Genomic DNA, 51,825 nt, shown 5'->3' with positions numbered 1-51,825 from the left:
GACGGGTTGAGCGCTGGACGCAGTCCAGCGGTGAAACGCGAAGCACTGCTTCGCGAACCCCGAGCCGGGAGCCGCAGCATGCGGCGAACCGTGGGTCGAGGGGCGTTACCGTTAGCCACCACGCGGCAGCGCGCGCACGGCCGCTTCGAGACTGTCGAGTGCGGTGCGGATGACGGAGCGGGGCGAGGCGAGGTTGAGCCGCATGTGGCCGCTGCCCGCGGTGCCGAAGCTGATGCCGGGGTTAAGGCCGAGTCCGGCTTCGCGGATGAAGAAGTCGCGCAGCGCGGTGTCGTCGATGCCCAGCCCGCGGCAGTCCAGCCACAGCAGATAGGTGCCTTCCGGCGCGACCGGGTGGATGCCGGGCATGGCGTGTGCGATGCGGGCGATGGCTTCGTCGCGCGTGGTTTCGAGGTAGTTCATCAGTGCGTCCAGCCAGGGGCCGCCGTCGCGGTAGGCAGCTTCGAAGGCGGCGACGCTGAACGGGTTGGACGCGCTGACGTGCAGGCGCCCGAAGACGTTTTCGATTGCGCGCCGCTCGGCGTCGTCCGCGATCAGCGCCGACAGGCCCAGCCCCGGAATGTTGAAGGTTTTGCTCGGCGCGACCGTGGTGACGATACGGTCGCCCGGCTGCGCCAATGTGGCCAGCGGAATGTGCGTGTGGCCCGGGTAGATCAGGTCGTGGTGGATTTCGTCGGACAGCACGACCAGCCCGTGACGGCGCGCCACGTCCAGCATGCCATCGAGCTCCTCGTGCGACCACACGCGGCCGACCGGGTTGTGCGGCGAGCACAGCAGCAACAGTTTCGCGCCGTCAGCGGCGCAGCGCTCGAGGTGATCGAGATCGATGGTCCAGCGGCCGTCGCGCTCGAGCAGCGGGTTTTCGATCACGCGCCGGCCGGTGTCGCGGATGGCCGAGAAGAAGGGCGGATACACCGGCGGCTGCACGATGACGCCTTCACCCTCGGCGGCGAACGCCTGAACCGCCGCGTACAGCGTGGGCACGACCCCCGGGCACATCAGCACCGATTCCCGCGCCACCGACCAGCGGTGGCGCGATGCGAGCCAGCCGGTCAGCGCATCGAAGGCACCGTCCGGGTAGAGCGAGTAGCCGAATACCGGGTGCGCCGCGCGCGCCGCCAGCGCATCGAGCACGGCGGGCGGCGCCGCGAAATCCATGTCGGCCACCCAGAGCGGGGTCACGGCCGTCGTACCGAAGTAGCTGGCGCGCCCGTCGTGCTTGACGCTGGCCGTCCCTTCGCGCGCAATGAGGCGGTCGAAATCTACGCTCACATCCGTCGTCCCGTTCAGCGCACGCGTTCCCACAGTGTGACCTCCGCCACCGTGTGCTGGTGCTTGCGACGCGTTTCACGGATGACGAAAGGCACGTCGCGGGGCGCTCCGATCTGGCTGAAGTGCTCGCCCAGGATGAGCTTCATGCCATCGAGCGTGGTCCAGCTTTCGCCATCCTTCTTGAATCCGCCCAGCCAGTCTTCGCGTTTCGTGTGCTCTTCGAGCCAGGTGTAGGGCGAGCTGATCATCAGCACGCCGCCGACATTGAGGCGTTCATGCACCGACTTCAGGAAGGCGGCCGGATCGTACAGCCGGTCGATCAGGTTGGCGGCCAGCATGAAGTCGTAGCCGGTCAGCACCGATTTGAGGTTGCAGGCGTCGCCCTGCTGGAAGTCGACCCGTGTGCGCACCGCGTCCAGCCCCATGTCGGCCAGGCGGCGGGTCTTGTACGACACCAGTTCGCCTTCGTCCGGCAAGGTGTAGCGCAGCTCGCCCTGTTCGGCCAGGTGGACGCCGGCGTTGATGAAGCGGGCCGAGAAATCGACGCCGGTGACGTGTTCGAAGTGACGTGCCAGTTCGAAGGTGGATCGGCCGGTGGCGCAGCCCAGATCGAGCGCGCGGCGGTCCGGGAGACCGGCCATGGCTTCGATGGCGATCTGCGCCAGTGCCTTCGGGAAGTTGGGCACGCCGAAGTACTCGTCGCCGTAATGGAATTCGGCGTACTCGGACAACTGCCGGTCGCTTTCGTAATAGACGTTCGGCGCTGTGGCCGGTGTATCGCTCACCACGTATCGGAACCCCGCATGCTGGAAGAAATGGCGGCGGAAGGCATAGCGCGATGCGCGCGTCGCCTCGTTGCCGCAGGAAATCCACGAGCCACCCTTGATCAGGTTGTGGCGCGCGTCGAAGGTCGGTGTCGAGAAATCATCATACGTCGGGTGCACATCGAAGCCGGCGAACGGGTAGATCGGCGTTTCCGTCCATTGCCACACATTGCCGACCACGTCGAAGAAGTCGCCGTGGGCAAAGCGATCGACCGGACAGGACGACGCCCAGTGATCGAGGTGGATGTTGGCGCTCGCTGCGCCGTTCTCCGGTATTTCGGTCACGCCGGCTTCGTCATACAGGCGGTACCACTCGTCTTCGGTCGGCAGCCGCACCGATGCGCCGCAGCGCGCGGCCTTCCAGTTACAGAAGGCCTTGGCTTCGTGGTAATTCGTTTCCACCGGCCAGTTCCAGGGCATCGGCACCTGTTCGAGCATGAGCCGCAGATGCCAGCCATCGGCCGTGCGGACCCAGAACTCGGGGTGTGCGGTCTGGTGACCATCGCCGGTGCGCCAGGCGCGCCAGGCACGACCTTCGTCTTCCCACCAGGCTTCGTTCGCGTAGCCACCGTCATCCACGAACTCGAGGAATTCGCGGTTGCTGACGACGAAACGACTGGCCTGGAAGGCATCGACCGCGACTTCACGCTGCGCGTATTCGTTGTCCCAGCCATAGATCGGGTCATCGCGTCGCCGGCCCAGTCGCGTGAGGCCGGCAGCGACCGGGTGCAGCGTGTTCTCCGGTGCATCGTCGGTGTCGCGGCAGGGCTCCCAGGCCGGGTGCGGGCGCACGTAATCGAGCCGGCTCTGGCGGATCAGCACCGATGAGGTTTCGAGATGGATGCGCTCGTGCTCGATGCCCATGATGACGACCCACCACGGGTTGCTCCAGCCGATCGGCGGGGCGAGCGGCGCGTCGTGGATGACGCGGTCGACCACGCCACGCACCGCGTTGCGGTAGTCGCGCACCGCCTGCACGCTCGGCCAGTCGTAATTCGACTCGTTCAGATCGTCCCAGCTCATTTCATCGACGCCGACCGCGAACATCGATTCGAAGCGCGGGTTGATGCGCTCATTGATCAGACCGGCGAGCAGCAGCTTGTTGATGAAGAAGGTCGCGGTATGGCCGAGATAGAAGATGAGCGGATGGCGCAGCGAAATCGGTTTCCTGTAGTACGCCTCGTCACAGGCCAGCACCTCGAACAGCTGTTCGTAGCGGCTGAAGGTGGCGTGAAAGTAATTGCGCAACGTGCTGCGCAGCGCGTCCGGGTCGGTCGCATCGAGGCGGGGCGTGCGCAGGAAAAGCGTATCCGGATGGGCTTGCATGTTCTTGTAATACTCCGGCGGATGCGGGTGTTGGAAGGGCTGCCTGTATTCGGCAATCAAGGCGCGATCATCCGCTGACGCCGACGGCGACCGCGCGTGAGACGCATTGCAGGGCCGACAAGTTCAGATATTGTGCCGCGCCCACCGGGTCGTGCGTATTTCAAGCCGGATCCGGCGCAAACGCGGCGGTGTCGCCACCCAGTTCGCGCGCCAGCCAGTCCACCAGCAGCCGGGTGCGGCCGGGCAGCAGGCGGGCGTGCGGGTACACGATGTGAACCGGTCGCGGCGGAGGTTCGAAGTCGCGCAGCACGACGCGCAGCGTGCCCTGTTCCAGTTGCGGCCTGACCTGGTAGCACAGGAACAGGCCGAAGCCGGCGCCGGCCGCACAGGCGTCGACGGCCGGCGCGATGTGGTTGAACTCGAGGTTGCCGGCGACCGGCACGGTGACGGAGCGACCGTTGATCAGAAAGCTCCAGGCCGGGCTGGAGGCGCCGCTGAAACGGACGCAGGGTGCGCCGCGCAGGGCGTCCGGTTGTCGTGGCTCGCCGCGTGCGGCGATCAGATCCGGGCTGCCGACCACGATCCGGCGGATCGTGCCGAGCGGCCGTGCGATCAGGCCGGAATCCTCCAGTGCGCCAATGCGCACGCCAACGTCGATGCCTTCTTCCAGCATGTTGACCACGCGGTCGTACAGCAGCACGCGCAGCTTCACGCGCGGATGACGCAACGCGAAGCGGGTGACCGCCGGCGCGACATACATCTGGCCGAACTGTACCGGCGCGGTCAGCACGATCGGTCCGGACGGCTCCGATGCCCCTTCCTTCAGCGCGTCTTCGGCGTCCTGCACCGCAGACAGCACGTGACGGCAGTTTTCCAGATAGCTGCGGCCTTCGTCGGTCAGCGCGATGCGTCGCGTCGTACGGTTCATCAGGCGCACACCGAGATGCGATTCGAGCGCGGCAAGCGTGCGTACCACGGCAGGCAGCGAACAATCGAGCACGCGTGCGGCGGCGGTCAGGCTGCCCTGTTCGGCGATCTCGATGAAGACGGTCATGGCGCGGAGCGTGTCCATGGCGGAAAACTACTCTGTTTGATGAAGGTGTTTCGCAAATTGTCGTCGATTGCTGCATTCCGTGCGTCAAATGGAGTTTTTGCCTGGGAATCGACGCGCCGCATCCGGACACTGTCACGCCGCGCAGGGTATTCGAATCGCGTCGCCACCTGCTGCCCGGTGCAGCGGCATCGGTGTTCTCGCATCCCGGTGTGTCCACCGCGCAGACCTTGTCCGCTGCGCGGCGCAGTGCCTTGTCGGCGTGCGAAGCGCCGACCGCACGAGCGCACACCAGGCGATGCGACTGCTTCTGCGCGTTCGGTACGAGCACGCATGACCCGGCGCTTTACGCGTGGAAACTGCGCACGCAGCCCTGGACGGTGAGCCGTTGAGGCTGGCGGTGCCGTGGAATAGTTCGGCTTCAAGCGCAGAGCAAGTCCGTCGTGCGGGCCGGTTTCACCGAACGCAGCGGGCAAGTGCCCGGGGGAGGCGCGTGCGCCTGTGTCTTCCCGCCGGGTGCCGACCGGCCCGTGACGGCACCGGGCAGACGTCGAACGGCCTCGCACCGGGATTGTTGTCGGCAAGCGTCCGCGCTTCCGGCCCGCGGCTGCATGGCGCCCCGTATAGCGATGCTGTCGGCAATGTAAGGAAATGATGCCCCGGCCTGTCTGCTGCGCCGTGGACAGACCAACGACGCGTGCTTCACCCGGGCGCCGCCGAAACGCTTCACGGGGCAAGGCGGCGACATTTCGCGACTCGCCCGTGTGCGGAATCGTCACGCGGGATGCAACGGGCCGCAGCCGTCAGGTCGGGCGCGCCCGGCTCCGGACCAAGCGGACAGCAGGAGAGCGATCATCGATCCACTTTCGGAACAGAACCACCCGGATGCCTCGAAGCACCGGGTGGCCGGTCCTGGCGAATCAGTCGCGACTGACGACCGGGCAATTCACGATGGCGTCTATGGGCAGAAAGGCACTGCCGCCCACGCCGGTGACATAGCCCTTCTGTGCAAGACCTTCGATGTCGCCGACGTCGGTCTGCAAGGTGTTCAGACCCTCGGCCAGCGCGGCACCCGAGTACTCGCCGAAGAAGACATCCCACAGCGGGCTGTATCGACCCTGATTGGGCGTCCACGCAAGCACGTTGAGGGGGGCCAGACCGTCCAGCAGTGCAGAGTTGAAGCCCTGGCGGTCGGGGTTGTCGGCACCGGTCTGCCCGTTCACGAAGCCGACCAGCTTGGCGCGCGAAGAGTCCGTGCCGTCGCCGCCGGGGAACGGTGCGGCGCCCAGCGCCGGGGCATAGGTGGCGTTCTCGAGCGCGGCGCCGGCTTCGGTCGAGGACTCGGTCGAGACGTAGTACACCTTCTTCCCGTTGGCAAAGCCGATGGTTTCCTGCAGGCGTACCCGGTTGGCTGCGGCGTCAATGCCGACCACCTTCGGGTGCTGGCCAGTCGGATTCGCGACATGCGGCGCATTGCGGATGACGCCATTCGGCATCTGGATCAGGGGCGAGTAGCCGGGTTCGGCCAGCGGGCCCGGCACGGCGGACAGCGGCGGAAAGCCGGTACTGGGCGTCGGCTCGACCACGCGCTTGCCGGAAAAATCGACGCTTGCCGGGAAGATGATCTTGCCGTCCGCCCTCACCGTTACCTTCATGACCGCCGCTGTGCCGCGCGCGTTGGTCAGCTTCGATGCCTGGTTCACGCCGAGACGTGCGGCGTCCTTGCCGTCGGACGTATCGAAGATGACAAAGGTCACCGGGTTGCCGCGCAGGTCTTCGCCTTCGTACTTGCGCATGGAAACGACATCGCCGGGCAGTTCGATGGCGCTCTCGATGAAAAGCTTGTGCTCGTTGTCGTCGTTCCGCGCCTGAACGCCTGCCGACAGGGTGAGGGCGAGGGCACAGAGCAGGGCATCAAGCGTTCGGCGGTGGAAGACGGCGTACTTCGTGTTGTGCTTCATCAGGTTCTCCGGGAGTGGTTCGCTCGCCGCGGAATGCGGTCGTCGTAGAGGATCTACGCGTACAGATTGCGCGCGCCGCTTCCTGGAATGCTCACGGATCGGTAAACGATATTTGAACAGGACTACGGGAACCCTCCCATGCAGACTTCATTTGAACGATATGCGACCCGATCCGCCGGCGGGCTTTCCGGCAGACCGGTGCTGGTGGTCGAGGACGATCCGGAGATCGCGCGCATGATTTCGCTCAATCTTGAAAGCGAAGGCTATGCCCCGGAGATCGCGTCCAACGGCGTCGATGCACTTGACCGCGTGCGCCGCAAGGACTTCGAACTGCTGTTGCTCGATCTCATGTTGCCGGGTATCGACGGCTTCGGCGTCTGCAAGGCGGTACGGGGCATGTCGCGCTACCTGCCCATCATCATCCTCAGCGCCAAGTCGGCGGAGGCGCATCGCGTGCTCGGGCTGGAACTCGGGGCGGACGACTACCTCACCAAGCCCTTTTCCTTTCCGGAACTGAACGCGCGTGTCCGCTCGGTCCTGCGGCGCATGGAGGCGGCGGCGCATCTCGGTGCCACGCTTGCGGGAACGGTGCGTGCAGGTGAGCTCTCCATAGATCCGCTCGCGCGGGAAGTGCGCGTGCACGACGAAGTCGTAAACATGACGGCGCGAGAATTCGACCTGCTGCTGTTCTTCGCTCGCCATCCGGATCGGGTGTTCAGCCGGATGGAACTGCTTGACCAGGTGTGGGGCTACACCCACGACGGTTACGAGCACACGGTGAATTCACACATCAACCGGCTGCGCGCCAAGATCGAGCCACAGCCCTCGCGCCCGCAATACATCCAGACGGTGTGGGGCGTGGGCTACCGCTTCCACCGGGGCGATGCGGCATGATCCTGCGCAGCCTCTACACCCGCCTGGCGCTGAGCTTCGCAGCCATCCTGCTGTGCTTCGGCAGCGTGCTCGGTGTCGTCAGCTACAACGCCGCGCGCATGCATCAACAGGAGGTGTCGCAGACACTGAACCGCGGCCTGGCGCAGCACATCGCGGCGCACAACCGCCTTGACGGCGGGACGACGGATGTCGAGGACAGCGCCGGCGTCGGCGAACTGTTCCACATGTTGATGGCGGTGAACCCGCTGATCGAGGTCTACATGCTCGACGCCGCCGGGCGCATCGTCATGCATTCGGCACCGGAGGGGCACCTGCACAGGCAGCAGGTGTCGCTGGTGCCTGTGCATGCCTTCCTGGCCGGCGAGCGCCTGCCGGTCGTCGGCGACAATCCGCGCATTGCCGACCGGCGCGACGTGTTCAGCGTGGCGCCCGTCACGCGCGCCAATGGCGAGCCGGGCTACCTCTATGTCGTGCTGGCGGGCGAGACGTACACACGCATGAGCCAGTCAGCAGGGCTCGGCTATGCACTGACGGCCGGCCTGTGGCTGGGCGTGGCGGTTCTGTGCTGTGCGCTGGTCGCCGGACTGGTGATCTTTCGCGGCATCACGCGGCGCATCAACCGGCTGGCCGAGCGGGTCGAGGCCTTTACGCCGGTATTCGGTGAGACCCGCGGCGCGCATCGCACGGAGGCCCGGCGCGACGAGATCGGCCGTCTCGTTCACAGTTTCGGACGCATGGCGCGCACCATCACGCGTCAGCTCGACGAACTGAAGCAGCAGGACATGCTGCGTCGCGAACTCGTCGCCAATGTGTCGCACGACCTTCGTACGCCGCTGACCGTGATGCACAACTACCTGGAAACATTGCTCGCACGCGCCGACCGTCTGGCACCGGCCGAGCAGGCCGACTTTCTCGAACGCGCGGTGCGGCAGAGTCAGGGCGTGGCGCGTCTGGCGCAACAGTTGTTCGAGCTGGCACGGCTCGAATGCGAAGAGGTTCCTCCGCAGCCGGAACCTTTCTGCATCAACGAGCTGCTGCAGGACGTCGGACACAAGATGCAGTTCGGCGCGGCGGCGGTCGGTGTCCGGCTGGACATCGCCCACCCGCGGGACGGACTCAAGGTCGAGGCCGATATCGGTCTGATCGAACGCGTACTCACCAATCTGATCGACAACGCACTGCGCAGCACGCCGCGTGGCGGCACGGTTCGCCTGGATGCCGTTCCCGACGGCGAGACAGTCGTGGTCAGCGTGACGGACACCGGCTGCGGTATCGCGCCGGAGCACCTTCCGACCTTGTTCAGCCGCGATTCGCCGCTGCGCCGCCGCGGCGCCGGCGATGTGTCGCGCGGCGGGCTCGGCCTGCTCATCGTCCATCGCATCCTGGCGCTGCATCGCACCACCATCGAGGTCGAGAGCGAACCGGCGCGTGGTACCCGTTTCCGCTTCTCGCTGACGGCGGTTGGCTGGTGTGCTCAGGCGGCATGAGCGCCGGAGCGGCGGGCGAGCACGAAATCGGCAAGCGCGCCGAGCGTGCTGCCGGTGCCGTCGGGCTGTTCGCCCAGTGCTTCGAGCGGCAGGCCGAGCCGGTTCACCCAGAACGTGGGATAGCCGAAGGCGCGGGCGCCGGCTGCATCCCAGCCGCCGAAGGCTGCGAACACGATGCGCGAGCGCGGCAGGCCGAAATGGCTGACGCCCATTGCGTAGGCGCGTGGATCGGGTTTGAAGGCGCGCACACGGTCGGTCGACAGGGGCGTTTCGAGCAGATCGCCGATCTGTGCGTTGCGGGTGGCCGCCTGCAACATGCCTTCGGTGAAATTGGACAGGAAGGCGAGGCGGATGCCGGCATCGCGCAGACGCTGCAAGGCCGGCACGGCGTCGGGCCATGCCTGCAGTTCCAGGTAGGCATTCATCAGCCGCGTGCGCGCCGAGGCGGTCAAGTCGAGCTTGAGCAGTTGTGCCGAGAAGACGAGGGCTTCTTCGGTCACTTGCCAGAAATCGGCATAGCGGTTGCTGAGCGTGCGCAGCCAGGTGTACTCGAACTGCCGCGTGCGCCAGGCGTTGCCCAGTTCGGCGCCGCGGCCGGGGAAGATCGACTCGGCCAGTGCGAAGACGGGACGCGGGTCGAAGGTGGTGAAGCCGTCGAGTGCCACGGCGCCCGGCGGACCTTCGTCCGCCCATGCGGCACGGGTGGTCTGGAAAGCGCCTGGCACAGCCAGCGCCGACAGGCGCAGCAGGCGTCGACGTGCGACAAGGCGAGGGTGTTCGGCGGGCTTCATGGACGCTGGCTCCGGATTCGATGGATGAAGGGATCACCGGGGTGATCATGACAAACGCGCAGCCATTCTGATGGCGGGTCCCGGTTCGGGGAAGGTTCTCCCGGCGCAATGCCGCATTGCAGGAAGCGAATGACAGGATGGACAGACTCGACGAACTGAGATTGCTGGTCGAGGTCGCCGACACGGGCAGCCTCGCGGCCGCCGCACGGCGCATGCACTGTTCGGCGGCCGCGGCGACGCGCCTGCTCAACGCGATGGAAGCGCGCCTCGGCGCGCGTCTGGTCGAGCGCACGACGCGACGCAGCGTACCGACCGAAGCCGGCCGTCGGCTCGTAGAACAGGCGCGCAAGCTGTTGCAGGGCTATCGCGATGCCACCGATGCCGCGACCGGCGATGCAGTGTGCCTGACGGGCACGCTGCGCATGGGTGCCCCGCTGGTGTTCGGGCGCCGGTACGTGGCGCCGGTCATTGCCGACTTTCTGTCGGCCCATGCCGACCTGCGCGTCGAGCTGCAGCTCAGCAATGCGCTGGCCGACCTGCGCGACGGTGGACTGGATGTCGCATTGCGTATCGGCACCGCGGGCGACGCCGAACTCGTCGCACGTCAGCTCGGTTCGGTGCGCCACGTGCTGGTCGGCAGTCCCGGCTATTTCGAACGCGCCGGACGCCCGCGCGATGTCGATCAGCTGGCCGGCCACGCGCTGCTCGCATTGACGCATGTCGACGGCGTGCGCGACTGGGTATTCGCCCAGCCCGGCGGTGCGTGGCGGACACTGAAGCCGCAGGCCCGTTTCGTCGTCAATCAGGCGGAAACCGTCATCGAAGCCGCCTGCGCCGGTCAGGGCATCGCCCGCGTGCTGTCCTACCAGGTGGTCGGCGACATCGAAGCGGGGCGCCTGGAACGCGTGCTCGGCGACTGCGAGCCGACGCCCCAGCCGGTCAATCTGGTCTATCCGGGCCGGCGCTTCCTGCCACAACGCGTGCGTCGCTTCGTCGACTTCGCGATCGACGCGCTGCGTGACGGCCCGGCGTTCCGACTGCCGCCTTGAGTCGGCCGGCATTGAACCTGAAAACCTCCGATGACCGCTTGAAGTATCGATGCGAGACAGTGCGCTTGCAACTTTCCTGCTTTCGCCCGGCCTTCATGCTCCGGGTGAGCACGCTTCGCGGCCCTGTGCACGGCCGGCGGGGTACCCGGCTGCGTTGCTCTTCCTTGCAGGGCGCCATCCTGCCGCGTCCTCGCGCCTTGCCGTACACCCCGCCAACCCTGCCCATGGCGTCGATCAACTGAGGTTTTCAGGTTGAATCGCCGGACGCGTTCATGACGGGTCCGGCGGCCGCTTGACCGACGTCCGCCAGCCCGTCGCCGAAACATCACGACATTGTGAGCATTGCGTGACGGGCGCGGGAGCGGCGGCGCCCAACATGCGCGGCACGCGATGCCTGTCGCATCGCGTCATATCCATCAACGATCAGGAGCCCGAAGATGAAACCTGCATTCCGCCGCACCGCACCGCTGGTCGCGGGGCTGTTCCTGCTTGGCGTTTCGGCGTCCGTCCACGCCGCCGACCTCCGTGTCACCTTCACCCATGTCAGCCCTGCCGGCAGCGTCGGTACCTCGCCGCTGTGGGTCGGATTCCACAACAGCAGCTTCGATCTGTTCGATGCCGGCTCTTCCGCATCGCTTGGCGTCGAACGCATTTCCGAGGACGGCAATTCGGCACCGCTGACCACCTTGTTCGCGGCGACCACGCTGTCGGGCATCCAGGGGACGTTGCCCGGGCCGCCCGCGTTTCCGGAAGCGGTTCGCTCGCTCGATTTCACGGGTCTGGACCTCGCCGGCGAGAATCGCTATCTCAGCTATGCCTCGATGGTCGTGCTGAGCAACGACTTCTTCATCGGCAATGACGATGCGCGCGAGCACGATCTGTCGGTGCTGCTGAGCAACGGTGGCACGCTGAGTTTCTTCGTCGGCGGCAATGGCGAGGTGTGGGACGCGGGTACCGAAGTGAATGACTTCGCGAATTCGCTCGCCAACGGTGCATTCGGCATCGGCGGGGGTCAGTCGACGGCCAACCAGGGTGTGAACGAACACGGTTTCGTCCGTCTGGTGGACAGCGATCCGTATGCCAGCTTCCTGAGCGCGCACCTGGTGCCCGCCGGCTATGACTTCGCGCCGCTGCAATTCACCTCGCTGCAGGCCATCGGCCGCATCGACATCCAGTTGCTGGCGCCGGTGCCTGAACCCGAAACCTACGCCATGCTGCTCGGTGGCCTGGCGCTGATCGGTGCGGTCAGCCGCCGTCGCCTGCAGGGGCGCGCGGCCTGAGTGTTGCGCCGCAGGCCGGTGCGCGCCATTCGCGCCGGCCTGACACTGGTCGTGAACAGGGACGGGGCACGGCGTGCCCCGTTTCCGTCCCCCTTCTTGCTGTTCCCTGTTGTTTCCCCCTCTTCAAGTGCATCGCACATGCCTCGGCCCGCAATGGGTCAGCATGTGCGCTGCATTCCCCGGTCCTGCTCGCATCGTTTCGTTGTATTGCTTCGTAAAGTGAAATGGTGTTATCAGATTTACACCATTTATTGCTTTATTCGGATTACGGATACTTCACTCCGTCGCCATCCGGCGCACCCGATTTGAATGTCCACCGAAAGGAATCCGCGATGCCGCTCACCGCCACCCACCGTCCTGATGCCCCCATCGTGCTGCACGGCTTCAAGCTGTCCGGCCACAGCCACCGCGCTGAGCTGTTCCTCGAACTGCTGGGCCTGCCGTACGAATTTCGCCAGGTCGACCTGGCGGGCGGCGAACAGAAGATGCCGGCCTTTCTGCGGAAGAACAGTTTCGGCCAGGTGCCCGTGATCGAGGACGGCGCAACGGTTATCGCCGACTCGAATGCCATCCTCGTCTACCTGGCGCAACGTTACGCACCCGGCCGCTGGATGCCGCTGGACCCGGCCGGGCAGGCGCGGGTGCAGCGCTGGCTCACGGTCGCGGCCGGTCTGGTCGCCTTCGGTTCGGCGGCGGCACGGCTGGTGACGCTGTTCCGCGGCCAGTTCGACACGCAGGAAGTGATCGCCCGCGCACACCGCTTGCTCGCCGTGATGGACGGCGAACTGGCCGAGCAGGACTGGCTTGCAGACACTGCGCCGACACTGGCGGACGTCGCGGTCTACACCTACGTCGCCCATGCGCCGGAGGGCAATGTGTCGCTCGACGACTACCCCAACGTGCGTGCCTGGCTGGCGCGCGTCGAGGCGCTGCCGGGCTTCGTCGCAATGCCGGTCAGCCAGGTCGGCCTGCGTGCCTGATCGCCATGGACACCCCACGCGATCCCTTCCACGACGGCGAGCGCGCGCTGCAGGCGCGGGCCGGCATGCAGGCGCGCATGGCCGAGGTCGGCCCGCGCGCCATCCGCGACCACATGCCGGATCAGCATCGCGACTTCTTCGCGCAGCTGCCGTTTCTCGTTGTCGGCAGCGTCGACGCCGACGGACAGCCCTGGGCTTCGGTGCTGTCCGGCCCGCCGGGCTTCGTGCAGTCGCCCGATCCGCATACGCTGCGCGTCGCTGCGCAGGCACCGGCGGGCAGCCCGCTGGCCGCCCACGTGCGCGTCGGCGCGCCGCTCGGTCTGCTCGGCATCCAGCCGCACACGCGGCGGCGCAACAGGATGAATGGATCGGTCATCCGGGCAGGCGAAGCCGGTTTCGATGTCGAGGTGGAGCAGAGCTTCGGCAACTGCCCGAAATACATCTGNAGCCGCACACGCGGCGGCGCAACAGGATGAATGGATCGGTCATCCGGGCAGGCGAAGCCGGTTTCGATGTCGAGGTGGAGCAGAGCTTCGGCAACTGCCCGAAATACATCTGCACGCGCGAAGCCTTTTTCTTCGGTGACGACGAGCAGCCCGCTTTGGCGCAGCCGCTGGCGGCGCTCGACGACGCGGCGCGCGCGCTGATCGCGCGCGCCGACACACTGTTCATTGCGAGCACGCATGCAGCCGGCGTCGATGTGTCGCACCGCGGCGGCGAACCGGGCTTCATCACGGTCGGCCCGGATGATGTGCTGACCTTGCCCGACTATGCCGGCAACTTCTTCTTCAACACGCTGGGCAATCTGCTGCTCGAACCGCGCGCCGGTCTGCTGTTCATCGATTTCGACAGCGGCGACCTGCTGCAGGTGAACGGACGCGCGCAGATCGTGTGGGAGGACGAAGCGCGGGCCGAAGCGCTGGCCGCCCATCCCGGGGCACAGCGCCTGCTCAGGATCGCGGTGACCGGTGCGCTGCGCGTACCGGGCGGTCTGCCGCTGCTGTGGGCGACCACCGATCCGTAAGGATCGCGGCACCCCGCCGGTCTGTCGCAGCATTACCCGCCCGGCGTCATCGCATGCAGAAACCCCCGCACCTCCGGATCCCGCCGTCGGACATCACCCCGCGCAGCGTGTTCGAGGCACGCCGCGACGCGCTGCGCGCCAGTGGCGCCTTGCTCGGCGCGTGGGCCGCGCCGGGGGCGCTGTACGCGGCGTCCGGACTGGGCCCGCTGCAGCGCAGCCCCCACTCAATCACCGATCGGCCGACGCCGCTCGAACACGTCACCGGCTACAACAACTTCTACGAATTCGGGACCAGCAAGCAGGATCCGGCGGTCTATGCGCACAAGCTGCCGGTGCGCCCCTGGACGGTGAGCATCGAAGGCCTGGTGCGCGCGCCGCGGACGCTGGACATCGACCGGATCATGAAACTCGCGCCGCTGGAAGAGCGCATCTACCGCCTGCGCTGCGTCGAAGGCTGGTCGATGGTCGTGCCCTGGGTCGGCTTTCCGCTGTCGGCCCTGCTGAAGCAGGTCGAGCCACTGGGCAGTGCGAAGTACGTCGAATTCGAATCCTTTCACGACGCAAAGCTGATGTCGTCGCCCATCTTCAATCCGCTGGTGTTTCCGTACATCGAAGGCCTGCGCCTGGATGAGGCGATGCATCCGCTGACACTGCTGGTCGTCGGCCTGTACGGCGACGTGCTGCCGAAGCAGAACGGTGCGCCGCTGCGCCTGGCCGTGCCGTGGAAATACGGCTTCAAGAGTGCGAAGTCCATCGTGCGCATCCGGTTCACCGACGAGCAACCGCTGACGTCATGGAATCGCTCGGCTCCGCACGATTTCGGTTTCTATTCCAACGTGAATCCGCTGGTGAGCCGTGAGCGCTACGACCAGCGCCGCGAGCGTCGGCTGGGCGAAGTGGCCAAGCGCGACACGCTGATGTTCAACGGCTACGCCGACGAGGTGTCGGGCCTTTATGCAGGCATGGATCTGGCCCGGGCGTTCTGATGCAGCCGGCCGGCGCGTCGAGAAAATTGACAGCGTGTGATTGCGGCTGAATCAAGTTCATTTCAATCAATGGCTTGAAAAAGTGGTTTGCAACTTGCTTGTAACATTTCAGCACCCCCTACATAAAGAAGGATATTCATGACTTCCCTGCTCAAGTCCCTGCTGATCGCAGCTTCGCTGGTCGCAGCCCCGGCCGCCTTCGCGGCATCGCCCGTCACGCCGGTGTCGGCGTCGAACAACGGTCTCGTCCTGATCGATGGTGCCGATCTGTCCATCCTGTTCGATGGCTACATTGCGCCGGAAGGCACGCCGTACCAGACGGATGCGGTGTCCTGGTTCGGTCAGGTCGGCAGCAGCGGCGTCACGCTGGATTTCGACTTCGGTCAGCTCTACACGCTGAGCGATGTGCTCATCGGCGTCGATCACAACGACTTCTATCAGGTTCAGGTGTCGCTCGACGGATCCGCGTGGAACACGCTGTTCACCAACCTCGCGTTCGAAGGCCAGTCGAATTTCGGCAGCGAAATCATTTCCAGCGTGGCGGGCGATCCGGAGTACCAGGCGACCATCGACTTCCCGACGACAGTTGCGCGCTACGCCCGCATCTACGCCGTCGGCGGCGACAACGCGTTTTCGGTGTCGGAAGTGAGCTTCAGCGGCGTGGCCGTGGTGCCGGAACCGGAAACCTGGGCGCTGCTGATCGCCGGTCTCGGCCTGATCGGCGCCATTGCCTACCGTCGCAGCTGAATCGGCGACGCTCACAAAAAAGGCCGGCACGTGTGCCGGCCTTTTTCTTTGCGGCGCGCCTGCGTTCAGCTGACGTAATCGCCCATCGCTTCGGGCTGCATCAGCACATCGAGCACGCGCACCGTGATCTGCCGCCGGCCCGGCACCTGCCAAGGGATGGCCTGGCCGACCGACAGGCCGAGCAGCGCACTTCCGATCGGCGCCAGCATGGACACCGTGCCGGACACGCCACTGGTGTCCGGATCACCCGCTTGAGTTCGAAGAGGCCGCCTTTCGAGTCATCGATGAAGCGCACCGTGGAATTCATCGTCACGACGCCTGGCGGCATGTCGGACGGTGCCACCGTTGTGGCACGATCCAGTTCATCGCGCAATGCGTCGGCGCCCGGCTGATGCCGGCAGGCCTCGCGGTTCAGCAGCGGGTCACCTCATGACTGATGGATGTTCGGATGAACGAACGCGCGGTCCGGCGTTCGATGATGGTTCCCCAAAACAGAAAGGCAGCGCCTTCGTCAGGCACTGACTCCGGAATCACCAAGTATCTGAAAAGCCTACTGCAAAGGGGGCAACCGGGCCAGCCAGCCCACCTTTTTCCGGCGCGTACGCGCGGCGGCAGGCATCATGTCGGCCCCATCCGAGCACTCAGGGAGCACACATTGAGCCGCAGTGACAGCGAACCGAACCGGTCCGTCGCCCTATATTGGGATTTCGAGAACCTGCACGCCAGTCTGGTCGAGGACCGTTATGGCGAAGGTCATTACGCCAAGCCGGATTCCCGCTTCAAGGTGCAGGAACCGCTGGTCGACATCGATGCCATCGTCGGCCTCGGTGCATCGTTCGGACCGATCGCGATCAATCGCGCCTATTGCAACTGGCAGTATTTCGGCCGCTACCGCGACGTGCTGCTGCAGAGCGCGGTGGAACTGATCCAGCTGTTTCCGCCGGGTGCGTCAGCCAAGAACGGTGCGGACATCAAGCTGTGTCTGGACGCGACCGAAGACATCAGCCGCTTCGGTCACATCGGGACGGTCATCATCGTCGGCGGCGACAGCGATTTCATGCCGGTCGCGCAGAAGATCAAGGCAGCCGGGCGCACGTTGATCGGCGTCGGAACGCGCAAGGCCACCAATCGCCACTGGGCGAAAAGCTGCCACGAGTTCCGCTATTACGAGAACCTGATCGGCAAGAGCCCGTCCGACGAGGCATCGCCGGCCGAAGCGAGCGCCGTGCAGCCTCCGGATCCGGCGGCCGACATCCTGCGACGCGCCGTGCGTCTGCTGTCCGGTGCCCAGGGCGAACCGTGGGTGAACAAGGCGTCGATCTGGCCCATGATCAAGCGGCTCGACGCCACTTTCGACGTCAAGGACCACGGCTACACCGATTTCAGCGACATGCTGAAGTCGCTCGACGCGCTCGTGGAGGTGAAGAAGGGCGAGCTGGACCACGTCGTGCGCCTGCGCTGAACCCGCGCTGGCGGACTGCTCAGTAGGGACGTCGCGCGCGCCGTCGCGGCGGCGGCAGACCGGTGTCGGCACGCAGTCGTCCGTGCTTCTGGGCGTCCAGCCGCAGCAGCTGGCGCGCCAGATAGATGCCGGCGGCCAGCGGCATGACGAATTCCGGATAGATGGCCTGCACGTTCTTGCCCAGCTCCATCAGATAGCCGACATAGCCGAACGCCAGTTTGGCCAGCGCGACGACGATCCAGACCTGGATGAAGATGATGAGCATGACCAGCGGGCTGGCCACCAGACGCTGCGAATGACGGCCACCGAACGCGCCGGCGACCAGCGCAATCAGCGCGATCCACCAGGCGCCGAGGAAGAACAGCAGATAACTCTGGAACTCTTCGATCACGGAAAGGCCTCGACTGCTTCGGATACGGAAGGAGGGCCGGCCCGTGCGCTGCATCGCAGCCCGGACCGGTTCGCGCGACAGCATAGCGGATCACGCGCGCTGCAGCGGCTGACGCAGGCGAGGCGTTGAAGGGTGACTGCAACGTGAAAGGCGGGGGCGTCGCGACCGATGGCGTCGCAACGGCTATTGCGCGGCACTCAGCCGCACGCGGGCCGGCGCCCGGCCACCTTCCGTTCAGCGGCGGTGCAAGCCTGCCAGCAGGGCGATACCCAGACCGGCCAGCATCAGCATCCAGGTTTCGGGCTCCGGTATCGGCGGCGGTGCGATGCCGTAAGTGCCCACGGTAAAGCCGTTCCAGTACTCGTTGGTCAGGCTGGTCCAGGTGATCGAACTGACGGCGCCGGTGAATCGGATGACGCCATGCGGTTCGCCGCTGCCGTTCAGCTGGAACTGGCCGCCGCCCAGGTCGACGCGGGTCAGTGTGCCGTTGCCCCAGTAGCCCGGCCCGAAACCGACCACTTCGAAATCCTGGTCGAACCGGTAGCCGTTGCCGTTCAGGCTGACCACGGCGAAGAACAGATCCTGTACCGGTACCGAAAAGGTCAGCGTCTTGGATGTGGCCCGCGACAGCGCGATGATGTCCGTCGTGTTCGGCGCGTTGTCGACCAGTGCGCTGACATAGGGAGAAGAGGGGTTCCAGTAGTTGCCGCCGCTTGCGGTCTGTATGAAGGCGATTTCACCGACATAATCGACATCGACCGTCGATTCGCCGATGTTCAGCACGCCGGTCGCCGAGCCGCTGGCGCCGGCGGTGCCGCTGGTCCAGTCCACCCAGTTGACCGGCGCGGCACTCGATGGCGCGACGATCAGTGCCTGCGACAGCAGGCCGAGCACGGCGAGCGTACGGCGGACGAACATGGCGGATCTCCTGAAAGTCTGACCTCCTCCCTGTGGGCGGAGCATTTTTGATTAGCGGAACGCAAAAAGCATACCCAGCGGCCAAGTGCATGATTTTCCGTTGCTTGTGTTGATTGCCTTGACATCGATGTAAGGCCATTCGACAAGGAAAATTACGACTTTGGTATTAGGACTGCCGGGCCGAGGCGGGCGCGTTCCGTGTGGGCCGAAGCCGGTCACGCCGCGGGCAGCAAAGGCTTGTCCGCCAGCACGACCTGGTTGCGGCCGCGCCGCTTGGCCTCATAAAGCGCCGCATCGGCCCGACGCACCAGCGCGTCCGGTGTGTCGCCCTCGCCCGGTACGATGACGGCCACTCCGATGCTGGCGGTCAGCACGGAAAAGGGCGAGCGTTGATGTGGCAGCGCGCGCGCGCGCAGTGCTGCGCACACCGACTGCGCCGTGGCGAGTGCGTGCGCCTCATCGACGCCCGGACTGATGAAGGCGAATTCCTCGCCACCGTAGCGGGCGACCAGATCGGTCGAGCGTCGCACATGCAGACCGATCACCTCGGCCACCTGACGCAGGCAATCGTCGCCGGCCTGATGGCCGTAGTGGTCGTTGTAGTCCTTGAACAGGTCGACATCGAGCATGCACAGCGCCAGTGGCTCTTCATTGCGCCGCGCCCGCGCCCATTCCAGCGCCAGCGTGGTGTCGAAGCAGCGCCGGTTGGCCACGCCGGTCAGGCTGTCGGTGGCGCTCAGCTCGGCCAGCCGGCGGTTCGACGCTTCCAGCGCCCGGGTGCGCTCGTTCACCTTGTCTTCCAGCTCGTGCGCCAGCGCGCGCTGTTCGCCCAGCAGGATGACCAGCCCCATGCCGATGATGCTCAGCGTCAGGATGTACTCCTGCGCGCGCAGGATCATTTCGTGCGGCGTCGCATCGCCGAACGGACGGAATCCTGTGGTCTGCGACCACGCGGCGGTCAGTGCAATCATCGCCACGGTCAATGCGGTCAGCCGGCGGCCGCAGCGCGCGGCAACGTATAGCACCGGCAGCAGAAGCAGGTGAGGCGTCAGCGCCAGCCGGGTGTCCGGATCGGCAGCGTGTTCCTGCAGGAAGATCGTGCCGGCCAGCAGACCGGTGAATACGAACACCGCCGTATCACGCCAGCCCAGTACCGGCGGGTCGCGTTCGGGTTGCAGCAGTGCGAGCAGCAGCGGCGTCCAGATCAGCAGGCCCAGTGCGTCGCCGAACCACCACAGCAACACGAGTGTCGAGTAGCTTGCGCTCACGTTGTCACGCGTGAACACGAGCACTGCGCTGGCCAGCAACGCGCAGCCAAGCGCGCCGAGCAGGGGTCCGGCGAGCAGGAAGCGGCCGAAATCGCCGATGCGCTCAAGCCCGGGCGAAGCACCGAGTCGGCGCATCAACAGATAAGTGACCGTGACTTCGGCCAGATTGCACAGGCTCAGCAGCACCGCCTGCAGTGGCGGGAATACCGGCAGGTTGGCCAGCACATCGGAACCCAGTGCGAGCAGCGCGAGCGTGATCGCACGATCGCCGCGGTAGTGCAGCAGCGCAGCGAGCAGCACTGCGTTCGGCAGCCACATGACCACCTCGTTCTCGGGCGACAGCGCGGTCGAGAAGGTCAGCTTGACGCTGGCGAAGTGCAGAAGCGGCAGCAGCAGGAAGACCCGCCAGTCGGGGCGGCTGCGCAATTCATCCAGAGTGTTCGGCACGTCGGGTTCGGGTGATTCACGGTGGATGGGCGCGCCAGAATGCCGGATCAACCGGGCGGCGGCGCGCGCAGCGACAAAAAGTTACCGTGAATAGTTGGCGCCGCGATGTGATCCGGCCACCGGCATGGCCGGCGTGCACCGTACGAGCGGACGGACCGACGCGGGAATCGATACGCCGTCGCACCCCTCGAGTTCCGGAAGCGTACAGGGGCAGACGTGATTTTTCGCGCGCGCACGCCCGCGGCGTGGCGCATGATTCTATTGAGGAGTACGTCACCGTTTCAGGCATCCTTGTCCGGCTGATGCCGCAGCAGTCTGCTGCATCCATGTACGCCGTTTGTGAGTAGTCAAGCGTTGGGGCATCCACCAACCAGAATGATTCGCCCACTCAGGCGGTCCTTCATCCCCGTGATCGTCGACTGCCTGGAGACTGATGTGAGCCGAGCTGCAACGCCCGCCCTGTCAGCTGCGTTTGCCGCACCGACTGCGGCCCCCGGCAGCGCCGATGCGCTGCCGGGGGCGACTCACGCGTTCGATCTGCTTGCCGACATCGCACGCGAACTGCGGCCGGCCGTCATCTTTCCGATCTGCTTCGATGCGCTGCTGCGCGTGCGCCAGACGCTGCGCGCACCGGATGCGACGCTGCAGCAGCTCGCCGGCGCGGTGCGCGTCGATCCGCTGCTGTGCGCTCGGGTACTGCGTCGCGCCAACCGGCTGCGGCCGGCAGCGCCGGTAACCAGCTTGCGTGATGCGATCGCACAGCTGGGCGGCGAGCGCAGCCGGCACATCGCGAGCATGCTGTCGGGTCGTCAGATCGGTTGCGCGCGTCAGCTGATCCACGTCGATGCGCTGGCGCGCCGTCTGTGGCTGCACACGATGCGCACCGCCGCCGCAGCGTACGTGATGGCGCAGCGCCTGACGCCGCTTGATCCTGACGAGGCGATGACCGCTGCGCTGCTGCACGACATCGGCGCCTTCTACCTGTTGGACCGGCTGGCCCGTCAGCCCGGGGTCGCTGAAGATCAGGGCGGCGTGGAGGCACTCATTCTGGAATGGCATGAAACGATCGGCGAGGCACTGCTGCAATCGCTCGGCCTGCCGGTGGTGCTGATCGATGCGATGCGCGACCACGAACAGCCGCGCACCGCGCCTGTTTCTCTGCGCACCGTCGCCGACATCGTGTTCCTTGCCAACGTACTGGCTGGCGGCGCAACCGAGCTGTACGGTGACCCGGTGTGCCATGTGAGCCAGCGCCCCGAGCCGGTACGCGAGCGTTTCGCCGAGCTGCTGCCGGACATCGAACGCGAATTCGCCGCGCTGTGCGGCGCGGCGGCCACAGGGACATCGCCCACAGGGACAGCGCCCCCGAACACGGCTTACACAGGTAGCGGGCCGTCCGCCTGAACGAGGTGGACCTCGATGCCGTGATCTTCCGCGAAAGTCGGCAGCCAGGTATCGACGATGCCGCGTTGGGCCAGCTCGGCCAGAGGTGCCTCCGGAATGTCGCACGACTTCACGAGCAGCACGCGCGGCAGGCGAAGCTGGCACGTGAGCCACGCGGCCAGACTGTCTGAGGTGACACGCCAGTCGCGCGGCAGGTCGAGCCGGGTGTCGAGTTCGCGCGCGGGCATCCACACCGGCGTCCGGCCGGCCGCGCACAGACCGGTCATCCGCGCGATCTCGTCGGTGGCGACGAAACCGGGACGGGAGCCGGCGAGCATCAGCGCGTACTGGTCCATCGCGCGCAGTGCCATGCGGTGTGCGACATCATCGGGAAAGCCCCAGCGGGCCTGACTCGCCCGGACCGCATCGGCAAACGGACCGCCACCGGCCACGACGATGCTGCGCCCGGCGCCCGCACCCGCCAGCCAGTCGCACCAGCGCTGAAGCCGACCGTCCGTGGGGTCACTCAGCAGGCTGCCGCCAAGCTTGATGACGAGCGGGGCGTTCATGGCGAGCCCGTCCGAATTCTTCCGGCAGCGGCCCCTGTGGGAGCGGCGATCCACTGCCGGCCCTGCATGGCCGGCCGGCTTTGCGGGCGGTGTTCGGTACTCGCCGAAACCCCTGTGGGAGCGGCGTCCCCGCCGCGATCGTGCCGCGATGGTCGCGTTGCAGAGTGCGTATCGCGGCGGGGACGCCGCTCCCACAGGGACTGCTCCCACAGGGACTGCTCCCACAGGGACTGCTCCCACAGGGACTGCTCCCACAGGGATAGCTCCCACAGGGGCCGCTCCGACTTGAATGGCGCCAACGCGCCATGGTCTGAACAATTCATCGCGCAGTCTCCGCCAGCAGCGCCGCAGCGACCGCAGGGGCGCAGGTGGTGGCGTCGTCAAGGCAGGTCGGTGCGCAGTCGGCCAGCAGGCTGGCGAGTGTGACTGCGCGGCGGTCAAGCGCGTCGGCAAGGCGCGCGGCAATCATGCAGCCGGCGCCGGCGCACACCACCGGTGCGTCGGCGGACAGGGCGGCAATGCCGGGCAGGGCGCGGCTGGCGTCGATCAGCGTCGCGAGCTGGGCGTCGGCGAAGGTGGCGGCCAGTGCGCGCCAGTCGTCCATCGATCCTTCGTCGACATCGCGGCCGATCATGCGGGCGAGGCGTCGGGCGCTGGCTTCCGGCGTCTTGGCGCCGCCGTCGGCCGCCGGATACTGATCGGCGTGTTCCGGCAATTCGCCGAGCAGGCGCCAGATGTCGGCGGTGGTCGCAAAGTGTTCGGCCATCACGCGGTGCCGCCGGCCGCGGAAATCGACGGCCGGGGCCAGCGCCATCAGCGGCGTGCGGACCAGGCCGGCATACACCAGCTCACCGCTGATCAGCCGGTCGGCGTCGCTGCGGCTGGCGCTGGCCACCCCGCGGTCGATCACGATGAGGTCGCTCGTGGTGCTGCCGATGTCGGCCAGCAGCGCCTGCGGGCAGCGGGTCGCGACCCATGCGGCGGTCGCCAGCCAGTTGGCCGAGGCGATGTCGTCGGCGTTCGAGCGGGCGGCGGCCGGCGCGACCCAGCCGCTGCGTCCGGCATACAGGCGCAGTTCACCCGGAAGCGCTGCGGTGAGCCGTTCGACGATGGCCACCACACCTGCGGCACGCGAATCGAACAGATCCACCATTTCGCCGGTCATCGTGACGGCGTGGTGGCCGGTGTCACCGAGTGCAGCACGTGCCTGTGCGACGGCTGCATCCAGCCTGTCCAGTCCCTGCCACAGCGGGCAGGCGACCTGTACGACGCCGGTGACCCGGCGGTGCTCGACGCGCGCCGCCTTCACGTGCGCGCCACCGATGTCCCAGCCGGTGACTGCGCCGTCAGGCGACATCGACGGCCTCCGTCAGCTCGATGCGCTGCGGCCGCGCTGCGCCGGCCGGACGCCACAGCGGGCCGCCGTCGGCCGCGGTCAGTGTGGCAGCGAGCAGATTGCAGTCCAGCGTGTCGTGCAGCGCGCAGGCCGACGTGCTCAGGCGTGGATTCAGTTCGACCACGACCGGGCCGTCGGCGGTGTGCAGCACGTCGACGCCGACATGACCGAGCAGGCCGGGCAGGGCGGCAGCGATGCGCCGTGCCAGCGCCTTGTAGGCCTCGTCGATCGGCACCGCACCGACGGCCAATGCCGCGAGCGCCACGTGTTCGCCGTCGATCGCGAGCTGCTGGCGGTTGATCGACAGCAGCACCGCTTCACCACGCGCGCACAGCAGATTCAGGCTGCGCGCCTCGCCGGCGACCCAGGGCTGCGCCACGAAACCCGGGCGCAGTGCCTGCGCGGCCTGATGCATGTTGTCGACGAGCCGCAGGCCGTCACAGCCGGCACCGTCATCCGGTTTGACGACCCAGCGGCCGGGCAGCGCCGGTAGCGCGGCGGCATCGCTGTAGTGCGGCAGCACCGGAATGCCGGCCAGGGCCAGGCAGCGGGCGGTCAGCGACTTGGACGCGCCGATGTGACAGGCGCCGGCGTCACAGCCGAGCAGCGTCTTGCCGGCGCTCGTGACGCGGGAGGTGAGTGCTGTGAGCACGCCGCCGCTTTCCGGCGCGACGATGAGCGCCGCGTCGGCGGTCGCAAGCGCATGCTCGAAAGCCGCTTCGAAAGCGGCGTCGAAGGCAGGGGCAGGGGTGACCGCAACGAGATGCGCCGGAAAGTCGGGCGGCGGCAGGCGGGCGTCATGCAGCAGGGTGATGTCGACGTCGGGCAGCGCGCACGCGTCGCGCAACAGTGCATCGCGCATCAGCCGGCCTTCGCGAAGCAGCGAAGACGGCAGCCGGGGCTGGCCGGTCAGTCCGCCGCCGGTGATAAACTCGAACACGAAAATTCGACGCTTCATATAAGGATTCGTGGTGCCTCAAATCATTCCCGTCATCGATCTGATGAACGGCCAGGTCGTGCATGCGCGCCGCGGCGACCGGCAAGCTTACCAGCCGCTGCAGTCTTCACTGGTCGATGGCTGCGACCCGCACGACGTGGCGCAGGCGCTGATCGAGGCGACCCGTGCGCGCCAGGTCTATGTGGCTGACATCGATGCCATCCGCGCACCGGTCGCCGGGCCAGCCAAAGGCAAGGGCGATCGCAAGGACGGCAGCGAAACCGCTGCCAGGGCTGACCACACGACGCTGATCGCCGAGCTGGCAGCGCGTCACCCCGATGTCGAGTGGTGGGTGGACGGCGGTTATGTCGATGCCACGCCTGCGCTGGCACTGCATCGTGCGGCCGGCGTGACACCGGTGTTCGGCACCGAATCGATGCGCAGCTATGGCGCATTGCGCAAGTTCCGCAACGCGCGCATCGACACCGTGCTGTCGCTCGACTACCGGCGCGGCGTGCCGCTCGGCCCGGACTGGTCCTACGATCCGGTCGAATGGCCGGCCCGGGTGCTCGCGATGGAACTGGGGCGCGTCGGTGCCGAAGACGGTCCGGCGTTGCAGCTGATCCGCACGCTGCAGTCGATGCGTACGGACGTGGACGTCATCGCCGCCGGCGGTGTGCGCAACCGCGAGGACCTGCGCGCGCTCGACGGCATCGGCGTCACGGCGGTGCTGGTGGCCAGTGCGCTGCATGACGGTCGCCTGCTGTAGGCGGCACCGCCATCATCACCAGCTGAGCGGATTGACCCGGTAGTAGCGGCTCAGCTCGCCGAACAGCTCCGGAAAGGCTTCGGCGAGGTGCTGCGGCCGCTCGAAAAACGATTCCGACGCCACGGCAAAGAATTCGGCCGGACTGCTCGCGCCATATGGATCGAGCGCAGGCGCGGTTTGGCCCCGCAGCTGATGGTGCAACTGGCTGTAGGCAGCGTCGAATACGCGCGTCCAGCGCTCGACGCGGTGGCGGCCGACCATGGGCGGAGCGCCATTGGCGTCGCCGTTCTCCTGATCCAGCTGATGCGCGAATTCATGGATGACGACGTTGTGGCCGTCGGCCGCATCGGCTGCGCCGCGCAGGACGTCGTCCCACGACAGCACGACATGCCCGCGCGCCGATGACTCGCCCAGATGGACCGCGCGTCCTTCATGCACGACGCCGGCGGCGTCGGTGGTCAGGCGCCGGACGGCGAACGCCGACGGATAGATGAGGATTTCACGCAGCGCCGGAAAGTAGCCGCTGCGCCGGTTGAGCAGCAGCAGGCAGGCCTGGGCGGCGATGGTTACCCGCATGTCGTCGGTCACGTCCAGTCCGTCGCAGCCGACAAAGGTCTTTTCGGCGACAAACACCTGGATGTGTTTCTTCAGCTGGAGCTGCAGGTCGGCCGGCAGCAGCCGCACCTGCGGCACACGCTGGCGCAGGATGGCCCGCCAGGCCGGCGGGAACGGCCGGCTGCGCAGCCAGCGGCGTCGCGATTCGATGCGCAGCGGTTCGGCGAGCAGCCAGACCGCCGGAATCAGCGTCAGCAGTATGAAGAGGAGCAGCGGCACGTCTGGCCCGTTTCGCTGGTTGGGGTTTGCAGAAGCTGGGGACGCGCCGCCGTCATTTCAACGCCGCGGATTCAGGCGGCCGGCGCATCGCCCAGCGCCGCCGCGCCGAGAAAGTCCATCTTGCCGACCTCGACGCCGTTGTGGCGCAGGATGGCGTAGGTGGTCGTGGCGTGGAAATACAGATTGGGCAGCACGAAATCGAGCAGATAGCGCAGGCCCTTGAAGTGCGCATCCTGACCGGCCAGCCGGAACGTGATGTCGCGTTCCTCGCTGCCGTCGATCTGCGCGGCGCCGAAGCCCTGCACGAAGTCGACGGCCTTGGCGATGCGCGCCTGCAGTTCGGCGAAGGTCGCTTCGTTGTCTTCCCAGCGCGGTACCTCGGCACCGGCCAGACGCGCCGCACCACCCTTGACGATGTCGGTCGCGATCTGCACCTGACGCGCCAGCGTGTACATGTCGGGCGCGAGTCGCGCGTTGACGAAGACCGACTCGTCGATCTTCCGGGTCGCGGCATCTGCCGCCCCCTTCGCGAGCACGTCGGACATGTTCCGGAGCACGCGCACGAAAACGGGTATCGAAGTTTCATACATGGAAATGGTCATCATCGCTCCATTCAATCCAGATTCAAGATGCAAGATTCAAGATGCAAGCAGTCGGATCCATCGAGCGTCGAGCCTTGCCCTTGAATCGTTTGTCCTGCATCTTGCATCTGCCTCACCAGGGCAGCGCTTCGCCGACGTGCGTGAAGGTACCGGTCGGACCGTCGGCGGGCAGGGTGGCCAGCAGCACGCTGGTGCGGCCGCCTTCCGACACTTCGATCGGCGCGTTCTCGCCGCCCATGTCGGTCTTCACCCAGCCCGGATGTGCCGAATTGACCTTGATCGGCGTGGCGCGCAGTTCGTCAGCCAGGTGGACGGTGAAGGCGTTGAGCGCGGTTTTCGAGGCGTTGTAGGCGAAGGCCTTGGCTGCTGCGATCGGCGACTTCGGGTCGCTCTGCAGCGTGAGTGAGCCGAGAATGCTCGACAGGTTGACGATGCGGCCTTCCGGCGACAGCCGGATCAGCGGCAGCAGCAGCTGCGTCAGTTCGACCACGGCGAAGAAATTGACGTCGAAGGTTTCGCGCAGCACGGCCGGCGTCACGCTGCTCGCGTTCGGTGCGAACAGGTCTTCCAGCGCGATGCCGGCGTTGTTTACCAGGATGTCGAGCTGGCCGTAGTGGTGCGCGATGTGGTCATAGGCATTCTGGAAGGTGGCCGGCTTCTTCGCGTCGAACGCGATCGCGCTGGCGGTGATGCCGTCGGCGCGCAGCGCGGCGATGGCTTCTTCCGCGCGTTCGGCATTGCGCACGCCGAGCACCACTTCGATGCCGAGCCGGCCCAGGCCGCGTGCAGTTTCCAGGCCCAGGCCGCGGTTGGCGCCGGTGATGAAGGCTACTTTGCGGGTAACGGTCATGATGGATCTCCTCAATGATGTCGGGCATGCAGGGGCTGAACCGGCCCTGCGTCGGATGTGTTGATGGCGTCGGCCGGGTGGTCCCAGCCGCCGCCGAGCGCACGGATGAGACCGACGGCGGCGCGCGCGCGTTCGCCTTCGAGCTGCGATGCGACGCGCCGCTGCAGCAGCACGCTGCGGTCGGCGTCGATCACGTCGAGAAAACTGACCGACCCTTCGCGGTACTGGATCTGCGACAACTGCGCCGCGCGCGTCGCCGCCCGCACCGCTTCGTCCTGGGTGCGCGTCTGGTCCGCCAGTATGCGCAGTCCGGCCAGATTGTCCTCGACTTCCCGGAAGGCATTCAGCACGGTCTGCCGATAGTTGGCGACATCTTCCTCCCAGGCGGCGCGGGCGCGCTCCAGACCGGCTTCGCGCGCACCGCCGTCGAAGATGGGCAGCGACAGCATCGTGCCGACCAGCGGACCGAGCAGGAAGCTGCGGCTCGACCACTGGAACAGATTGCCCAGGTCGGACGATTCGTAACCCAGCGCGCCGGTCAGGTTCAGCCGCGGGAACCACGCCGTCTGCGCCACGCCGACCCGCGCATTGGCCGCCGCCATCGCGCGCTCGGCGGCGGCGATGTCAGGGCGGCGTTCCAGCAGCGCCGACGGCAGGCCGGCCGGCACGTTGATGCTGACCTGCTGCAGCGGGCTCGGCGGCAGGCTGAAATCGGCCGGTGCGCGACCGAGCAGCAGCGCCAATGCATGTTCGGCGTTGGCGCGTCGGCGGGCGACGCCGAACGATTCCGACTGCGCCGACGCCAGTTCGGTCTTTGCGCGCGCCAGATCCAGTTCGCTGATGTCGCCCTCGTCGAAGCGCCGCTGCACCAGACGCAGCGCGTCGCTGCGCAACTGCACGGTGCCGGCGTACAGCGACTGTTCTGCATCCAGTTCGCGCAGCAGGAAATAGCCCTGGGCGACGTCGGCCTGCAGCGCGAGCTGCACCGAGCGGAACAGCGCCTCGCGCTGCTGCGCCGTGGCCGATGCGGCATCGACACCGGCGGCGACGCGGCCGAACAGATCGACCTCGTAGCCCACCGTGGCCTGGGCGCGCCACAGTGTCAGCGAACTGGCGTTGCCGTCATCCGGCAGGCCGCGCGAGGCGGGGGAGGCGCGCTGACGGGTCGGGCCGAAGCCCGCGCTCACCTGCGGCGCGCGCAGCGAGCGGGCGTCCTTCAGCAGCGCCCGCGACTGTGCAAGCCGGGCGGCGGCGGCCTTCAGGTCCTGATTCGCGGCCAGCGCCTGTGCTTCGAGCGTGTTCAGCGTGTCGTCGCCGAACACCGTCCACCACTCGCCACGTGCGATCTGTTCGGACGGCTGCGCCGGTTTCCAGTCGGCGTTGCCCGCCGGTCCTCCCTTGAATGCAGCCGGTGTGTCGACCGTCGGGCGCTCGTAGGGCTGCACCACCGAGCAGCCGGCGAGTACCAGCAGGCTGGCCAGCAGCAACGCGGGCGCGCGGGTTCGGGGAATGTAGGTCATGCGTAGGTCTCCCGTTGATCAGTGGGCAGCCTGCGGCGCAAGCGCGGCAGCGGTGTCGGGGGTGTGGCCGGCGTGTGTCAGCCGGCGTCCGCTCAGCGAGCGCAGCAGCACGTAGAACACCGGTGTCAGGAAGAGGCCGAACAGCGTCACGCCGAGCATGCCGGAGAACACCGCCACGCCCATGGCATGACGCATTTCCGAGCCGGCGCCGGTCGAGGTGACCAGCGGCACGACACCCATGATGAAGGCGATCGAGGTCATCAGGATCGGGCGCAGGCGCATGCGGCTGGCGTCGATCGCCGCCTGCACGATGCCGTGGCCGCGCAGTTCCAGTTCGCGCGCGAACTCGACGATCAGGATGGCGTTTTTCGCCGACAGCCCGACCAGCACCATCAGTCCGATCTGCGTGAAGATGTTGTTGTCGCCCGCGGTCAGCCAGACGCCGGTCAGCGCCGCCAGAATGCTCATCGGCACGATCAGGATGACGGCCAGCGGCAGCGTCAGGCTCTCGTACTGCGCGGCGAGCACCAGGAACACCAGCAGCACGCTGATCGGGAAAATCCATACGCCGGCGTTGCCGGCCAGAATCTTCTGATAGGTCAGGTCGGTCCATTCGAACTTGACGCCGCGCGGCAGTGTTTCGGCCGCGATGCGCTCGGCCGCCGCCTGCGCCTGGTCCGACGAATAGCCGGGCGCCGGACCCCCGTTGATGTCGGCCGCGGTGTAGCCGTTGTAGCGCACCACCATTTCCGGGCCGAACGACGGCCTGACGGTGACCAGCGATGACAGCGGCACCATGTCGCCGTTCGTATTGCGCGTCTTCAGCTGCAGGATGTCCTCGGCCTGGGCGCGGAACGGCGCGTCGGCCTGGGCGCGCACCTGATAGACGCGGCCGAAGCGATTGAAGTCGTTCACGTAGAGCGAGCCGAGGTAGATCTGCATGGTGTCGAACACGTCGGTGATCGGCACGCCGAGCTGCTTGGCGCGCACCCGGTCCAGGTCGACGTCGAGTTGCGGCACGTTGATCTGGTAGCTGGAGAAGGTCGGGCCCAGTTCGGGTGCCTTCGCCGCCGCGGCGACAAAGGCCTGCGCGGCAGCGTCCAGTTCGGCGTAGCCGAGGGCGCCGCGGTCCTGGATCTGCAGCTTGAAACCGCCCAGCGTGCCGAGGCCCATCACCGGCGGCGGCGGGAACACCGCGATGTAGGCGTCCTGGATCGCGGCGAACTTCTGGTTCAGCGAGGCAGCGATGGCACCGGCCGACAGGTCCGCACTCTTTCGTTCGTCGAAGGGCTTGAGCGTGGCGAACACGATGCCGGCGCTCGAACTGTTGGTGAAGCCGTTGATCGACAGGCCGGGGAAGGCGACCGCGTTTTCCACGCCCGGCTGGGCCAGCGCGATGTCGCCCATGCGACGGATCACGTCTTCGGTGCGGTCGAGCGAGGCGCCGGACGGCAGTTGCGCGAAGCTGATCAGGTACTGCTTGTCCTGCGCCGGCACGAAGCCGCCGGGCACCAGATACGACAGGCCGACCGTGGTCGCGAGCAGCACGCCATAGACGCCCATGGCGGACGCCTTGCGCGAGATCACGCCCGACACGCCGCGTGAATAGCGGTCTGACGCGCGGCTGAACACGCGGTTGAAGGCGGCGAAGAAGCGGCCGAACAGGCGGTTCATGATGCGCGTGAGCGCGTCCGGTTTCGCGTCGTGACCCTTGAGCAGCAGCGCGGCCAGCGCCGGCGACAGCGTCAGCGAGTTGAAGGCGGAAATCACCGTCGAAATGGCGATGGTCATCGCGAACTGCTTGTAGAACTGGCCGGTCAGGCCGGTCATGAAGGCCAGTGGCACGAATACCGCGACCAGCGTCAGCGCGATGGCGATGATGGGTCCGCTGACTTCCTGCATCGCGCGGTAGGTCGCGTCGCGCGGGCTCAGGCCTTCGCTGATGTTGCGCTCGACGTTCTCGACCACGACGATGGCGTCGTCCACCACGATGCCGATGGCCAGCACCATGCCGAACAGCGACAGCGCATTGATCGAATAGCCGAAGCCGAGCATCAGCGCGAAGGTGCCGACGATAGACACCGGCACCGCCAGCAGCGGAATGATGGAGGCGCGCCAGGTCTGCAGGAACAGGATGACCACCAGCACGACCAGCGCCACCGCTTCAAGCAGCGTGACGATGACCGCCTTGATCGAGGCGCGCACGAACTGCGTCGGGTCATAGACGATGCGGTATTCGAGCGAGGCCGGGAAGTCGGCCGACAGTTCTTCCATGGTCTGGCGCACGCGGTCCGACACGGCCAGCGCGTTGGCGCCGGGCGACTGGAAGATCGGGATGGCGACCGCCGGCTTGTTGTCGAGCAGCGAACGCAGCCCGTACTCCGACGCCGCCAGTTCGATGCGTGCCACGTCGCCCAGGCGCGTGATGCCGCCGTCGGGCGACGACTTCAGGATGATGTCGGCGAACTCGGCTTCGGTCTTCAGCCGGCCCTGCGCATTGATCGACAGTTGCAGCGGCACGTCGCGTGCGCTGGGCGAGCCGCCGATGACGCCGGCCGCGACCTGCACGTTCTGTTCGCGGATCGCGCGCACCGCGTCGCTGGCGGTCAGGCCGCGCTGCGCGACCTTCTGCGGATCGAGCCACACGCGCATGGCGTAGTTGCCGGAGCCGAACAGGCCGACCTCGCCGACACCCTCCAGCCGCGCCAGCCGGTCCTTCACGTTGATGACCGCGTAATTGCGCAGATAGGTCATGTCGTAGCGGTCGTCCGGCGACGTCAGGTGCACCACCATGGTCATGGTCGGCGAGCTCTTGATCGTCGTTACACCCAGCCGCTGCACGTCTTCCGGCAGTCGAGGCAGTGCCTGCGACACGCGGTTCTGCACAAGTTGCTGCGCCTTGTCCGGGTCCATGCCCAGACGGAAGTAGACCGTCAGCGTCAGGTTGCCGTCGCTGTTCGCCTGCGACTGCATGTACAGTATCTGTTCCACGCCGTTGATCGATTCCTCCAGTGGCGAGGCGACGGTTTCGGCGATCACCTTCGGGTTGGCGCCCGGGAACTGTGCGCGCACGACGACCGATGGCGGCACCACTTCCGGGTATTCGGAAATGGGCAGCTGGAACAGCGACAGCGCGCCGGCCAGCAGAATGAGCATCGACAGCACGCCGGCGAAGATCGGACGGTCGATGAAGAATCTGGAAATGTTCATGGTTTCAGGCCTTCACGTTCGGGGTGCGCCGGGCTGGCTGCGCGGGCGCATCGACCAGCACTTCGCGGTTCATCGGCACGGTCTTCGGGCTCACCGTGTCGCCCGGCCGGGTGCGCTGCAGGCCATTGACGACGATGCGTTCGCCGGCACTCAGGCCGCTCTCGACGATGCGCAGGCCGCTCTGGCGCGCGCCCAGCCGCACTTCGCGGTAGGCGGTGCGGTCGTTCTGGTCGAGCACCAGCACGAAGCGCTTGTCCTGGTCGGTGCCGATGGCGCGCTCGTCGATCAGCAGCGCTTCGCGCGGCGCGCCGCCGCCGAGCCGGATGCGTGCGTACAGCCCCGGCAGCAGCAGGCCGTCGGTGTTGTCGAACACGGCGCGCACGCGGATCGTGCCGGACGAGGTGTCGAGCCGGTTATCCACCGACGATACGCGGCCGCGACGCGAATGGCCGTCTTCGTCGGCCAGGCCGAGAAACACGGCGACCGGCTCGCCGCCGGCGGCGCGCGCCGGATTGACGTACTTCAGGAAGCTCTTTTCGTCGACATCGAAGGCGGCATACACCTTGTCCATCGACACCAGCGTGGTCAGCGGCACGGTGCCGGCGCCGGCCGCGACGATGTTGCCGACCGTCACTTCGGCGCGCGAAATGCGGCCCGACACCGGTGCCGTGATGCGCGTGTATTCGAGGTTGAGCCGGGCCGATGTCAGCGCGGCCTGCGCCGCCTGCACCTGGGCGGCCGCTTCGCGCGCGGCATTCTGCTTTTCGTCGAGGTCGCGTCGCGCGATCGCGTTGTCGGCGGCCAGGCGCTGGCCGCGCGCCATGTCGGTCGCGGTGTAGGCCGCGCGCGTTTCGGCCGCCGCAAGCTGGGCCTGCGCGCGTTCGACCTCGGCGGCATACGGGCGCGGGTCGATGGTGAACAGCAGGTCACCCTTGTTAACCCGCGCGCCGTCGCGGAAGTGCACCGCGGTCAGCGTGCCCGACACCAGCGGCCGGATGTCGACCCGATCGACCGCTTCGAGGCGCCCGGAATAGTCCTGCCAGTCGATGATGGTCTGGCGGGTCACTTCAGCCACCTCGACCAGGGTGGCGGGCGGTGCGGCGGTCGTGGTGGCTTCCGGTGTGTCGGCCCGGGCATGCAGCACTGCCGCGCCACCGCCGATCAGGATCAGCGAGGCCGCGAGAAAGGTGAGCGTATGACGGCGGTTCAGGATGGACATGGCTGACCTCATGGAAGGATGGAAGCGGGATGCAAGGGGGATTCAGTGATCATTCGAACCCGGCGAGACGTTCTTGCACCGGCCGAGCCGGCAGCGCATGAACTGGATCGCGCCGGCGAGTACCGGTGGATGGGCGAGCAGGCCGGCGTGCGTCACGCCGGCAAAGCGTTCGACCTGGGTGTGCACACCGGCGGAAATCAGCGCCGCGCCGTACTTTTCGGCTTCGCAGTGCAGCAGGTCGTGTTCAGCCGTGGCGATGTAGGCGGGCGGCAGACCGGCCTGGCGGCGCGATTCAAGCGGCGCGGCATAGGGATGCAGGCGCTGCGACAGCCGCGGCAGGTACTGGCGGTAGCAGTCGGTGCAGTCCGCGACGCTGAGGTCGGACTGCAGCCGCTGCGCGTCGCCGGCGCGCGTCATGCTCGGGTCGAGCATGGGCCCGATCAGCACCTGTACCGCGATGCGGAAGTCCTGCCGGTCGCGCGCCATCAATGCAAGGCTGGCGGCCAGATTGCCGCCGGCGTCATCGCCGGCGGCAACGAGGCGCTCCGGGTCCGCGCCGAGGGTGGCCGCGTGTTCCACCGCCCACAGGGTTGCAGCGTAGGCGTCTTCCGGCGCGGCCGGAAAGGGATGGGCCGGGGCCAGCGCATAGCCGACCGACAGCACCGCAGCGGGCAGTCCGGCGGCGATGAATCGGGCTGCGGCATCGGCGTCGTCGAGCGAACCCGCGACGAAGCCGCCGCCGTGCAGGTAGATCACCAGCGGCAGCCGCACGTCGGAGGCAGGCCGGTAGAGCCGCATCGGGATGCGGCCATTCGGGCCGGCGATGTCCAGGCTGCGCCAGGGCAGGGTGGGCGAACGATCCTTTGCGGTGTTGTGATGCGGGGGGGGCATGCGGTCAGTCCTGTCGGCGGGGCCGGAGTCGAGGCGTGACCGGATTGTCTGTGTTGGCGCTATCTGGATAAATAGCGATAATTCGTTAACACTATTCGCCATTCACGAACAATCGGTCGTCGGCGACGACCTTTTCCAACGGAGTTGCGCCATGGATCGCTTGCAGGCCATGCAGGTATTCACCCGCGTTGTGGATTCCAACAGCTTCACCCGTGCCGCCGACAGCCTCGGCCTGCCGCGCGCCACCGTCACCACGGCGGTACAGAACCTGGAAAATCTGCTGCACGTGCGGCTGCTCAACCGCACCACGCGCCGGATCAGCCTGACGCCCGACGGCGCGGCGTACTACGAGCGCTGTGCGCGCATCCTGGCCGACATCGAAGAGACCGAGGCGTCGTTCCGGGAAGTGTCGCGCGGTCCGAAAGGCCGGCTGCGCATCGACGTGCCGGCGCCGGTCGGCCGGCTGTTCCTGATCCCGCGCCTGTGCGAGTTCCACACCCGCTATCCGGACATCGAACTGGTGATCGGCATGGGCGACCGCCCGGTCGACCTGGTGCGTGAAAGCGTCGATTGCGTCATCCGGGTCGGCGAACTGCAGGACTCGACGCTGGTGGCGCGGCGCATCGGCACGATGGAAACGGTCACCTGCGCAGCGCCCGACTATCTGGAGCGCCATGGGGCACCCGGCTCGCTCGACGACCTGCAGGACCACCGCGCAGTGCATTACTTTTCCAGTCGCACCGGCCGCGTCATCGATCTCGATTTCGTCGTCGATGGCAAGGTGGTCGAGGTCAAGGTGCCGGGCAAGGTGTCGGTGAACGATGCCGACGCCTACGTCGCCTGCGGTCTGCAGGGTTTCGGCGTCATCCAGCCGCCCCGCTTCATGGTGCATGCGCACCTTCAGTCAGGTTCGCTGCGCGAGGTGCTGCCGCAGTGGCAGCCGTCACCGATGCCGATTTCGGTCGTCTATCTGCAGAACCGGCATCTGTCGCCCAAGGTGCGCGCCTTCGTGGACTGGGCCGCTGAACTGTTCAGTCGCTGCCCCATTCTCGGGCGCTGCGATGGCCACAGCACCGAATGCAGCTTTGTCGGCAAGCAGGACGGGCACACGCTGCAAGCCTTGATGGATCAGCCGGAAATGGCCGTTCAGTCCTGAGATCTGGCGGGGTTGTTGCGCGGGTTACACCGGTCAAGTTCGGGGTGGATGGGCCGTTGGAACAGATCTGAATCCGCAACCATCGACTGACCATGACCCGTTCACTTCCGGTTCGGCAAGCAGGTGCCGGCTGCGAGGGCTGCCTCACGCCTGCTGAACATTCCTTCAGCATCGCCTTCGCCTATCAGCCCATCGTCGATATACGCGATCGCAGCATCTTCGCGCACGAGGCGCTGGTGCGCGGTCCGGCCGGCGAAGGTGCGGCGTCGGTGCTCGACAAGGTGGATGACAAGAACCGCTACTGGTTCGACCAGATCTGCCGCCGCACGGCGATCGAGGGCGCAGCGCGTCTTGGCATGTCCGAACTGCTGTCGATCAATTTTCTGCCCAACGCGATCTATCGGCCCGAGGTGTGCATCCGGGCGACGCTCGATGCGGCGCGCGACTTCAACTTTCCGGTCGAACAGATACTGTTCGAAGCAACCGAAGGCGAGCGGGTCGGCGATGCGCGCTGGTTGAGCGAGATCTTCACCGAGTATCAGCGTCTCGGATTCAAGACCGCGATCGATGATTTCGGGGCCGGCTATTCCGGCCTGAACCTGCTTGCACTGTTCCAGCCGGACTACATCAAGATCGACATGGAACTGATCCGCAACATCGACAAGCGTCGCGCCAGCCGCGCCATCGTGCGGGGCGTTTTGCGCACCTGCGAGGAACTGGGCATCAAGGTCATCGCCGAAGGTGTTGAGACCGTGGCGGAGCGCGACGTGCTTATCGATTCCGGCGTGCGGCTCATGCAGGGCTGGTTGTTCGCGAAAGCAGCCTTTGATTCGATCGCCACGGTGGACCCGCTCGCCTGGCCCGATCCGTCACGCGTCCTGCCGCCGCGCAGGCGTGCGTCCGATCACCTCCCGCCTTCATGAACCGCGCTGTCGCCAGACGCGCCGGTGCGCACGCCGCGCTCGACCCGGGTGGCATGTTCGAGCATGCTGCAGCCGGCATCGCGTGGTTCGATGCCGACGATGTGCTGCGCTATGCGAACCGCTGGTTCGAGTCGAGCTACAACGTCCGTGCAGCGGACCATCCGAGTTGGGAAGACATGATGCGCAACTGCCACGCGACGCGGCAGGGCGTGCTGATCAATACTGACGACATCGAGGGCTGGCTGGCCGCGGTGCAGTTGCGCCGGCGCAGCCGGCCGACACGCAGTTTCGAATCCGATCTGACCGACGGGCGCTGGGTGTGGGTGGTCGAAACCGTTGACGAGGGCGGTGGCGTGCTGACGCTGGCCAGCGACATTTCGGACCTGAAACAGCGCGAAGTGGTGCTGCAGCAGAACTACGATCACGCACTGCATGTATCCCGGCGCGACGCGCTGACCGGCCTGTACAACAGGCGTTACGCGTTCGAACATCTGCAGGCGGCGGTCGCGGCATCGCTCACCGGGAACACGACGCTTATTCTGGTCATGATCGATATCGATCATTTCAAGGCCTGCAACGACCTGTACGGTCACGATGTCGGCGACCAGGTGCTGCGCGACTTCGCCGAGCGCCTGCGCAGCGGCATCCGCGCCAGCGATGTGGCGGCGCGCATCGGCGGCGAGGAATTCCTGCTGATCATGCCCGACATGCCCATATCGGGCGTCGCTATGCTGTTGACCCGGCTGCAGGCACCTGAATCCGCATCAACGATGTTGCCGGCATACACCTTTTCCGCAGGTGTGACGGCGGTGCGGCCCGACGACTGTCCTGAGACCTTGTTCCGGCGCACCGACAGGGCGCTCTACACGGCGAAGAACCGCGGGCGTAACCGCTACGTCATCGTCTGACAAAACCGGCAAGTACTAGCACTCGCCAGCCGTTCCTGCCCAGCGACAGTCGTCGCCGCTGTGCTTGGCTCGATACATCGCCTGATCCGCGGCTTCCAGCAGGGCGAGCGCATCTTCGCCGTGAGCCGGATAGACCGCGATGCCGATGCTGGGCAACACCGTGAGGTGACGACCGCCAAGGGTGACGGGCTGGCCGAGCGCGCTGCGAATCTTGAGAGCGACCACGTGGGCATCTTCCGGCTGCGGAATGCCGGGCAGCAGCACGACGAATTCGTCGCCGCCCACGCGCGCCACCGTATCGGCATCGCGCACGCAGCGCTTGAGTCGCTGCGCAGTTTCCTGCAGCAGCTGATCGCCGGTCGCGTGTCCCAGCGTGTCGTTCACTTCCTTGAACCGGTCGAGATCCAGATAGAGCAGGCCAACGTGAGCGTGCTCGCGGCGCGCGGCCGACAGCGCGATGTCGAGGCGGTCACGCAGCAGCGCGCGGTTGGGCAGGCCGGTCAGTTCATCGAACTGGGCCATGCGCTTGAGCTGTGCCAGCAACTGCATGCGTTCGATGGCGGTCGCCACCTGGGTGGACACAAAGTGCAGCAGCGCCATGTCGCGGTCGGTGTAGCCCGCCTCGCCCGGCATGCCCTTGAGCACCAGCGCACCGCTCGTGCGGTGCTCGGTCTTCAGCGGCACGGCCAGCCAGCAGCAGGCGTCGGGTGTGGCGGCGGCGCGCAGTTGCGACTGCCCGGTGCGGACCACTTCGCTGCACAGCGCGTGCGGTGGAGCTGCTCGATGTTCGTCGAGGCTGTAGGGAAAGCTGAGCACACCGTCGCCATCAATGGTGGCGACGAAGAAGTTGTTGGCCGGCACCAGGCTATTGATGATCACGCGGATATGCGCGCACAACGCCGGCAGGTCGCTTGCTGCGTGCGCTGCTTCGGACAGCGCATACAGCGCGGCCTGGGTGGCGTCGGCACGCTTGCGTTCCGTGATGTCGCGCGCCACCGCAATGCGCAGCCGGTCGGATTCCCACCAGCGGGCCGACCACAGGATATGCACGCGCCGGCCGTCCTTGCGCACATAGCTGTTCTCGAAATTCAGCTTGTGCTCGCCCGCCATGATATCGGCGGCCGCCTGCAGCGTGCGCGCGCGATCTTCCGGCGCGACCAGATCGATCATCGATCGGCCGACCATTTCCTCCGGCGTGTAGCCGAATATGCGTTCGCAGGATGCGCTGACGAACACGAAGCAGCCGTGCTCATCGACCACGCATATGGCGTCGGGCAGCAGGTCGAGGAAGGCCCTTTTGGCGAGTATCGGCGGTAATGGCATGTCCCCGAAAATACTACGCATGCCCGGCCCGGCGGGTGAAATTTGATTGCGCGCGGCGGGATCGCCGCCTGACGCTTACCGTGCGATCAACGTTGCGGCACGACGCGCAGGCTGTCCATCAGACGTTCTGCCCCCGGGCGGCCCCGATCAAAATAGCGACCGCGCGGCGCGTGGAACAGCATCAGGTAAAGTCGGTCGCTGATGACGGCACCACGACCGAAGCCCGCGCGTTCCACCTCTTCGCTGCGCGCCGTGTAGAGATACTCGAAGCGGAAACCGGGACTGTCCGACACCGTGTCGGGTGCCAGCGACTGCAGCTGGAACTGGCCACCATTGCCGGCCAGCATGGTTTCCACCAGACCTACCATGTCTTCCGGCGACATGCTGCTGCGAAACAGCGGTGGTTTGGCGTTGCGCGGCGCGAGGTCGTCCAGCGCCACACCATCGGCCACCCCGCTGAAGAACGTCAGCAGATCGATCGGCACACCGTGCTGGGTCCACATTTCGCGATGCCTGGAACCGTAGGGCGTGTAGTGGTTCCAGTCACCGCCGGCCTGCACTTCCATGCTGCCGCGCACCAGTACCGGGGCCGATTCGACCCGCTTGAACTGGCCGCCGCAGCCAGTCAGAAGAAGGGTGAGGCAAAGCAGACAGCGCAGTTTCATGGTACGGGGGTCTCGATATAGCTGCGGATCATCGGCGCATCGGGTGCGTCGGGCCGAAGTTCAAGGTAATTCCGGAACGCGTTGCGCGCACCGTCGGCATCGTTGCGGCTGCGCAGGATCTGGCCACGCAATCGCACGGCTTCCGCCGGCAGCTCGGGCAGACCGTCGGCCTCGCCGAGCGCGGCAAGCGCCTGATCGAAATCGTCATTTCGCGCGCGCGCACGTAATGCTTCTGCCCGCGCGTACAGCAGCTGTCCGTCGCGTCCGTGGTGCGTCATCAGGCGGTCGAACAGGCGCAGGGAACTGTCGGGTACGCGCCGGCGCAATTCGTCCTGCAGCATCTGCAGTCGCAGCGGCGCGATGTGCGCACGGTAGCGTTCGGCATGCACCTCGCCGGGCGCGCCATCGCTGACCAGTGCCTTCGCAGCCGCATTCAGCGTGTCGCGACGTTCGTCGGCGGACGGATGGGTGGCAAACAGCAGCATGCCGCCGCCGTCTTCGCCGGCGTTTTCCTCGATCAACTGCGCCCAGACCCTGGCGGCCTGGCCGGCGTCGTAGCCGGCACGATGCATCAGTTCCAGCCCGATTGCATCCGCTTCGCGCTCGTGGTCGCGCGAAAAGGAATAGACGCTGGCCAGAACGCCCAGTTGCGCCACCTGACCGATGCTGCCGGCACCGGCCGCCCCGAGCGCAAGACCCAGGAACTGTGCGAAACCCGCCTTGGCGCGCGCGTCGCGCAGGCGTTCCAGGCTGTGCCGTTTCAGGTAGTGACCGACCTCGTGCGCCAGCACGGCAGCCAGCTGCGCTTCGTTGGCGGCGCGCAGCAGCAGGCCGCTCCATACCTGCATCATGCCGTTGGGCGCCATGCTGGCGTTGAAGTACGGTGTGCGCACAAGATAGACACGCATGTCGGGGCAGTGATCGCCGGCGAGCCGGCAGGCGATGTCGGACACATAGCGCTGCAGCGCGTCGTCGCCGAGCAGGAAGCGCGAGCGGCGCAGTCGCTCTTCCTCACGGTCCATCAGCGCCCACAGGCCACCTTCGTCGCTGGCCAGATCCGGCCGCGCAAAGCGTGGTGTGTCGGCCACGCCAGCTGCGATGCCGCCGGGCCAGAGCGTCAGCAGTCCGCCGCCGCAGCAGCCGCAGAGCAGATCACGACGTCGCATGTCAGCGCGGAAACTTTTCGAGCAGTGCGCTGATCGATTCTTCCGCCGGTTCGGCTTCGCGCAGGTCGCCGGTGCCACGCAGCAGGCGGTTGAACCACACGATGTCACCGCTGCGCAGATCGACCAGCGAGGCGTAGCCGGTCTGGATGCCGCCCGGCATGGCCACGCTCAGCATGGCGGCCAGCACGATGGCCACTTTGCGCTCGGCGGTGGCGTAACTGTCGCGGATGTAGAGGAAGAGGGCGTAGTCGGCACCGCTGGTGTCGCGCAGCCGCGCGGTGTCGGCGCCAATGTGCCACTCAAGGCGCTTTTCCTTGGTCGGCAGCGCGTAGGGGACGACGTAGTGGTGCAGCGCAATTGCCGTGGCGACCGTGCCGTGCAAGTGATTCAGCGCGACCACATCGGCGTCCTTCAGTTCGGTTTCGAGCAGGGTGACGCCCAGTGACGCTTCTCGCCGCCGGATCGAATCGCGCAGGTGCCTCGTGGCCTGATCGGTCCATTGCGCCTGCGGCTCGGCAACGCCACCGGCGCCAACCGAGAACAACTCGACGTCGAGTGGCATCAGGACGATGCGCGCACTGTCAGGCAGACGGCCGAATTCAGGCGCTGTTGCGGCCTGCGCCCATGCTGGCCGGGCGCCCAGGCACAGCAGGAACATGACAACAATCGAAAGGACAGGGTGCAGAACGGAGCGAACTGAAATACGTAACATCTCGACATGCCAAAGGCGACGATCGGGACGCGAATTCTATGCGAAAAAGATGTGCGGGCGCCGGTTGCCTGTGCTCACGTTGCGCTGCCACCACCTGGCACGACGCGACAGCCCATGATGCGCCAGCTGCCATCTTCCACACGTCCCATGCGGTAGATCGCGACCCACAGTACGCCGTCGGCATCGGACATTTCGACCGCCTGGAACACTTCGTCGTCCTCCAGCTCCGGTTCGAGAAAGCCGACCGAACGCGGCCGGTAAACGACCGGATAGCTCTTGCGCACCATTTCAAGAAAACCCTCCGGCGCCGGGAAGCGCTTGCGGATATCCGGGAAGGCATAGGACAGGGCGCGCGGTCCGTCGTCCGCTGCGAAGGCCGCCAGCTGCGCCTCGATGACGGCGCGCACCGCTTTCGCCTCGGCCGCATCGAATTTGCCCATGTCGCCCGCCTGCGCGGGCAGTGAAAGCATTAGCAGGACGACGAACAGGACATGCGTCAGACGGCGGGACAGGCGCTTCATGGTCGACTCCGTGGCTGGCAGCGCGATCGGGTGGGTGGTCAAGCTAATACGTGCGGCGGACTCCGGCGGATGCATCCGCCCGGGTCCGCTGCGCCCCTTGATCAGCGTAGCGCAGCCAGGCGCCGCTGTCAGCCGTCGGTGTTGATGCGCGCGATCAGCGCGCGCAGCGTGCTGTCGGCTTGCGCATTGTCGACCTGGCAGGTGCCGGCAGCCTGGTGGCCGCCGCCGCCATAGGTCAGCATCAGTTCGCCGACATTGGTGCGGCTGGACCGGTCAAGGATCGATTTTCCGGTGGCGAACACCGTGTTCTGCTTCTGCACGCCCCACATGATGTGGATGGATATGTTGGTGTCCGGGAACAGCGCATAGATCATGAAGCGGTTGGTGGCCCAGATCGTTTCCTCGTTGCGCAGGTCAAGCACGGCAAGATTGCCGTGCTGGCGGGTGCAGCGAAGGATCTGCGCCTTCGCCTTTTCGGCCTGATCGAAGTACAGCTCGACGCGTTCCTGCACGTCGGGCAGTTGCAGGATGTCGCTGATCGTGTGATTCCGGCAGTACTGGATCAGATCCATCATCAGCGCGTAGTTGCTGATGCGGAAATCGCGGAAGCGGCCCAGCCCGGTGCGGGCGTCCATCAGGTAGTTCAGCAGCACCCAGTCTTTCGGGTCGAGAATCTCGTCGCGCGAAAACTGCGCCGCATCGGCCTTGTCCACGGCCTCCATCATGTCCATCGCGATGGTCGGGAAAGCCGCCGGGCCGCCGTAGTATTCGTACACGACGCGCGCAGCGGACGGCGCATCGGCGTGAATGATGTGATTGGATCGCTCACCGGGGTTGCGCAGCGTCTCCGACAGATGATGATCGAATGCGAGGTGGGCGCCAGCGACGTAGGGCAGGTTGGTCGTGATGTCGCGCTCGGTGATGTCGATCTTGCCGTCCTGCATGTCCTTCGGGTGTACAAACTTTATTTCGTCGATCAGGTCCAGCTCGTTCAGCAGCACGGCGCAGACCAGTCCGTCAAAGTCGCTGCGGGTGACAAGGCGGAATTTCTGTGTGCTCATGGGGGTGGCTCCGGTGCGGGATCAGGTTTCGATACCGAGCTTCTACGGCGCCCATTGACGGGTCTTGAACGCGGTCACCCTGGCCCGCACGATATAATCCGCGCCAGTTCCGGCGACATCGGGTTGCCGGACGGCACGCCTCGGCGTGCCAGACCGGCAGTCGGGGTGTCCATGTCGCAAGTTCTTTCCGCTGTGCCGGCGTCGCCCGACGCGGCGCCGCCGTCCAGCACCTTCCTCAAGTTCCGCAAGCGGCTCGAACGCGCGACCGGGCAGGCGATCGCCGATTATTCGATGATCGAGGACGGCGACGTGATCATGGTGTGCATGTCCGGCGGCAAGGATTCGTACACCATGCTGGAGCTGCTGCGCGGCCTGCAGCAGCGCGCGCCGGTGCGCTTCCGCCTGATCGCGTTCAATCTCGACCAGAAGCAGCCGGGCTTTCCCGACCACATCCTGCCGGCCTACTTCGAATCGATTGGCGTCGAATACCGGATCGAAACCGAAGACACGTACAGCATCGTCAAAGACAAGATTCCCGAGGGCAAGACGACCTGCGGCCTGTGCTCACGACTGCGCCGCGGCATCATCTACCGCGTCGCAGGCGAGATGGGCGCGACCAAGATCGCGCTCGGCCACCACCGCGACGACCTGCTGGAAACGCTGTTCCTGAACATGTTCTTCGGCGGCAAGATCAAGTCGATGCCGCCCAAGCTGGTCAGCGACGACGGCCGTCACATCGTCATCCGGCCGCTGGCCTACTGCACCGAGCGCGACATCGAGCGCTTCGCCCGCGTGATGGCCTACCCGATCATTCCGTGCAACCTCTGCGGCTCGCAGGAGAACGCGCAGCGCAAACAGGTGAAGGCCATGCTGCAGGAGTGGGCGCGCCTCTATCCCGGACGCATCGAATCGATGGCGACCGCCCTGCGCAACGTCGTACCGTCGCATCTGGCCGATTCGAAGCTGTTCGATTTCGCAGGCCTGCAGCCGGGCACCGACGTGGGCGAGGGCGACACCGCCTTCGATCCAGTCGAGCTGCCCGCGCGCAGCTGGGTAGATGACGAAGCGGTCGGCGGCATTCCGGTCAGGCTCGATATTGCGGCGAGCGGCGGCTGTGCTTGAGCGCTGGCTGCGCCGCAGCCCGCAGGGTCCGGACAACGCCGAAGTGCGCATCCTGTTCTGCTGCATGGGCAATATCTGTCGCTCGCCGACCGCCGAAGGCGTCGTGCGGGCGAAGCTTGAAGGCGCAGGGCTCGCGGACCGTGTCGAACTGGCTTCGGCGGGCACGCATGCGCACCATGTCGGTAGCCGCACCGATCCGCGTGCACAGGCAGCGGCGGCGGCACGCGGGGTCGATCTGTCGCAAATCCGCGCCCGGCGTGTCACGGTCGAGGATTTCGTCCGCTACGACCGCATTTATGCGATGGACCGCGACAACCTGCGCAATCTGCAGCGCACCTGCCCCGAGGGAGTGCAGCACAAGCTCGCACTGTTCCTGCAGCTCGCCGAGTCCTTCGACGAGGACGAAGTACCCGACCCCTACTACGGCGGGCCGGCCGGCTTCGAACGCGTGCTTGACCTGATCGAGGCTGCCGCCGACGGATTGATCCGTGATCTGTCACAGCAGCTGAAATGAAAGCGGGCGGCCGAAGCCGCCCGCATCGCCGTGCCTGATGGTCTTACTTGTCCAGCAGCGCCTTCAGGTTCGTCAGACCGTCGGTATAGACCTTCCTGATCGTGCTGGTTGCCGTGTCATCGTCCTTGCCGGCCGCCGGGTAGTCTCCCTGGTCGACGCGGAAAAACACCGAACGCCACTCCACTTCGCTTCCGCCATCGGCCGCCGGCTTCACCGTGAGCCACGACTTGTACTTGGTGACCGGCAGCGCACCGCCGTCCTGTGCGGTGTAGATCAAGCTGCGCTCTTCGTCGGAAATCTTTTCCAGCTTTTCGATCACTTCACCGCCGCCCTTCACCTTGAGCGTACGCACAGACCCCACTTCGCTGCCAGCGGTGGCGGTACTGCTTTCGATGGCCGGATGCCAGGCCTGCAACTGGGTGAAGTCCTTCACCTTGGCCCACACCACGTCCGGGCTGGCCTTCAGCGTGACGGTTTCGTTGGCCTTGAGTCGCGACGGGCCGTGGGCGAACACCAGCGTGCTGGCGAGCAGGGTCATCAGTGCAGCAAGGAAACGCATGTGAATCTCTCCTCTGTGAATGTTGTAAAGGCGACGAGTGTCGGTGATAACGGTTTGCGTGACCCGGGAAAAACACCCCGGTAGTAATGCTGTGCCGGCGCCATGAAAAGGGCCCGGTCTGCACCGGGCCCTTTCCTTGCGAACGACTTGACGTGCGAAATTACTCGCCGCGCGTTTCCACCTGTTGCATCGGTTCGCTGGCGATCACCGGCGCCTGACGACGACGGCGCCCCAGCAGGACCGGCTCGGGTTCGATCGGCGCCTGACCTGCACCGCTGCCGGGTTGAGTTTCGACCATGACGAGGCCGCTTGCATCAAGCGACGTCTGCAGATCAACCGGCGCGGCCACGGGTGCCGGCGCAACCTGGATCGGTGACGAACCCATGCTTTCCATGGCACGCACCAGCGTTGATTCGGCGCTGTCGGTCACCGGCGGCGCAACCCGCACGACCGGCACGACCGGCACGACCGGCACGACCGGCACGACCGGCACGTCGGCGACGACCGGGGTGTCGACGACCGGTGCAGCCTGAACGGGTTCGGGGGTGATCTGCTCCACCGCGTCCGCTTCGGCAACCGTCATCACGGCCGGGGCCGGTACTTCGATCTGCACCGGTGCTTCGGCCTGTACGGGCGCTTCCTCGATTACCGCAACCACCGGTTCGGCACTGGCCACGATGTCGGCCGGTGCGTCCTGTACGGCAGCCGGTACAGGCGCCGGTGCGTCCACGACCGGCTCGGCGGCCGCCAACGCCAGCGGTGCCTGCGCCTCCGTCAGATCGACCGGCGCTTCGTTGGCAGCAGTCGTCACCCCCTCGATATCGCCCTCGATGGCGGCGACATCACCGATGGCACCTGCTTCGGCGCCTTCGGGGCGGCGTTCGCCACGTTCGCGGCGACCACCGCGGCGGCGGCGGCTGCGCGGTGCTGCACCTTCGACGCCATCAGTGGGGACGCCGTTTTCCGGCTGTGTCGAATCGGCTCCCAGCGGCAGATCGACCTGCTGCTGCTCGCGCGCATCGTTGGCGGCCCGCTCACGCTGGGCGCGCGGTTCACGCGGCTCGCGCGGTTCGCGCGGCGGCTTCGGCTCGCGCGGGGCGCGTTCGGCCTGGGCGACGTTGCTGTCCTGATCCTGCGTGCGCGGCTCGCGCGGTTTGCGCTGACCCTCGCCACGGCCACCTTCCGGACGGCCCTCACTGCGACCTTCGGTGCGATTCGTCTGCTCGCGACCTTCGCGCGGTTCGCGGCCTTCGCGACCTTCCCGGCCCTCGCGACCTTCCCGGCCCTCGCGACCTTCACGTCGCCCGCGGCTGCGGCCGCCCGAATCACCGGAGCGCGGACCGCGCTCGCGACTACCGGCCGGTTTCGGCTCGGCAACCGGCGCTGCGACGGGTGCAGGCGCCGGATCGGAACCGCGGAACCACGATGCGATCAGGCCGAACAGACCGCGTGGTGCGGGAGCAGGGGCGACAACAGGTGCAACGGCGACCGGCGCCGTCGGCACCGGATCAGCGACCATCGGTGCCGGCTGGTCCGGCGTGAGGTGCTTGATCGCTGCTTCCATGCGCTTCGGGCGTTCGTCGGCCGGAATGGTCGACGGCGGCTGATAGCTTTCGGCCAGCGGATTCACGGCCATCTGGTAGGACGGCGCAACCGTGCCTTCCAGATTCAGCTGGTCGTGGCGCAGGCGGATGATTTCGTGCGCCGGCGTCTCGAGGTGCTTGTTCGGGATCAACACGATGTTGACCTTGTGCCGCAGCTCGATGGCGTTGATGTCGGCGCGCTTTTCGTTCAGCAGGAAGGTGGCGACATCGACCGGGACCTGGGTGTGCACGGCACCGGTGTTTTCCTTCATCGCCTCTTCTTCGAGGATGCGCAGGATGTGCAGCGCGGCGGATTCGGTCGACCGGATGTGGCCGGTACCGCTGCAGCGCGGGCACGGTATGTAGCTGGTTTCGGCCAGTGCCGGGCGCAGCCGCTGACGCGACAGTTCGAGCAGGCCGAAGCGGCTGATCTTGCCCATCTGCACGCGCGCACGGTCGTGATGCAGCGCGTCGCGCAGACGGGTCTCCACCTCGCGCTGGGCGCGCGGGTTTTCCATGTCGATGAAGTCGATGACGATCAGGCCGCCCAGATCGCGCAAACGCAACTGGCGGGCGATTTCGTCGGCCGCTTCGCAATTGGTGCGCAGCGCTGTTTCTTCGATGTCGCTGCCCTTGGTCGAACGACCGGAGTTCACGTCAACCGCCACCAGCGCTTCGGTGTGGTCGATCACGATGGCACCGCCCGACGGCAGGGTGACCTGACGCGAGTAGGCGGATTCGATCTGGTGCTCGATCTGGAAGCGCGAGAACAGCGGCACGTCGTCGCGGTAGCGCTTCACGCGCGCCACGTTGCCGGGCATCACGTGTTCCATGAAGGTGTAGGCCTGGTCGTACACCTCGTCGGTGTCGATCAGGATTTCGCCGATGTCGGGCTGGAAGTAGTCGCGGATCGCGCGGATCACCAGACTGCCTTCCTGATAGATCAGGAAGGCGCCGGTCTGCGATTGCGCCGCACCTTCGATCGCGGTCCACAGCTGCAGCAGGTAGTTCAGGTCCCACTGCAACTCTTCGGCGTTGCGGCCGATGCCGGCGGTGCGGGCGATCAGGCTCATGCCGGCGGGCACTTCGAGCTGATCCATCGTTTCGCGCAGCTCGGCGCGATCGTCACCCTCGACGCGGCGCGACACGCCGCCGCCGCGCGGATTGTTCGGCATCAGCACCAGGTAGCGGCCGGCCAGCGAAATGAAGGTGGTCAGCGCGGCGCCCTTGCTGCCGCGTTCATCCTTGTCGATCTGGACGATCAGTTCCTGGCCGACGTGCAGCGCGTCCTGGATGCGGGCGCGGCCGGGCTCCAGATCAGGTTTGAAATAGACCTTGGAGACTTCCTTGAACGGCAGGAAGCCGTGACGATCAGCACCGTAGTCGACGAAGCACGCTTCGAGACTGGGTTCGATCCGGGTGATGACCGCCTTGTATATATTGCTTTTTCGCTGTTCCTTGCTGGATGACTCGATGTCGAGGTCTACAAGTTTCTGTCCATCAACAATCGCAACGCGCAGTTCTTCTGCCTGCGTCGCGTTGAAGAGCATTCGTTTCATCAACTTCTCCCGCGCGCACCGCACACGGGCAGGACAAACCGCTCGTCAAATGAATAACGTCTATCGTTTCGGCGGCAATCGGGTTCTATCTCGATGAGGACGGGACGGGGACGTGGAGGGGTTTGCCAACTCTCAATGCAGCCGCGGTCTCGCAGCTGCCTGGGGGATTCTGCCTGTACGGTACTCGCGCTACTCAGTACACTCGCTACTTGGGGTGAGCGGGATTAACCCGTGATCCGGTTTTCGTCTGTCCAAGAAAGACCGCATGAAGCACTTCACCGAACACTTTGTTACCGGCGTCCACCACTTCGGGCTGGATGTGCTCCGGACTGCGTCTATCTCGCAATCAGACCGAAAACGCAACGCAGTATATTTGAAATGAAGGAGTTGGGTAAAGCTCCGAAAGTAGTGCGGCATGTCGTGGACATCGAAGAAGCTGGCCAGCGCATCGACAATTTCCTGATCCGCATCTGCAAGGGCGTGCCGAAAAGTCACGTCTATCGCGTGCTGCGTTCGGGTGAAGTGCGGGTCAACAGCAAGCGGGTCGATCAGACCTACCGTCTGGCGGAAAGTGACGAGGTGCGCATCCCGCCGATGCGTCTGGCCGAGCCGGGCGCAGCCGCGCCGGTTCCGTCGCGCGATTTCGACGTCCTGTACGAAGACGACGTCTTCCTTGCGCTGAACAAGCCGGCGGGCATGGCGGTGCACGGCGGCAGCGGCGTCAGTTTCGGTGTCATCGAAAGCCTGCGCCGTGCCCGACCTGACGCACGGCTGCTCGAACTGGCGCACCGGCTGGATCGCGAAACGTCCGGCATCCTGCTGATCGCCAAGAAGCGGTCGGCGCTCACGGCGCTGCACGACGCCTTCCGCGATGGCGGCATGGAAAAGCACTATTTCGCCCTCGTCAGCGGGCGCTGGATGAATCCCCAGCAGCACATCAAGCTTGCGCTGACCAAGTACCTGACCGAATCCGGCGAGCGTCGGGTGTCGGTGGACAGCGACGGCAAGGCGGCGCACTCCATCGTCCGGCTGGAAACGCGCTGGCCCGGCTACAGCCTGCTGGATGTGCGCATCAAGACCGGCCGCACGCACCAGATTCGTGTACACCTGTCGGCGAGCGGCTTTCCCATCGTCGGCGACGAAAAATACGGTGATTTCGCCCTGAACAAGGCCTTGCGCAAGGAAGGCCTGCCGCGCATGTTCCTGCATGCCCACAGTCTGGCGCTCAAACATCCGCTGACCGGCGACCCGGTGGAACTGCTGGCGCCGCTGCCGGCCGATCTGGCCGGCTTCGTTCGCCGCATCGATCAGCAGCAGATGCGCGAATTCGAACGGAAAGACGCCGATCCGACTCTACAGACCGAAAACCCCGACTGACATCCTCATGCCCGCACAGTTTGATCTCATCGTTTTCGACTGGGACGGCACGCTGCTCGATTCCGCCGCCGCCATCGTCCATGCCATACAGCGCGCCTGCGAAGATCTCGGGCTGGAGACGCCGGACGACCGCACCGCGCGTTCCGTGATCGGCCTCGGCCTGGTGGACGCGCTCGCCCGCGTGGTGCCCGAATTGCCGTCGTCGCGCCATCAGGAACTGGCGGGGCGCTACCGCTACCACTACCTGTCGCGCGACCATGAACTGACGCTGTTCGATGGCGTGCCCGCGCTGCTGGACGGACTGAGTGCGCGCGGACACACGCTGGCGGTCGCTACCGGCAAGAGCCGGGCGGGGCTGGACCGTGCGCTCGGTCACACCGGACTGGGCAGCCGGTTTGCCGCGACGCGCTGCGCCGACGAGTCGGTATCCAAGCCGGCGCCTGACATGGTGCTCGAGCTGATGGATGAACTGTCCTTCGATCCGGGGCGCACGCTGGTGATCGGCGACACGACGCACGACCTGCTGATGGCGCGGCACGCCGGATGCGAGTCGGTCGCGGTGACCTATGGTGCTCATCCACTGCACGAACTGCTGGCGGCGCGTCCGAAGGCACATTGTGCGAGCGTCGATGAACTGACGGCGTGGCTGGCATGTCACGCGTAGCGGTGTGCGAATCGGCCGAACTGGTCGATGGCGGGCCCGGCGTGCGTTTCGAGGTCGAGCAGCGCGGCAAGGCCGTAGCCGCATTCGCGGTCAGATTTCGCGGGCAGGTGCATGGCTACATCAATCGCTGCGCCCATGTGCCGATAGAGCTTGACTGGAATCACGGCGAGTTCTTCGACGACACAAAGTTATACTTGATGTGTTCCACTCATGGCGCGATCTATGCTCCTGAATCCGGGCACTGCGTCGGCGGACCCTGTCGCGGCAGCCGTCTCGAGCCGGTAACGCTGGAAGAATCTGGCGGAATGGTATGGCGACCCGCGTAAATATCTGTTTTATTGGCTAAAAATGTCCGAACCGGAAAAGCAGCGTGACCCCAGTGCAGAACCTGTCTGGGAACGAAAACTGATCGAGCGCCTTGCGCTTGAATCGGTTGTCGAGCAGCGGCGCAAGCGTCGCTGGGGGATCTTCTTCAAGCTGGTCGGCTTCGCCTACCTGGGCGTGCTGCTTTTCGCGCTGGTCGACTGGAGTACCCTTTTCAGTCAGGCGGAACACCGCAAGCACACCGCGCTGGTCGAACTGAGCGGGGTCATCGCACCCGGGGCCGAAGCCAGCGCCGAGAGCGTGATGGCATCGCTGCAGTCGGCATTCGAGGACAAGAACACCCAGGGCGTCATCCTGCGCATCAACAGCCCGGGCGGCAGCCCGGTGCAGAGCGGCATCATCAACGACGAAATGAATCGCCTGCGGGCCATGTACCCGAATGTGCCGCTCTACGCGGTGGTCGAGGACATCTGCGCTTCCGGCGGCTACTACGTCGCCGTTGCGGCTGACCGTATCTATGTAGACAAGGCGAGCATCGTCGGCTCGATCGGCGTGCTGATGGAAGGCTTCGGTTTTACCGGTCTGATGGAAAAACTCGGCGTCGAGCGTCGCCTGCTGACCGCAGGCGAAAACAAGGGCTTCCTCGATCCGTTTTCGCCACAGGACGAAGGGCATCGCGTGCACGCCCGGGAACTGCTCGGCGACGTGCATCAGCAGTTCATCGATGTCGTGCGCAAGGGACGCGGCGATCGGTTGAAGGAATCGCCGGACATGTTCTCCGGCCTGATGTGGAGCGGTACCCGCAGCATCGAACTCGGGCTTGCCGATGATCTTGGCAGCGTCGAATTTGTCGCGCGCGAGGTCGTCAAGGCGGCAGACATCGTCGATTTCACGCAGCGGCAGAATCTGGCGGAACGTTTCGCCAAGCAGTTCGGCGCCGATGTCGGGGAAAGTGTAGCGGGCGCCTTTTCGCGCATCGGTCTGCGCTGAGGTTCGCGGCGACCGGTCAGCGGGTCAAGCGCCGGCCAGCATCAGGAACAGGGTGGGGCGGCGGTCGATGCGCGCCACATCTGCCGTCTTCCACTGCGCCACCGTGAGTGTGCGTACGTATTGATCAGGTGCCGTCAACGCGCTGGCGATGCACAGCAAGGTGTCGCCGCGACAATGCGCGCGCAGGGTTTCGAACATTTTCAGGTTGCGGTAGGGCGTTTCAATGAACAGCTGGGTCTGGCGCAGTTGCGCCGACGTCTTTTCGAGGGCGGTCAGCGCCCGCGCCCGCTCTGCATCATCCACCGGCAGATAGCCGTGAAACGCAAACGACTGGCCGTTCAA

At 66.2% G+C, this 51,825-nt stretch carries 49 protein-coding genes (1 of these 49 running past the window's edge); 21 read left to right on the top strand and 28 right to left on the bottom strand.

Annotation, left to right across the window (positions count from 1 at the left end; translation table 11 throughout):
* Positions 1–111: 111 nt before the first annotated feature.
* From NMQ14_RS13955 to NMQ14_RS13940, 4 genes are all read right to left on the bottom strand, one after another.
* Positions 112–1,290 (bottom strand): PatB family C-S lyase, encoded by a 1,179-nt coding sequence (locus NMQ14_RS13955; RefSeq protein WP_257097090.1) that lies wholly within the window; start codon positions 1,288–1,290, stop codon positions 112–114.
* A 14-nt stretch (positions 1,291–1,304) separates the two neighbouring features.
* The gene (gene ovoA / locus NMQ14_RS13950) at positions 1,305–3,440 is read right to left on the bottom strand and encodes a 5-histidylcysteine sulfoxide synthase (protein WP_257097088.1); all 2,136 of its coding nucleotides are present in this window, start codon (positions 3,438–3,440) and stop codon (positions 1,305–1,307) included.
* 160 nt (positions 3,441–3,600) lie between these two features.
* Positions 3,601–4,512: a LysR family transcriptional regulator gene (locus tag NMQ14_RS13945; RefSeq protein ID WP_257097085.1), complete on the bottom strand. Its 912-nt coding sequence runs from the start codon at positions 4,510–4,512 to the stop codon at positions 3,601–3,603.
* Between the two features lie 899 nt (positions 4,513–5,411).
* Positions 5,412–6,452: a hypothetical protein gene (locus NMQ14_RS13940; protein ID WP_257097083.1), complete on the bottom strand. Its 1,041-nt coding sequence runs from the start codon at positions 6,450–6,452 to the stop codon at positions 5,412–5,414.
* Positions 6,453–6,590: 138 nt separating this feature from the next.
* Between NMQ14_RS13940 and NMQ14_RS13935 the strand changes: the two genes are divergently transcribed.
* Positions 6,591–7,346 (top strand): response regulator transcription factor, encoded by a 756-nt coding sequence (locus NMQ14_RS13935; RefSeq protein WP_257097081.1) that lies wholly within the window; start codon positions 6,591–6,593, stop codon positions 7,344–7,346.
* On the top strand, positions 7,343–8,833 hold the full coding sequence (locus tag NMQ14_RS13930; RefSeq protein WP_257097079.1) for a HAMP domain-containing histidine kinase: 1,491 nt from the start codon (positions 7,343–7,345) through the stop codon (positions 8,831–8,833). The genes NMQ14_RS13935 and NMQ14_RS13930 overlap by 4 nt, the downstream gene beginning before the upstream one ends.
* Here the strand turns inward: NMQ14_RS13930 and NMQ14_RS13925 are convergent.
* The gene (locus NMQ14_RS13925) at positions 8,821–9,624 is read right to left on the bottom strand and encodes a haloacid dehalogenase type II (RefSeq protein ID WP_257097077.1); all 804 of its coding nucleotides are present in this window, start codon (positions 9,622–9,624) and stop codon (positions 8,821–8,823) included. The two genes, NMQ14_RS13930 and NMQ14_RS13925, sit on opposite strands and share 13 nt — an antisense overlap.
* Positions 9,625–9,761: 137 nt before the next feature.
* On the opposite strand from NMQ14_RS13925, the gene NMQ14_RS13920 reads away from it, so the two are divergent.
* From NMQ14_RS13920 to NMQ14_RS13890, 7 genes are all read left to right on the top strand, one after another.
* Positions 9,762–10,673, top strand: a complete 912-nt coding sequence (locus NMQ14_RS13920) for a LysR family transcriptional regulator (RefSeq protein WP_257097075.1) — start codon at positions 9,762–9,764, stop codon at positions 10,671–10,673.
* A gap of 437 nt (positions 10,674–11,110) precedes the next feature.
* Positions 11,111–11,953, top strand: coding sequence for a spondin domain-containing protein (locus NMQ14_RS13915; RefSeq protein WP_257097073.1), 843 nt, complete (start codon positions 11,111–11,113; stop codon positions 11,951–11,953).
* A gap of 332 nt (positions 11,954–12,285) precedes the next feature.
* Complete coding sequence (locus NMQ14_RS13910; protein WP_257097070.1) at positions 12,286–12,933, top strand: glutathione S-transferase family protein; 648 nt, start codon at positions 12,286–12,288, stop codon at positions 12,931–12,933.
* Positions 12,934–12,938: 5 nt separating this feature from the next.
* On the top strand, positions 12,939–13,409 hold the full coding sequence (locus NMQ14_RS13905; RefSeq protein WP_257097068.1) for a pyridoxamine 5'-phosphate oxidase family protein: 471 nt from the start codon (positions 12,939–12,941) through the stop codon (positions 13,407–13,409).
* Positions 13,406–13,957, top strand: a complete 552-nt coding sequence (locus NMQ14_RS13900) for a pyridoxamine 5'-phosphate oxidase family protein (protein WP_257097067.1) — start codon at positions 13,406–13,408, stop codon at positions 13,955–13,957. The genes NMQ14_RS13905 and NMQ14_RS13900 overlap by 4 nt, the downstream gene beginning before the upstream one ends.
* 53 nt (positions 13,958–14,010) lie before the next feature.
* Complete coding sequence (gene msrP, locus NMQ14_RS13895; protein ID WP_257097066.1) at positions 14,011–14,943, top strand: protein-methionine-sulfoxide reductase catalytic subunit MsrP; 933 nt, start codon at positions 14,011–14,013, stop codon at positions 14,941–14,943.
* Positions 14,944–15,081: 138 nt separating this feature from the next.
* Positions 15,082–15,690, top strand: coding sequence for a discoidin domain-containing protein (locus NMQ14_RS13890; RefSeq protein ID WP_257097065.1), 609 nt, complete (start codon positions 15,082–15,084; stop codon positions 15,688–15,690).
* Positions 15,691–15,755: 65 nt separating this feature from the next.
* Here NMQ14_RS13890 and NMQ14_RS13885 read toward each other — a convergent pair whose 3' ends face one another.
* The gene (locus NMQ14_RS13885; RefSeq protein ID WP_257097064.1) at positions 15,756–15,917 is read right to left on the bottom strand and encodes a GreA/GreB family elongation factor; all 162 of its coding nucleotides are present in this window, start codon (positions 15,915–15,917) and stop codon (positions 15,756–15,758) included.
* Positions 15,918–16,345: 428 nt separating this feature from the next.
* Between NMQ14_RS13885 and NMQ14_RS13880 the strand changes: the two genes are divergently transcribed.
* The gene (locus NMQ14_RS13880) at positions 16,346–17,152 is read left to right on the top strand and encodes an NYN domain-containing protein (protein ID WP_257097063.1); all 807 of its coding nucleotides are present in this window, start codon (positions 16,346–16,348) and stop codon (positions 17,150–17,152) included.
* 19 nt (positions 17,153–17,171) lie between these two features.
* On the opposite strand, the gene NMQ14_RS13875 is transcribed toward NMQ14_RS13880, so the two are convergent.
* From NMQ14_RS13875 to NMQ14_RS13865, 3 genes are all read right to left on the bottom strand, one after another.
* A complete protein-coding gene (locus NMQ14_RS13875; protein ID WP_257097062.1) occupies positions 17,172–17,543 on the bottom strand; it encodes a hypothetical protein in 372 nt (123 codons plus the stop codon).
* A gap of 234 nt (positions 17,544–17,777) precedes the next feature.
* On the bottom strand, positions 17,778–18,461 hold the full coding sequence (locus tag NMQ14_RS13870; protein ID WP_257097061.1) for a PEP-CTERM sorting domain-containing protein: 684 nt from the start codon (positions 18,459–18,461) through the stop codon (positions 17,778–17,780).
* A 215-nt stretch (positions 18,462–18,676) separates the two neighbouring features.
* On the bottom strand, positions 18,677–20,176 hold the full coding sequence (locus tag NMQ14_RS13865; RefSeq protein WP_257097060.1) for a diguanylate cyclase: 1,500 nt from the start codon (positions 20,174–20,176) through the stop codon (positions 18,677–18,679).
* A 435-nt stretch (positions 20,177–20,611) separates the two neighbouring features.
* On the opposite strand from NMQ14_RS13865, the gene NMQ14_RS13860 reads away from it, so the two are divergent.
* Positions 20,612–21,580: an HDOD domain-containing protein gene (locus tag NMQ14_RS13860; RefSeq protein WP_257097059.1), complete on the top strand. Its 969-nt coding sequence runs from the start codon at positions 20,612–20,614 to the stop codon at positions 21,578–21,580.
* Here NMQ14_RS13860 and NMQ14_RS13855 read toward each other — a convergent pair.
* From NMQ14_RS13855 to NMQ14_RS13845, 3 genes are all read right to left on the bottom strand, one after another.
* Positions 21,553–22,128, bottom strand: a complete 576-nt coding sequence (locus NMQ14_RS13855; RefSeq protein ID WP_257097057.1) for an aspartate/glutamate/uridylate kinase — start codon at positions 22,126–22,128, stop codon at positions 21,553–21,555. The two genes, NMQ14_RS13860 and NMQ14_RS13855, sit on opposite strands and share 28 nt — an antisense overlap.
* A 319-nt stretch (positions 22,129–22,447) precedes the next feature.
* Entirely contained in the window at positions 22,448–23,485 is a 1,038-nt protein-coding gene (locus NMQ14_RS13850; protein ID WP_257097055.1) for a hydantoinase/oxoprolinase family protein, read from the bottom strand.
* Positions 23,475–24,482, bottom strand: coding sequence for an ATP-grasp domain-containing protein (locus NMQ14_RS13845; protein WP_257097053.1), 1,008 nt, complete (start codon positions 24,480–24,482; stop codon positions 23,475–23,477). The genes NMQ14_RS13850 and NMQ14_RS13845 overlap by 11 nt, the downstream gene beginning before the upstream one ends.
* A gap of 13 nt (positions 24,483–24,495) precedes the next feature.
* Here NMQ14_RS13845 and NMQ14_RS13840 point away from each other — a divergent pair, with 13 nt between their 5' ends.
* Positions 24,496–25,230 carry a HisA/HisF-related TIM barrel protein gene (locus NMQ14_RS13840; RefSeq protein WP_257097051.1) on the top strand — a complete coding sequence of 245 codons (735 nt, stop codon included), beginning with the start codon at positions 24,496–24,498 and terminating at the stop codon, positions 25,228–25,230.
* Positions 25,231–25,245: 15 nt separating this feature from the next.
* Here the strand turns inward: NMQ14_RS13840 and NMQ14_RS13835 are convergent, their stop codons facing one another.
* The 7 genes from NMQ14_RS13835 to NMQ14_RS13805 all read right to left on the bottom strand — a co-directional run bounded on the left by NMQ14_RS13835 (position 25,246) and on the right by NMQ14_RS13805 (position 34,356).
* Positions 25,246–26,064, bottom strand: coding sequence for a M90 family metallopeptidase (locus NMQ14_RS13835; RefSeq protein WP_257097049.1), 819 nt, complete (start codon positions 26,062–26,064; stop codon positions 25,246–25,248).
* Between the two features lie 71 nt (positions 26,065–26,135).
* On the bottom strand, positions 26,136–26,669 hold the full coding sequence (locus NMQ14_RS13830; RefSeq protein ID WP_257097047.1) for a DUF1993 family protein: 534 nt from the start codon (positions 26,667–26,669) through the stop codon (positions 26,136–26,138).
* A gap of 109 nt (positions 26,670–26,778) precedes the next feature.
* Entirely contained in the window at positions 26,779–27,516 is a 738-nt protein-coding gene (locus tag NMQ14_RS13825) for an SDR family oxidoreductase (RefSeq protein WP_257097045.1), read from the bottom strand.
* A gap of 11 nt (positions 27,517–27,527) precedes the next feature.
* On the bottom strand, positions 27,528–29,036 hold the full coding sequence (locus NMQ14_RS13820; protein ID WP_257097043.1) for an efflux transporter outer membrane subunit: 1,509 nt from the start codon (positions 29,034–29,036) through the stop codon (positions 27,528–27,530).
* Positions 29,037–29,054: 18 nt separating this feature from the next.
* Positions 29,055–32,246, bottom strand: a complete 3,192-nt coding sequence (locus NMQ14_RS13815) for an efflux RND transporter permease subunit (protein WP_257097041.1) — start codon at positions 32,244–32,246, stop codon at positions 29,055–29,057.
* Between the two features lie 4 nt (positions 32,247–32,250).
* A complete protein-coding gene (locus NMQ14_RS13810; protein WP_257097039.1) occupies positions 32,251–33,465 on the bottom strand; it encodes an efflux RND transporter periplasmic adaptor subunit in 1,215 nt (404 codons plus the stop codon).
* Between the two features lie 42 nt (positions 33,466–33,507).
* Positions 33,508–34,356 (bottom strand): alpha/beta hydrolase, encoded by an 849-nt coding sequence (locus NMQ14_RS13805; RefSeq protein WP_257097037.1) that lies wholly within the window; start codon positions 34,354–34,356, stop codon positions 33,508–33,510.
* Between the two features lie 151 nt (positions 34,357–34,507).
* On the opposite strand from NMQ14_RS13805, the gene NMQ14_RS13800 reads away from it, so the two are divergent.
* From NMQ14_RS13800 to NMQ14_RS13790, 3 genes are all read left to right on the top strand, one after another.
* Positions 34,508–35,512: a LysR family transcriptional regulator gene (locus NMQ14_RS13800; protein ID WP_257097035.1), complete on the top strand. Its 1,005-nt coding sequence runs from the start codon at positions 34,508–34,510 to the stop codon at positions 35,510–35,512.
* 92 nt (positions 35,513–35,604) lie between these two features.
* Complete coding sequence (locus NMQ14_RS13795; protein ID WP_257097033.1) at positions 35,605–36,435, top strand: EAL domain-containing protein; 831 nt, start codon at positions 35,605–35,607, stop codon at positions 36,433–36,435.
* A complete protein-coding gene (locus NMQ14_RS13790; protein ID WP_257097032.1) occupies positions 36,432–37,343 on the top strand; it encodes a sensor domain-containing diguanylate cyclase in 912 nt (303 codons plus the stop codon). The genes NMQ14_RS13795 and NMQ14_RS13790 overlap by 4 nt, the downstream gene beginning before the upstream one ends.
* A gap of 15 nt (positions 37,344–37,358) precedes the next feature.
* Here the strand turns inward: NMQ14_RS13790 and NMQ14_RS13785 are convergent, their stop codons facing one another.
* The 6 genes from NMQ14_RS13785 to NMQ14_RS13760 form a co-directional block, all read right to left on the bottom strand.
* A complete protein-coding gene (locus tag NMQ14_RS13785) occupies positions 37,359–38,666 on the bottom strand; it encodes a diguanylate cyclase domain-containing protein (protein ID WP_257097029.1) in 1,308 nt (435 codons plus the stop codon).
* An 86-nt stretch (positions 38,667–38,752) separates the two neighbouring features.
* The gene (locus tag NMQ14_RS13780) at positions 38,753–39,331 is read right to left on the bottom strand and encodes a hypothetical protein (RefSeq protein WP_257097027.1); all 579 of its coding nucleotides are present in this window, start codon (positions 39,329–39,331) and stop codon (positions 38,753–38,755) included.
* Positions 39,328–40,497: a M48 family metallopeptidase gene (locus NMQ14_RS13775; protein ID WP_257097025.1), complete on the bottom strand. Its 1,170-nt coding sequence runs from the start codon at positions 40,495–40,497 to the stop codon at positions 39,328–39,330. The genes NMQ14_RS13780 and NMQ14_RS13775 overlap by 4 nt, the downstream gene beginning before the upstream one ends.
* Position 40,498: 1 nt before the next feature.
* Entirely contained in the window at positions 40,499–41,155 is a 657-nt protein-coding gene (locus tag NMQ14_RS13770; protein WP_257097023.1) for a hypothetical protein, read from the bottom strand.
* 128 nt (positions 41,156–41,283) lie between these two features.
* Positions 41,284–41,730, bottom strand: coding sequence for a DUF4864 domain-containing protein (locus tag NMQ14_RS13765; protein ID WP_257097021.1), 447 nt, complete (start codon positions 41,728–41,730; stop codon positions 41,284–41,286).
* A 128-nt stretch (positions 41,731–41,858) separates the two neighbouring features.
* Complete coding sequence (locus NMQ14_RS13760; RefSeq protein ID WP_257097019.1) at positions 41,859–42,791, bottom strand: exopolyphosphatase; 933 nt, start codon at positions 42,789–42,791, stop codon at positions 41,859–41,861.
* Between the two features lie 171 nt (positions 42,792–42,962).
* On the opposite strand from NMQ14_RS13760, the gene ttcA reads away from it, so the two are divergent.
* Positions 42,963–43,913 carry a tRNA 2-thiocytidine(32) synthetase TtcA gene (gene ttcA, locus NMQ14_RS13755; RefSeq protein WP_257097017.1) on the top strand — a complete coding sequence of 317 codons (951 nt, stop codon included), beginning with the start codon at positions 42,963–42,965 and terminating at the stop codon, positions 43,911–43,913.
* Positions 43,906–44,427 (top strand): low molecular weight protein-tyrosine-phosphatase, encoded by a 522-nt coding sequence (locus NMQ14_RS13750; RefSeq protein WP_257097015.1) that lies wholly within the window; start codon positions 43,906–43,908, stop codon positions 44,425–44,427. The genes ttcA and NMQ14_RS13750 overlap by 8 nt, the downstream gene beginning before the upstream one ends.
* A 43-nt stretch (positions 44,428–44,470) precedes the next feature.
* On the opposite strand, the gene NMQ14_RS13745 is transcribed toward NMQ14_RS13750, so the two are convergent.
* Positions 44,471–44,986 (bottom strand): SRPBCC family protein, encoded by a 516-nt coding sequence (locus NMQ14_RS13745; RefSeq protein WP_257097013.1) that lies wholly within the window; start codon positions 44,984–44,986, stop codon positions 44,471–44,473.
* A gap of 160 nt (positions 44,987–45,146) precedes the next feature.
* On the bottom strand, positions 45,147–48,128 hold the full coding sequence (locus NMQ14_RS13740) for an Rne/Rng family ribonuclease (protein ID WP_257097011.1): 2,982 nt from the start codon (positions 48,126–48,128) through the stop codon (positions 45,147–45,149).
* Between the two features lie 378 nt (positions 48,129–48,506).
* Here NMQ14_RS13740 and NMQ14_RS13735 point away from each other — a divergent pair, with 378 nt between their 5' ends.
* Genes NMQ14_RS13735 through NMQ14_RS13720 form a run of 4 tightly spaced genes read left to right on the top strand, consistent with a single transcriptional unit; the run spans position 48,507 to position 51,483 of the window.
* Positions 48,507–49,505 (top strand): RluA family pseudouridine synthase, encoded by a 999-nt coding sequence (locus NMQ14_RS13735; RefSeq protein WP_257097010.1) that lies wholly within the window; start codon positions 48,507–48,509, stop codon positions 49,503–49,505.
* A gap of 7 nt (positions 49,506–49,512) precedes the next feature.
* Positions 49,513–50,169, top strand: coding sequence for an HAD family hydrolase (locus NMQ14_RS13730; protein ID WP_257097009.1), 657 nt, complete (start codon positions 49,513–49,515; stop codon positions 50,167–50,169).
* Positions 50,157–50,495 carry a Rieske 2Fe-2S domain-containing protein gene (locus NMQ14_RS13725; RefSeq protein WP_257097008.1) on the top strand — a complete coding sequence of 113 codons (339 nt, stop codon included), beginning with the start codon at positions 50,157–50,159 and terminating at the stop codon, positions 50,493–50,495. The genes NMQ14_RS13730 and NMQ14_RS13725 overlap by 13 nt, the downstream gene beginning before the upstream one ends.
* Positions 50,496–50,517: 22 nt before the next feature.
* Positions 50,518–51,483 carry a S49 family peptidase gene (locus NMQ14_RS13720; protein WP_257097007.1) on the top strand — a complete coding sequence of 322 codons (966 nt, stop codon included), beginning with the start codon at positions 50,518–50,520 and terminating at the stop codon, positions 51,481–51,483.
* 24 nt (positions 51,484–51,507) lie between these two features.
* On the opposite strand, the gene NMQ14_RS13715 is transcribed toward NMQ14_RS13720, so the two are convergent.
* Positions 51,508–51,825, bottom strand: the end of a protein-coding gene (locus NMQ14_RS13715; RefSeq protein ID WP_257078709.1) for an SAM-dependent methyltransferase. It continues 411 nt past the right edge of the window; 318 of the gene's 729 nt are visible here — the last part of the coding sequence; the start codon falls outside the window, past its right edge; its stop codon occupies positions 51,508–51,510.

The organism is Methyloversatilis sp. XJ19-13 (assembly GCF_024580155.1).
In the GTDB taxonomy this organism is placed as follows: Bacteria; Pseudomonadota; Gammaproteobacteria; order Burkholderiales; family Rhodocyclaceae; genus Methyloversatilis.
The sequence above is the reverse complement of the archived record's forward strand: the minus strand, read 5'-3'. Positions and strand labels throughout refer to the sequence as shown.

Coding starts and splice junctions, on each gene's coding strand:
- ovoA (WP_257097088.1), bottom strand. CDS start 3,440: ATGCAAGCCCATCCGGATACGCTTTTCCTGCGCACGCCCCGCCTCGAT.
- NMQ14_RS13945 (WP_257097085.1), bottom strand. CDS start 4,512: ATGGACACGCTCCGCGCCATGACCGTCTTCATCGAGATCGCCGAACAG.
- NMQ14_RS13940 (WP_257097083.1), bottom strand. CDS start 6,452: ATGAAGCACAACACGAAGTACGCCGTCTTCCACCGCCGAACGCTTGAT.
- NMQ14_RS13935 (WP_257097081.1), top strand. CDS start 6,591: ATGCAGACTTCATTTGAACGATATGCGACCCGATCCGCCGGCGGGCTT.
- NMQ14_RS13930 (WP_257097079.1), top strand. CDS start 7,343: ATGATCCTGCGCAGCCTCTACACCCGCCTGGCGCTGAGCTTCGCAGCC.
- NMQ14_RS13925 (WP_257097077.1), bottom strand. CDS start 9,624: ATGAAGCCCGCCGAACACCCTCGCCTTGTCGCACGTCGACGCCTGCTG.
- NMQ14_RS13920 (WP_257097075.1), top strand. CDS start 9,762: ATGGACAGACTCGACGAACTGAGATTGCTGGTCGAGGTCGCCGACACG.
- NMQ14_RS13915 (WP_257097073.1), top strand. CDS start 11,111: ATGAAACCTGCATTCCGCCGCACCGCACCGCTGGTCGCGGGGCTGTTC.
- NMQ14_RS13910 (WP_257097070.1), top strand. CDS start 12,286: ATGCCGCTCACCGCCACCCACCGTCCTGATGCCCCCATCGTGCTGCAC.
- NMQ14_RS13900 (WP_257097067.1), top strand. CDS start 13,406: ATGAATGGATCGGTCATCCGGGCAGGCGAAGCCGGTTTCGATGTCGAG.
- msrP (WP_257097066.1), top strand. CDS start 14,011: ATGCAGAAACCCCCGCACCTCCGGATCCCGCCGTCGGACATCACCCCG.
- NMQ14_RS13890 (WP_257097065.1), top strand. CDS start 15,082: ATGACTTCCCTGCTCAAGTCCCTGCTGATCGCAGCTTCGCTGGTCGCA.
- NMQ14_RS13870 (WP_257097061.1), bottom strand. CDS start 18,461: ATGTTCGTCCGCCGTACGCTCGCCGTGCTCGGCCTGCTGTCGCAGGCA.
- NMQ14_RS13855 (WP_257097057.1), bottom strand. CDS start 22,128: ATGAACGCCCCGCTCGTCATCAAGCTTGGCGGCAGCCTGCTGAGTGAC.
- NMQ14_RS13850 (WP_257097055.1), bottom strand. CDS start 23,485: ATGTCGCCTGACGGCGCAGTCACCGGCTGGGACATCGGTGGCGCGCAC.
- NMQ14_RS13845 (WP_257097053.1), bottom strand. CDS start 24,482: ATGAAGCGTCGAATTTTCGTGTTCGAGTTTATCACCGGCGGCGGACTG.
- NMQ14_RS13830 (WP_257097047.1), bottom strand. CDS start 26,669: ATGATGACCATTTCCATGTATGAAACTTCGATACCCGTTTTCGTGCGC.
- NMQ14_RS13825 (WP_257097045.1), bottom strand. CDS start 27,516: ATGACCGTTACCCGCAAAGTAGCCTTCATCACCGGCGCCAACCGCGGC.
- NMQ14_RS13820 (WP_257097043.1), bottom strand. CDS start 29,036: ATGACCTACATTCCCCGAACCCGCGCGCCCGCGTTGCTGCTGGCCAGC.
- NMQ14_RS13815 (WP_257097041.1), bottom strand. CDS start 32,246: ATGAACATTTCCAGATTCTTCATCGACCGTCCGATCTTCGCCGGCGTG.
- NMQ14_RS13810 (WP_257097039.1), bottom strand. CDS start 33,465: ATGTCCATCCTGAACCGCCGTCATACGCTCACCTTTCTCGCGGCCTCG.
- NMQ14_RS13805 (WP_257097037.1), bottom strand. CDS start 34,356: ATGCCCCCCCCGCATCACAACACCGCAAAGGATCGTTCGCCCACCCTG.
- NMQ14_RS13800 (WP_257097035.1), top strand. CDS start 34,508: ATGGATCGCTTGCAGGCCATGCAGGTATTCACCCGCGTTGTGGATTCC.
- NMQ14_RS13795 (WP_257097033.1), top strand. CDS start 35,605: ATGACCCGTTCACTTCCGGTTCGGCAAGCAGGTGCCGGCTGCGAGGGC.
- NMQ14_RS13790 (WP_257097032.1), top strand. CDS start 36,432: ATGAACCGCGCTGTCGCCAGACGCGCCGGTGCGCACGCCGCGCTCGAC.
- NMQ14_RS13785 (WP_257097029.1), bottom strand. CDS start 38,666: ATGCCATTACCGCCGATACTCGCCAAAAGGGCCTTCCTCGACCTGCTG.
- NMQ14_RS13780 (WP_257097027.1), bottom strand. CDS start 39,331: ATGAAACTGCGCTGTCTGCTTTGCCTCACCCTTCTTCTGACTGGCTGC.
- NMQ14_RS13775 (WP_257097025.1), bottom strand. CDS start 40,497: ATGCGACGTCGTGATCTGCTCTGCGGCTGCTGCGGCGGCGGACTGCTG.
- NMQ14_RS13770 (WP_257097023.1), bottom strand. CDS start 41,155: ATGTTCCTGCTGTGCCTGGGCGCCCGGCCAGCATGGGCGCAGGCCGCA.
- NMQ14_RS13765 (WP_257097021.1), bottom strand. CDS start 41,730: ATGAAGCGCCTGTCCCGCCGTCTGACGCATGTCCTGTTCGTCGTCCTG.
- NMQ14_RS13760 (WP_257097019.1), bottom strand. CDS start 42,791: ATGAGCACACAGAAATTCCGCCTTGTCACCCGCAGCGACTTTGACGGA.
- ttcA (WP_257097017.1), top strand. CDS start 42,963: ATGTCGCAAGTTCTTTCCGCTGTGCCGGCGTCGCCCGACGCGGCGCCG.
- NMQ14_RS13745 (WP_257097013.1), bottom strand. CDS start 44,986: ATGCGTTTCCTTGCTGCACTGATGACCCTGCTCGCCAGCACGCTGGTG.
- NMQ14_RS13740 (WP_257097011.1), bottom strand. CDS start 48,128: ATGAAACGAATGCTCTTCAACGCGACGCAGGCAGAAGAACTGCGCGTT.
- NMQ14_RS13735 (WP_257097010.1), top strand. CDS start 48,507: ATGAAGGAGTTGGGTAAAGCTCCGAAAGTAGTGCGGCATGTCGTGGAC.
- NMQ14_RS13730 (WP_257097009.1), top strand. CDS start 49,513: ATGCCCGCACAGTTTGATCTCATCGTTTTCGACTGGGACGGCACGCTG.
- NMQ14_RS13725 (WP_257097008.1), top strand. CDS start 50,157: ATGTCACGCGTAGCGGTGTGCGAATCGGCCGAACTGGTCGATGGCGGG.
- NMQ14_RS13720 (WP_257097007.1), top strand. CDS start 50,518: ATGTCCGAACCGGAAAAGCAGCGTGACCCCAGTGCAGAACCTGTCTGG.